Source organism: Maribacter algicola (assembly GCF_003933245.1).
In the GTDB taxonomy this organism is placed as follows: Bacteria; Bacteroidota; Bacteroidia; order Flavobacteriales; family Flavobacteriaceae; genus Maribacter; species Maribacter algicola.
The window spans coordinates 345,761-403,431 of record NZ_QUSX01000001.1; the positions used below are offsets into that span (position 1 = coordinate 345,761).

Annotated in this window: 51 protein-coding genes, 2 tRNA genes and 1 pseudogene (2 of these 54 running past the window's edge); 28 read left to right on the forward strand and 26 right to left on the reverse strand. The window is 41.6% G+C overall.

Going from position 1 to position 57,671, the window contains the following annotated elements:
* The 3 genes from DZC72_RS01505 to DZC72_RS01515 all read left to right on the forward strand — a co-directional run.
* On the forward strand, nucleotides 1–376 hold the final stretch of the coding sequence (locus tag DZC72_RS01505; RefSeq protein WP_125221147.1) for an alpha-2-macroglobulin family protein. Its footprint begins 5,690 nt before the window's first position; only the last 376 of its 6,066 coding nucleotides appear in the window; its start codon lies beyond the left edge, outside the window; it ends in the stop codon at nucleotides 374–376.
* A gap of 101 nt (nucleotides 377–477) precedes the next feature.
* A complete protein-coding gene (locus tag DZC72_RS17905; protein WP_125221148.1) occupies nucleotides 478–1,203 on the forward strand; it encodes a carboxypeptidase-like regulatory domain-containing protein in 726 nt (241 codons plus the stop codon).
* A gap of 5 nt (nucleotides 1,204–1,208) precedes the next feature.
* Nucleotides 1,209–2,219 carry a transglutaminase domain-containing protein gene (locus tag DZC72_RS01515; protein ID WP_165869246.1) on the forward strand — a complete coding sequence of 337 codons (1,011 nt, stop codon included), beginning with the start codon at nucleotides 1,209–1,211 and terminating at the stop codon, nucleotides 2,217–2,219.
* Here DZC72_RS01515 and DZC72_RS01520 read toward each other — a convergent pair.
* From DZC72_RS01520 to DZC72_RS01550, 7 genes are all read right to left on the reverse strand, one after another.
* Nucleotides 2,216–2,950, reverse strand: a complete 735-nt coding sequence (locus DZC72_RS01520; RefSeq protein WP_125221150.1) for a LytR/AlgR family response regulator transcription factor — start codon at nucleotides 2,948–2,950, stop codon at nucleotides 2,216–2,218. The genes DZC72_RS01515 and DZC72_RS01520 overlap by 4 nt on opposite strands.
* Nucleotides 2,947–4,017, reverse strand: a complete 1,071-nt coding sequence (locus DZC72_RS01525) for a sensor histidine kinase (protein WP_125221151.1) — start codon at nucleotides 4,015–4,017, stop codon at nucleotides 2,947–2,949. The genes DZC72_RS01520 and DZC72_RS01525 overlap by 4 nt, the downstream gene beginning before the upstream one ends.
* 163 nt (nucleotides 4,018–4,180) lie before the next feature.
* Nucleotides 4,181–4,381, reverse strand: coding sequence for a hypothetical protein (locus DZC72_RS01530; RefSeq protein ID WP_125221152.1), 201 nt, complete (start codon nucleotides 4,379–4,381; stop codon nucleotides 4,181–4,183).
* 243 nt (nucleotides 4,382–4,624) lie between these two features.
* Nucleotides 4,625–5,152 carry a DUF4136 domain-containing protein gene (locus DZC72_RS01535; RefSeq protein WP_125221153.1) on the reverse strand — a complete coding sequence of 176 codons (528 nt, stop codon included), beginning with the start codon at nucleotides 5,150–5,152 and terminating at the stop codon, nucleotides 4,625–4,627.
* Nucleotides 5,153–5,273: 121 nt separating this feature from the next.
* Entirely contained in the window at nucleotides 5,274–5,984 is a 711-nt protein-coding gene (locus DZC72_RS01540) for an ion transporter (RefSeq protein ID WP_125221154.1), read from the reverse strand.
* Between the two features lie 98 nt (nucleotides 5,985–6,082).
* Nucleotides 6,083–7,084: a GTPase ObgE gene (obgE, locus tag DZC72_RS01545; RefSeq protein WP_125221155.1), complete on the reverse strand. Its 1,002-nt coding sequence runs from the start codon at nucleotides 7,082–7,084 to the stop codon at nucleotides 6,083–6,085.
* Nucleotides 7,085–7,343: 259 nt separating this feature from the next.
* Nucleotides 7,344–8,450 carry an adenylate kinase gene (locus DZC72_RS01550; protein ID WP_125221156.1) on the reverse strand — a complete coding sequence of 369 codons (1,107 nt, stop codon included), beginning with the start codon at nucleotides 8,448–8,450 and terminating at the stop codon, nucleotides 7,344–7,346.
* Nucleotides 8,451–8,551: 101 nt separating this feature from the next.
* Here DZC72_RS01550 and DZC72_RS01555 point away from each other — a divergent pair, with 101 nt between their 5' ends.
* The 5 genes from DZC72_RS01555 to DZC72_RS01575 all read left to right on the forward strand — a co-directional run bounded on the left by DZC72_RS01555 (nucleotide 8,552) and on the right by DZC72_RS01575 (nucleotide 14,155).
* Nucleotides 8,552–9,706 carry a 5-(carboxyamino)imidazole ribonucleotide synthase gene (locus DZC72_RS01555; protein ID WP_125221157.1) on the forward strand — a complete coding sequence of 385 codons (1,155 nt, stop codon included), beginning with the start codon at nucleotides 8,552–8,554 and terminating at the stop codon, nucleotides 9,704–9,706.
* A 3-nt stretch (nucleotides 9,707–9,709) separates the two neighbouring features.
* Nucleotides 9,710–10,198 (forward strand): 5-(carboxyamino)imidazole ribonucleotide mutase, encoded by a 489-nt coding sequence (purE, locus tag DZC72_RS01560; protein ID WP_125221158.1) that lies wholly within the window; start codon nucleotides 9,710–9,712, stop codon nucleotides 10,196–10,198.
* Nucleotides 10,199–10,299: 101 nt separating this feature from the next.
* Nucleotides 10,300–12,321, forward strand: a complete 2,022-nt coding sequence (locus DZC72_RS01565) for a M3 family metallopeptidase (RefSeq protein ID WP_125221159.1) — start codon at nucleotides 10,300–10,302, stop codon at nucleotides 12,319–12,321.
* Nucleotides 12,322–12,338: 17 nt separating this feature from the next.
* Nucleotides 12,339–12,953 carry a TMEM175 family protein gene (locus tag DZC72_RS18085; RefSeq protein WP_125221160.1) on the forward strand — a complete coding sequence of 205 codons (615 nt, stop codon included), beginning with the start codon at nucleotides 12,339–12,341 and terminating at the stop codon, nucleotides 12,951–12,953.
* A 197-nt stretch (nucleotides 12,954–13,150) separates the two neighbouring features.
* Nucleotides 13,151–14,155, forward strand: coding sequence for a hypothetical protein (locus DZC72_RS01575; RefSeq protein WP_125221161.1), 1,005 nt, complete (start codon nucleotides 13,151–13,153; stop codon nucleotides 14,153–14,155).
* Between the two features lie 144 nt (nucleotides 14,156–14,299).
* Here DZC72_RS01575 and DZC72_RS01580 read toward each other — a convergent pair whose 3' ends face one another.
* The gene (locus DZC72_RS01580; protein WP_125221162.1) at nucleotides 14,300–14,662 is read right to left on the reverse strand and encodes a rhodanese-like domain-containing protein; all 363 of its coding nucleotides are present in this window, start codon (nucleotides 14,660–14,662) and stop codon (nucleotides 14,300–14,302) included.
* A gap of 170 nt (nucleotides 14,663–14,832) precedes the next feature.
* Here DZC72_RS01580 and DZC72_RS01585 point away from each other — a divergent pair, with 170 nt between their 5' ends.
* Both DZC72_RS01585 and DZC72_RS01590 read left to right on the forward strand, forming a co-directional pair.
* Entirely contained in the window at nucleotides 14,833–15,393 is a 561-nt protein-coding gene (locus DZC72_RS01585) for a sigma-70 family RNA polymerase sigma factor (protein WP_099546304.1), read from the forward strand.
* Entirely contained in the window at nucleotides 15,390–15,617 is a 228-nt protein-coding gene (locus tag DZC72_RS01590) for a hypothetical protein (protein ID WP_125221163.1), read from the forward strand. Before DZC72_RS01585 ends, DZC72_RS01590 begins: the two co-directional genes overlap by 4 nt.
* Here the strand turns inward: DZC72_RS01590 and DZC72_RS01595 are convergent.
* Complete coding sequence (locus DZC72_RS01595) at nucleotides 15,614–16,438, reverse strand: UbiA prenyltransferase family protein (RefSeq protein WP_125221164.1); 825 nt, start codon at nucleotides 16,436–16,438, stop codon at nucleotides 15,614–15,616. The genes DZC72_RS01590 and DZC72_RS01595 overlap by 4 nt on opposite strands.
* A gap of 126 nt (nucleotides 16,439–16,564) precedes the next feature.
* On the opposite strand from DZC72_RS01595, the gene gcvP reads away from it, so the two are divergent.
* From gcvP to DZC72_RS01615, 4 genes are all read left to right on the forward strand, one after another.
* Nucleotides 16,565–19,414: an aminomethyl-transferring glycine dehydrogenase gene (gene gcvP / locus DZC72_RS01600; RefSeq protein ID WP_125221165.1), complete on the forward strand. Its 2,850-nt coding sequence runs from the start codon at nucleotides 16,565–16,567 to the stop codon at nucleotides 19,412–19,414.
* Nucleotides 19,415–19,583: 169 nt separating this feature from the next.
* Nucleotides 19,584–20,639: a 3-oxoacyl-ACP synthase III family protein gene (locus tag DZC72_RS01605; protein WP_125221166.1), complete on the forward strand. Its 1,056-nt coding sequence runs from the start codon at nucleotides 19,584–19,586 to the stop codon at nucleotides 20,637–20,639.
* A 1-nt stretch (nucleotide 20,640) separates the two neighbouring features.
* Entirely contained in the window at nucleotides 20,641–21,171 is a 531-nt protein-coding gene (locus DZC72_RS01610; RefSeq protein WP_125221167.1) for a methyltransferase, read from the forward strand.
* A 9-nt stretch (nucleotides 21,172–21,180) separates the two neighbouring features.
* Complete coding sequence (locus tag DZC72_RS01615; protein ID WP_125221168.1) at nucleotides 21,181–22,035, forward strand: glycosyltransferase family 2 protein; 855 nt, start codon at nucleotides 21,181–21,183, stop codon at nucleotides 22,033–22,035.
* Between the two features lie 48 nt (nucleotides 22,036–22,083).
* Here the strand turns inward: DZC72_RS01615 and DZC72_RS01620 are convergent, their stop codons facing one another.
* The 7 genes from DZC72_RS01620 to DZC72_RS01650 all read right to left on the reverse strand — a co-directional run bounded on the left by DZC72_RS01620 (nucleotide 22,084) and on the right by DZC72_RS01650 (nucleotide 29,316).
* Complete coding sequence (locus tag DZC72_RS01620) at nucleotides 22,084–22,593, reverse strand: OmpH family outer membrane protein (protein ID WP_125221169.1); 510 nt, start codon at nucleotides 22,591–22,593, stop codon at nucleotides 22,084–22,086.
* A 49-nt stretch (nucleotides 22,594–22,642) separates the two neighbouring features.
* Nucleotides 22,643–23,494 (reverse strand): OmpH family outer membrane protein, encoded by an 852-nt coding sequence (locus DZC72_RS01625; RefSeq protein ID WP_125221170.1) that lies wholly within the window; start codon nucleotides 23,492–23,494, stop codon nucleotides 22,643–22,645.
* Between the two features lie 104 nt (nucleotides 23,495–23,598).
* Nucleotides 23,599–26,217: an outer membrane protein assembly factor BamA gene (gene bamA, locus DZC72_RS01630; RefSeq protein WP_125221171.1), complete on the reverse strand. Its 2,619-nt coding sequence runs from the start codon at nucleotides 26,215–26,217 to the stop codon at nucleotides 23,599–23,601.
* A 4-nt stretch (nucleotides 26,218–26,221) separates the two neighbouring features.
* Nucleotides 26,222–26,965 (reverse strand): isoprenyl transferase, encoded by a 744-nt coding sequence (locus tag DZC72_RS01635; RefSeq protein WP_125221172.1) that lies wholly within the window; start codon nucleotides 26,963–26,965, stop codon nucleotides 26,222–26,224.
* A gap of 6 nt (nucleotides 26,966–26,971) precedes the next feature.
* Nucleotides 26,972–27,661, reverse strand: coding sequence for a type IX secretion system protein PorG (porG, locus tag DZC72_RS01640; protein WP_125221173.1), 690 nt, complete (start codon nucleotides 27,659–27,661; stop codon nucleotides 26,972–26,974).
* A 112-nt stretch (nucleotides 27,662–27,773) separates the two neighbouring features.
* Complete coding sequence (locus tag DZC72_RS01645) at nucleotides 27,774–28,658, reverse strand: NAD kinase (RefSeq protein ID WP_125221174.1); 885 nt, start codon at nucleotides 28,656–28,658, stop codon at nucleotides 27,774–27,776.
* Between the two features lies 1 nt (nucleotide 28,659).
* Nucleotides 28,660–29,316 carry a CBS domain-containing protein gene (locus DZC72_RS01650; RefSeq protein ID WP_125221175.1) on the reverse strand — a complete coding sequence of 219 codons (657 nt, stop codon included), beginning with the start codon at nucleotides 29,314–29,316 and terminating at the stop codon, nucleotides 28,660–28,662.
* A 92-nt stretch (nucleotides 29,317–29,408) separates the two neighbouring features.
* Here DZC72_RS01650 and DZC72_RS01655 point away from each other — a divergent pair, with 92 nt between their 5' ends.
* From DZC72_RS01655 to clpX, 6 genes are all read left to right on the forward strand, one after another.
* Complete coding sequence (locus DZC72_RS01655) at nucleotides 29,409–30,122, forward strand: pyridoxine 5'-phosphate synthase (protein WP_125221176.1); 714 nt, start codon at nucleotides 29,409–29,411, stop codon at nucleotides 30,120–30,122.
* Complete coding sequence (locus DZC72_RS01660) at nucleotides 30,119–30,898, forward strand: alpha/beta fold hydrolase (protein WP_125221177.1); 780 nt, start codon at nucleotides 30,119–30,121, stop codon at nucleotides 30,896–30,898. The genes DZC72_RS01655 and DZC72_RS01660 overlap by 4 nt, the downstream gene beginning before the upstream one ends.
* Before the next feature lie 71 nt (nucleotides 30,899–30,969).
* Nucleotides 30,970–31,314 (forward strand): phage holin family protein, encoded by a 345-nt coding sequence (locus DZC72_RS01665; RefSeq protein ID WP_125221178.1) that lies wholly within the window; start codon nucleotides 30,970–30,972, stop codon nucleotides 31,312–31,314.
* A gap of 104 nt (nucleotides 31,315–31,418) precedes the next feature.
* Nucleotides 31,419–32,741: a trigger factor gene (gene tig / locus DZC72_RS01670; RefSeq protein WP_125221179.1), complete on the forward strand. Its 1,323-nt coding sequence runs from the start codon at nucleotides 31,419–31,421 to the stop codon at nucleotides 32,739–32,741.
* 88 nt (nucleotides 32,742–32,829) lie between these two features.
* A complete protein-coding gene (clpP, locus tag DZC72_RS01675) occupies nucleotides 32,830–33,510 on the forward strand; it encodes an ATP-dependent Clp endopeptidase proteolytic subunit ClpP (protein ID WP_125221180.1) in 681 nt (226 codons plus the stop codon).
* Between the two features lie 86 nt (nucleotides 33,511–33,596).
* Entirely contained in the window at nucleotides 33,597–34,832 is a 1,236-nt protein-coding gene (gene clpX, locus DZC72_RS01680) for an ATP-dependent Clp protease ATP-binding subunit ClpX (protein WP_125221181.1), read from the forward strand.
* Here the strand turns inward: clpX and DZC72_RS01685 are convergent.
* The gene (locus tag DZC72_RS01685; protein WP_125221182.1) at nucleotides 34,829–35,398 is read right to left on the reverse strand and encodes a hypothetical protein; all 570 of its coding nucleotides are present in this window, start codon (nucleotides 35,396–35,398) and stop codon (nucleotides 34,829–34,831) included. The two genes, clpX and DZC72_RS01685, sit on opposite strands and share 4 nt — an antisense overlap.
* A 141-nt stretch (nucleotides 35,399–35,539) precedes the next feature.
* Entirely contained in the window at nucleotides 35,540–37,096 is a 1,557-nt protein-coding gene (locus DZC72_RS01690) for a GH3 auxin-responsive promoter family protein (RefSeq protein WP_125221183.1), read from the reverse strand.
* 75 nt (nucleotides 37,097–37,171) lie between these two features.
* On the opposite strand from DZC72_RS01690, the gene DZC72_RS01695 reads away from it, so the two are divergent.
* Nucleotides 37,172–37,966 carry a DUF2797 domain-containing protein gene (locus tag DZC72_RS01695; protein ID WP_125221184.1) on the forward strand — a complete coding sequence of 265 codons (795 nt, stop codon included), beginning with the start codon at nucleotides 37,172–37,174 and terminating at the stop codon, nucleotides 37,964–37,966.
* Here the strand turns inward: DZC72_RS01695 and DZC72_RS01700 are convergent.
* From DZC72_RS01700 to sppA, 3 genes are all read right to left on the reverse strand, one after another.
* Nucleotides 37,959–40,688 carry an AsmA-like C-terminal region-containing protein gene (locus DZC72_RS01700; RefSeq protein WP_125221185.1) on the reverse strand — a complete coding sequence of 910 codons (2,730 nt, stop codon included), beginning with the start codon at nucleotides 40,686–40,688 and terminating at the stop codon, nucleotides 37,959–37,961. The two genes, DZC72_RS01695 and DZC72_RS01700, sit on opposite strands and share 8 nt — an antisense overlap.
* Before the next feature lie 115 nt (nucleotides 40,689–40,803).
* The gene (locus DZC72_RS01705; RefSeq protein WP_125221186.1) at nucleotides 40,804–41,514 is read right to left on the reverse strand and encodes a queuosine precursor transporter; all 711 of its coding nucleotides are present in this window, start codon (nucleotides 41,512–41,514) and stop codon (nucleotides 40,804–40,806) included.
* A 1-nt stretch (nucleotide 41,515) separates the two neighbouring features.
* Complete coding sequence (gene sppA, locus DZC72_RS01710) at nucleotides 41,516–43,276, reverse strand: signal peptide peptidase SppA (RefSeq protein WP_125221187.1); 1,761 nt, start codon at nucleotides 43,274–43,276, stop codon at nucleotides 41,516–41,518.
* A 71-nt stretch (nucleotides 43,277–43,347) separates the two neighbouring features.
* On the opposite strand from sppA, the gene folK reads away from it, so the two are divergent.
* Complete coding sequence (folK, locus tag DZC72_RS01715; RefSeq protein WP_125221188.1) at nucleotides 43,348–44,493, forward strand: 2-amino-4-hydroxy-6-hydroxymethyldihydropteridine diphosphokinase; 1,146 nt, start codon at nucleotides 43,348–43,350, stop codon at nucleotides 44,491–44,493.
* 111 nt (nucleotides 44,494–44,604) lie between these two features.
* Here the strand turns inward: folK and DZC72_RS01720 are convergent, their stop codons facing one another.
* Nucleotides 44,605–45,135 (reverse strand): RNA methyltransferase, encoded by a 531-nt coding sequence (locus tag DZC72_RS01720; protein WP_125221189.1) that lies wholly within the window; start codon nucleotides 45,133–45,135, stop codon nucleotides 44,605–44,607.
* A 121-nt stretch (nucleotides 45,136–45,256) separates the two neighbouring features.
* On the opposite strand from DZC72_RS01720, the gene mutS reads away from it, so the two are divergent.
* From mutS to DZC72_RS01740, 4 genes are all read left to right on the forward strand, one after another.
* Nucleotides 45,257–47,860 (forward strand): DNA mismatch repair protein MutS, encoded by a 2,604-nt coding sequence (gene mutS, locus DZC72_RS01725; protein WP_125222559.1) that lies wholly within the window; start codon nucleotides 45,257–45,259, stop codon nucleotides 47,858–47,860.
* 94 nt (nucleotides 47,861–47,954) lie between these two features.
* Nucleotides 47,955–48,027, forward strand: a tRNA-Gly gene (locus DZC72_RS01730).
* A 77-nt stretch (nucleotides 48,028–48,104) separates the two neighbouring features.
* Nucleotides 48,105–48,188 (forward strand) — tRNA-Leu (locus tag DZC72_RS01735).
* A gap of 384 nt (nucleotides 48,189–48,572) precedes the next feature.
* On the forward strand, nucleotides 48,573–49,082 hold the full coding sequence (locus DZC72_RS01740; RefSeq protein WP_125221190.1) for a PepSY domain-containing protein: 510 nt from the start codon (nucleotides 48,573–48,575) through the stop codon (nucleotides 49,080–49,082).
* A gap of 77 nt (nucleotides 49,083–49,159) precedes the next feature.
* On the opposite strand, the gene DZC72_RS01745 is transcribed toward DZC72_RS01740, so the two are convergent.
* From DZC72_RS01745 to DZC72_RS01760, 4 genes are read right to left on the reverse strand one after another with little or no spacing between them, the layout of a single operon-like run.
* Complete coding sequence (locus DZC72_RS01745; RefSeq protein ID WP_125221191.1) at nucleotides 49,160–51,454, reverse strand: glycoside hydrolase family 3 protein; 2,295 nt, start codon at nucleotides 51,452–51,454, stop codon at nucleotides 49,160–49,162.
* Nucleotides 51,455–51,467: 13 nt separating this feature from the next.
* Entirely contained in the window at nucleotides 51,468–53,081 is a 1,614-nt protein-coding gene (locus DZC72_RS01750; RefSeq protein ID WP_125221192.1) for a carboxylesterase/lipase family protein, read from the reverse strand.
* Nucleotides 53,082–53,097: 16 nt separating this feature from the next.
* Nucleotides 53,098–54,021, reverse strand: a complete 924-nt coding sequence (locus DZC72_RS01755; RefSeq protein WP_394340615.1) for a sugar phosphate isomerase/epimerase family protein — start codon at nucleotides 54,019–54,021, stop codon at nucleotides 53,098–53,100.
* A gap of 40 nt (nucleotides 54,022–54,061) precedes the next feature.
* Nucleotides 54,062–54,763: an NUDIX hydrolase gene (locus DZC72_RS01760; RefSeq protein ID WP_125221194.1), complete on the reverse strand. Its 702-nt coding sequence runs from the start codon at nucleotides 54,761–54,763 to the stop codon at nucleotides 54,062–54,064.
* 318 nt (nucleotides 54,764–55,081) lie between these two features.
* Between DZC72_RS01760 and DZC72_RS01765 the strand changes: the two are divergent.
* Nucleotides 55,082–56,171 (forward strand): annotated as a pseudogene (locus tag DZC72_RS01765) (alpha-hydroxy acid oxidase).
* 368 nt (nucleotides 56,172–56,539) lie between these two features.
* Nucleotides 56,540–57,671 carry the 5' portion of a carboxylesterase/lipase family protein gene (locus DZC72_RS01770; RefSeq protein ID WP_125221195.1) on the forward strand. It continues 500 nt past the right edge of the window, so the window shows 1,132 of its 1,632 coding nt (coding positions 1–1,132); its start codon is at nucleotides 56,540–56,542; its stop codon lies off the right edge, out of view.

Consider the following 57,671-nt stretch of genomic DNA (forward strand, 5'->3'; position numbering starts at 1 on the left):
CAATGGGGAACTCCTGTCCGAAATCAAGCAAGGCACACAACTGATCGTTGGAGATCTGGTACGGGTACGAATCGAACTGCAATCGGACCGGGATATGGAGTTTATCCACCTAAAGGATATGCGGGCCGCGGGTTTTGAGCCGGTAAATGTGCTATCCAGATACAAATGGCAGGACGGACTTGGGTATTACGAAAGCACCAAAGATGCCAGTACGAACTTTTTCTTTGACTTCATGCCCAAAGGTGTGTATGTTTTTGAATATGACCTTAGGGTCAACAATTCGGGGAATTTCAGTAATGGCATCACCACCATACAAAGCATGTACGCCCCAGAATTTACCAGTCATAGCGAAGGAATTCGGGTTATTGTAGAATGATTATGCTATTTCCCTCGATCAAAAGTAGGTTTGCCTAAAGGGTGGTTTTACATGTTTTGAAATGAATATAGTTTAGGGACAAACCTTTAAACGTATTTAACATGAAAAAGTCATTACAAATCTCTGTCAAGAATCCTTGTTCCGAAAATTTTGCTAATTTTAGAAGTACTGAACAAGGAGGTTTTTGCGACCAATGTCAAAAAGAAGTCATCGATTTTACAAGACTATCGGATTTGGAAGTCGTACAGCATTTTAAAAAGGACAATGGTAGCACCTGTGGCCGATTCAGGATCTCCCAACTCAAAATCTATGAATTTGAATCCGTTGGCATCATGAACATGAATATCTTCCCAAAAAGTTTTGGCATTGCCAGTTTTTCGCTTTTGGCGCTGTGCGCGACCGCTCCCGTACAATCCCAGGAAGTTGCCCAAGCCACTCCAAAAATGGAAATGGTAATTTCCCAAAGAGTAGGCAGCAACTCTCTTGTGGCTGAGAGTTATACCGTACGGGGAACCGTTTTGGACGAAACCGATTTACCCTTGCCGGGTGTTAATGTAATACTCAAAGGAACTTCCATAGGCACGACGACCGATTATGATGGAAAGTTTGAGTTTCCTCAAAAGTTGGAAATCAACGACGTTTTGGTCTTTAGCTATATTGGGTACGACACCAAAGAATATAAAGTTGCCGCAAGTCAAAACGATACCATCGATATTACCATCGTTTTCGATGCCACTGATATTGAGCTCATGGGCGATGTAGTAGTAGGTGACGCTTACAAATCCAAGAGAAACATTTTCCAAAAATTCATCGCACTCTTTAAATAATGCGATTGGCATTCCTATTCCTGTTTTTATCCTGTGCTATCGGTTTTGGACAGTTTGTCAATTTAAATGAATCCGACTTTTCCAAGGCCGATAGCATCGCTTTTTCATATAAAGGACATAGCCTGAAAAACCCGCCTTTATTGACCTATGAGCTAACCAAGGACCTAACCACGGATGTAGAAAAATTCAGGGCCATTTTCACATGGGTATGCACTAATATTGAGAACGATTACCAATCCTATCTGAAAACCCGGAAAAAAAGGAAGAAAATACAAAAGGACAGAGCCCGATTTTTAGCATGGAACGAAAGCTTTACCCCCAAAGTGTTTGAAAAATTGGTTGCCGAAAAAAGAACGGCCTGTACGGGATATGCCTACCTCATCAAGGAAATGGCAAACTTGGCCGGATTCCAAAGCGAAATCGTAAACGGATACGGCAGAACGCCCACCTTGCTTTTAGAGGAAAATGACCCGCCAAACCATTCCTGGAATACTGTAAAACTGGATGGAAAATGGTATCTGTGCGATGCCACATGGTCGGCGGGAAGGATTATGCTCGATGATTCCGGCCCAAGATTTGAACCGGATTATGATGATGTCTACTTCCTGCCAAATCCCGAATTATTCACAAAGAACCACTACCCTTTGGAATTGGAACTGTCGCTACTTGAAGAGTTACCATCCCTGACCGATTTCATAGTAGCACCCGTGATTTACAAAGAGGCTTTTAGATTTGGTATTGCACCAATCTTACCAGAAAAAATGCACTTGGAGGTTTTACGGGATGTAAACACTTCTTTTGAACTCAAAATACCTGAGGGTTTGGACGTAAAAAAATTTAGGCTTGCCCTGAATAAAGGCGGTAAGGATGTGGAAGTTCAGCCAAAAATAACCCTGCTGAAACCTGGGAAAATTCGAATGGAATATACCTTTAATAGGACCGGACTTTATGACGCCCATATTGTATTTGATGGTGACAAAATTGCTACGTATGTTGTGAAAGTCCGTAGGAATTAAAGACTCATTTTGTCCTTGAAAAGGTAGGATTGTCTTCTAGATACTTCAATTTCTTCGCCGTTGGCCATGGTCAATTTTAGTTTCCCATTAAACCAAGGTACCACATTGGCGATAAAATTTGTGTTGATAATCTGTTGCCGATTGGCCCTGAAAAAATACTTCTCCGGAAGCTTTTCCTCTACCTGGTTCAAAGATTTGTAGAGCATAGGTTTTTCATCTTGGAAAAAGACACGGGTATAATTCCCAACAATCTCAAAGTGGGAAATATCCCCCACCTTTATAAGCCAGCATTTTTCACCGTCCTTGATGAAAATTTGACTGTTACCCGTCAATCGTTCCGTGTTTTCCTTGGTAGTAGCTTCCCTATTTTTGCTGAGTTTTTCCTCCACCTTTTCCATGGCCTGCGCGAAACGTTTTTCATTGATGGGTTTTAGCAAATAGTCCAAAGCGTTGTACTCAAAGGATTTTATGGCATATTCATCAAAGGCGGTCGTGAAGATGGTAATTGGAACCTCATCTAACATCTCCAAAAGTTCAAAACCGTCTTTTTCGGGCATGTTGATATCCAAAAAAAGTAAATCAGGATTGTGCTCCTCAATAAGTGCAAAACCTTTATCCACATTTTCGGCCTCCCCTATGACTTCTATGTTTGGATAGCTTTTGATCAGTTCCTTCAACTCGTTTCTGGCAAGCCGCGAATCCTCTACGATGACTGCTTTAATTTGGCTCATGTTAGTGGGATATTTATGGTCGCTACAACTTCACCATTTATTTCCTCAATGGAGAAATTGGCTTGGTCTCCGTATAAAAGTCGTAACCTTTGTTTGATGTTCTTGAGCCCCAATTGCGTAGAATCTTCCGCAATTTGCAAGGTTCCTGTATTTAGGACCTTTATAATCAAATCCTGATTCTCAATGCCAGTAACGAGTTTTATGGTGCCACCCGCTTTGAGTTTGGATATACCATGCTTGGTGGCATTTTCGACCAACAACTGAATAATCATGGGCGGTATTTTAATTTCCAACGTTTCGCTTTGGACCTCTTTTAAAAATTGCAGTCTATCCTCAAATTGAATCTTGGATAGTGCTATATAGTTATCCACCATTTCCAACTCCTCTACAAGTTTGATCGAGTTGATATTGTTCTTGGTAAGGGAGTATCGAAGCATTTCTGAGAGCTTGGTCAACATATCCCTTGACTTCTCAACATCCTCCAACATTAACCCACGGATGTTATTCAGGCTATTGAACATAAAATGTGGATTAATCTGTCCTTTTAAAGTGTTCAGTTGGGCCTGTCTAAGGCTAGCATTTAGTTCGGCGCGTTCTACCCTATTTGCGTTGAGCTTTGCTGCTATCTTTACGGATAAATAAAAAATGGTCCAGCCAAAAATCGTAATAAAGGAATTGATCAACATCAATCCCAAACCAAATTCCTTGTACATTTCCGGTACCTTAACATCTTCTTCCCCACATTTACCCATATAGTAGCCTGTACCATATGAAAGTCCAAAATAAATAAGGGAAACCACGGAAATCCCAATTAGAATTTTTAGTATTTGACTGGTCTCAAATGCATCAAAATTGAGTATCCGCTTTAAATAAAATCGTAAAAGACTCGTGGAAAAGACGCCTATTAAAAAGGTGGACAAAAGACCGTATTTGAACAGGTTGGTGGCTTTGTACCCGTCAGCATCCGGTGTAAAGGCATAAGCGATAAATACCAGACCACCCCAGGAAAGGAGCTGGACCAACCAAAATGAAATTGCCCATCTATGTTTTTTTATAAAGGAAGCCATACGGGAATGTAAAGGTAATTATAGGGGGAACAAAAAAATAGTTTCAGCCAAATAGGCTGAAACTAAAATAAGATTTGAATTACCAATACCATAATAAATTTTACAATTGCAATCATGCTATTTGTTTTTGTGATTAATGGATTCGGTCGATAACACTCTTTTGCTACTTGATGATTTTCTTACTGGAGATTTCTTCTTTGTTTTCTTTGTGCAATAGAGAAACTCCAACTAGGATCAACCCGGCATACAGCGGAAAAAAGTAGTTCATTAAGTTTAAATCATTTAAAGCTCCTAAAAGGGATACCAATACGGTTAAGGTCCCTATGGCTAATACAGTTACTTTAGTTTTGTCGATTGTTTTCATGATGTTGTTTTTTAATTGTTAATACTACGATGTAAAACTATAGAGCCATCTCGAGAAAACTAAAAGGTTTATGACGAACGGTAGAAAGTCGTCACCGAACGGAAGTTTTTCCTAGATAAATTGTAATATATTGAAAATCAATTATTTAAAACCTATAAATTGAGGCTACCATTCCTCAAAAACCCTATATACTAGAGCTTGGCGAAGAAAAATAGGGTATTTAAAAAAGTCTTTTGGAAACTATTATTTTCTGGTTTTGGGCGGGTACTTTTCAAATATTTCAGCAACTAGTTCTTGCATTTTTTCTTCTTTTATGGTAGGTGGGGCACCCTCTTTATATGGCTGTGTACCGATCGCCTGCCAAACCAATACATCCTTTCTGGCATCGATGAAGTTAATTTCAATTTCCCGGGTAAGATTGGGACTCCCAACAGGAATCCCCACGGATACGCCACCACCGAGGCCCCCATTGCCACCACCAAGTCCAACGCCCATGGTGTTACCTGATTGGCTTTCAAAAATCAAGCTTTTTACATCTATTAGGAGGTCTGGTTCTTCAGAAAATTTTAAGCCCTTGGATTGGAGTGTTATATCCATGGCCCTAAAGAAGCGTTTCTCGTCTAGTTCAGGAATACCGGTCTGCATGTCCTCTAAATAATTATAGGTATTATAGGCGGAAAAATCCGATTCCCGCTCATAATCGTAGTTTACTTTTATGGTGCTGCACGATACAAAAAGTAGCATCAGCACTAGTATATATAAATATTTCATCCTGAATATTTTACTCGATAGTCGAGATTTAAATGCTCCAAAACTTACCTCTAATTCAAACTTTTTTTGCTTTGAATGCTTTGTGTGCTTGCTCCGAGGTTACCTTAAGATAGTAAAAAAATCAATCCTCCTCTTTCTTGTCCACACTTTTTGTAAGCGCAGAGGAAATAATCCCGGTTGGAATAGCCACGATACCTAAACCGATCATCAGAATAAAAAAAGTAAAAATCCTACCGCCTACCGTTATTGGGTACACATCCCCATAGCCAACCGTAGTAAGTGTTATGATAGCCCACCAAAGGCTATCAAAGACCGAAGAAAAATGCTCCGGCTGGGCTTTATTTTCAAAATAATAGATTCCCACCGCGGAAAAGTAGATCAAGATCAAAGTGACAAACAGAAATAGAAAAATTTCCTCCTTGGCCATTACAAGGGCCCTGGTGAAATGTTTTATGGCCCTATTATAGCGCATTAATTTTAACATTCTGAAAAGGCGAAGGAACCTCAAAGCCCTTAGAGACCTAAGGTCGACACCCAGGGCAAGGTAAAAAGGCAAAATCGCCAAGAAATCTATAATACCAAAAAAACTGAAAATAAACTTGGTTTTTTTATCGGCTACATAAATACGCAACAGATATTCCAAAGTGAAGACTATCACACAAACAATCTCGATGCCCCGCAGTAAACTCCTCGTTTTGGGTTCCAAATCAGGAACGGTCTCAAAGGAAAAGGAGACAATGGAAACAAAGATTAAAATCTGGATAAAATAAGCGAAAAACCGACTCTTAGGATTATCATTCAACTCAACAATATTTTTTAGATACCGTTTCATCTGTGAAAATTTATTGTTTATTAAAGGTCATATGTAATTCGCTGACAATTATTCTAGTAGAAATCAGCAAAAATTGGCCCATTTCATCAAAAAAGTTTTTAATCATTCAGCATTTGCCAAAGTTTGTCCTTTAGTTCCGTAATGCCAATTTGTGCTACGGATGATATAAACATGTAAGGGATTCCCTTAAAATCCACATCCAACTCCTTTTTCATTTCGTCCATCAATTCGGCATCCAACATGTCACATTTTGAAATGGCTATGAGTCGTTCCTTGTGCAACAATTCTGGATTATATCTTCTTAGTTCGTCCAATAAAATGGCATACTCCTGACTAATGTCCTTGCTATCGGCAGGAATCAAAAATAATAAGGTAGCATTTCGCTCAATATGGCGTAAGAAATAATGGCCAAGACCCTTTCCCTCCGCGGCTCCTTCTATGATACCCGGAATATCGGCCATGACGAAACTTTGAAAATCTCGGTATTCCACAATCCCCAAATTGGGTTTAAGCGTGGTGAACTCATAATCGGCGATTTTGGGCTTTGCCGAAGTTATCACGGAAAGTAAAGTAGACTTTCCAGCGTTTGGAAAACCTACTAGCCCCACATCTGCCAAAATCTTCAGTTCCAATAGAAAATATCCCTCTTGACCGGGAATACCGGGCTGGGCATATCTTGGCGTTTGGTTGGTGGATGTCTTGAAATGCCAGTTTCCGAGTCCGCCCATACCGCCTTCCAAGGCAATTTTCTCCTCGCCATGTTCCGTTATCTCGAACAGGACCTCATCGGTATCAGGGTCTTTTACAACGGTTCCTAGGGGTACGTCCAAATATACATCTGCACCATCTGCACCGGTACTTCTGTTTTTACTTCCATGCTCCCCATGACCGGCCTTAAAATGTTTTTTGAACTTGAAATTCACCAAGGTCCAAAGATTCTGGTTGCCCCTGATGATTACATGACCTCCACGTCCACCGTCCCCTCCATCTGGACCACCTTTGGCAACATATTTCTCGCGATGAAGGTGCATGGATCCCTTACCTCCGTTGCCTGATGCCAAGTGCACTTTTACATAGTCTACAAAATTACCTTCGGTCATCTTGAATGGATTAATTTAAATTGAGTACAAAGCTACACAATTAAGAAGGAAGGAAGGACAAAGGATTTTATGACAAGGGATCATAAAAATAAAACAGATATACCAAATAGCCTATTGCGATTAATATCATGGCAAGCATGGAACCGCAACCAATAAAAAAACAGCTCTTTAGCGCGTCTTTTGGTCTTATGACCTCCTCTGCCATTAGGTATCTATATTTATTCCCGATTTAATTACGAGAAATCTGAAAAAACGGTAGCTATAATGAATCAATGACCTTTGTCAAACGTTGGGTAATCTCATCGATGCTTCCAATTCCATTGACACTATGAAATTTATGTTGCTCCTCATAGTAATCCTTTAAAGGTGCCGTCTTTGAATTATATTCCTCAAACCTGTTCCTAATCTTGGATACATCCTGATCATCAGACCTACCGCTATTCTTCCCTCTTTCCAAAAGGCGCTCTATAAGGATATCATCGTTTGCTTCCAGCGCTATGGTGGCATCCACTTTCATATCCTTGGATTCCAAAAAATTGTCCAAGGCCTCTGCCTGGGCGGTCGTCCTAGGAAAACCGTCGAAAATAAATCCATCGGCATCCGGATTTTTATCCACTTCGTCCTCCAACATTTTTATTGTCACCTCATCAGGCACCAATTCGCCTTTATCAATATAGGATTTTGCCAAGGTTCCCAATTCCGTACCATTTTTAATATTATAACGGAACACATCTCCCGTAGAAATATGTTTTAAGTTATACTTCTCCTTTAAAAATTGGGCTTGTGTGCCCTTGCCCGCCCCTGGTTTTCCAAACAGTACAAGATTGATCATATATTTTTGGTTTAATTGGTAAACTTCCCTAAGATTCCTTCCTAATTCCTTGTAATCCAGCCCATACCCTACTATAAATTTATCCGGAATCTCAAGCCCTACATAATCGATGGCATATTCGCCATTATAGACTTCCGCTTTATAAAAAAGGCTCGCAATCTTAAATTCCTTCACCTTGGTATTGCTGAACAAGTGCACCAATTTCTGCAAGGTGCGTCCTGTATCGATGATATCCTCTAGAATGATGATACTTCGCCCTTCAATATTGTCCGGCACATCCAACAAGGTTTCCACGATACCCGTAGAGGTAAGCCCTTGGTAGGAGCTTAACTTAACGAACGAGACTTCGCATGAATAGGGGTATTCCTTTAGAAAATCAGATACAAACATAAAGGCCCCATTGAGAACCCCTACAAAAATGGGCGTATCATCCTTGTAGTCCACGGCAATTTCCTGTGCCATCCGCTGAATGGCCCCCAAGATTTGCTTTTCACTAAGAAAAGGTTTGAAATATTTGTCGTGTAACCGTATCAATTTTAAAAAATTAGTAAGGTTGGCAAATATAGGGTTTTGAGGTGTGTTTTTGAATATCGGGGAAACAGATTCTAAGATTTAAGCGTATTTTTGCGGTACGTATGAACTATTTTTCTTCTGATTTTAAATTAGGAATCCTTGGCGGGGGCCAACTGGGTAAAATGATGCTCTATGAGACCCGAAAGTGGGATGTCTGGACCAAGGTTTTGGATGCCTCACCAGAGGCTCCCTGTAAAATCTCATGTGACCAATTTGTCCAAGGCGAATTACTTGACTTTGAAACAGTCTATAATTTTGGCCAAGGCTTGGACGTCCTTACCATAGAAATCGAAAATGTAAACCTAGATGCTTTGGAGCGTTTGGAAAAGGAGGGTTTAAAAGTATTTCCACAGCCCAGAGCGTTACGTATAATTCAAAATAAGGCCAAACAGAAGCTTTTTTATGTGGACCATGATATCCCCACCGCAGAATTTCAACGTTTTGCCTATTTGAGCGAAATTGAGGACAGCATCAATAATGGCGGATTGAAACTGCCCTTTGTATGGAAAGTCGCTCAATTTGGCTATGATGGCCAGGGCGTAAAAGTGGTTAGGTCGCTTGCCGACCTGCAAGGCCTGCCCAAAGGAGAGTGTATCGCTGAAACGATGATTCCCTTCAAAAACGAACTGGCGGTCATTGTTGCTCGGAATTCAAAGGGTGAAACAAAGACCTACCCTGTCGTAGAAATGGAATTTCACCCCGAAGCCAACCAAGTGGAATACGTAATCTGCCCGGCAAGGATCGATGATAAAGTTGCGACAAAGGCACGGGAACTTGCATTACATGTTGCCGAAAAAATTGGTCTTACAGGTTTATTGGCCGTGGAGATGTTCCAGACCCAAGACGATCAAATACTAGTCAACGAGGTAGCCCCAAGACCCCACAATAGCGGACATTACAGTATTGAAGCAAGCTATACGAATCAGTTTGAACAACACATTCGCTGCATCCTGAACTTACCTTTGGGCGCTACCGAAAGTAAAGTTGCAGGAATTATGGTGAATCTGGTAGGTGCCGAAGGCCATACCGGCGATGTGGTGTATGAAAACATGGAAGAGATTTTAAAACTTGAGGGTGTTACGCCCCACATCTATGGAAAAAAACAAACGAGGCCTTTCCGAAAAATGGGCCATGTCACCATAGTGAACCCAGATATTGACCAAGCCAGAAAAACAGCGCAACAGGTAAAGGAAACAATTAAAGTAATCAGTAAATAAGTTATGAGTAAAGTAGCCGTAGTAATGGGAAGTACCAGCGACCTTCCGGTAATGCAGGACGCCATAGATATACTGAATGGTTTTGACATTGAAGTGGATGTGGATATCGTTTCCGCCCACAGAACTCCGGAAAAACTGTTCGACTTCAGTAAAAACGCCCACAAAAATGGTTACACAGTGATAATTGCGGGCGCAGGTGGCGCGGCGCACTTGCCGGGTATGGTCGCTTCCATGTCCCCTTTACCTGTCATAGGTGTGCCCGTAAAAAGCAGCAACTCAATAGATGGTTGGGATTCGATTTTATCAATTCTTCAAATGCCGGGTGGCGTGCCCGTTGCCACTGTAGCCCTGAATGGTGCCAAAAATGCCGGAATCCTCGCAGCCCAGATTATAGGTAGTTCAGATAAATGCGTTCTGGACAAAATCATCCTTTACAAAGAAGGCCTGAAACAAAAGGTAATCGAGGGAGCGAAATCTGTGAATAGTAAATAGTTGTTAGTTGTTAGTTGTTAGTTGTTAGTTGTTAGTTGTTAGTAAAAAACAAACTTTCTGTTAGTGAAATCCGGAAAACTGAAAAAATAGTAAAACGAGGAATGAATCCACTCTTAGAACCTTTTGACACCGCCCCTTTCTCCAAAATAAAAAACGAACATTTTAAACCGGCCTTTCTTCAAGCGATTGAGGATGCACGGGCCGAAATAGATGCTATTACCAATAATCCAGAGGAACCAACCTTTGAAAATACCATTGAGATCTTGGAATTTGCCGGCCAACAATTGGACAGGATTTCATGTACTTTTTTTAATCTAAATTCTGCCGAAACAAACGATACCATTCAGAAAATCGCACAAGAGGTATCGCCCTTAATGTCCGAGTTCGGTAACGACATCACCCTAAACGAAGCCTTGTTCAAAAGAATAAAGGATGTATATCAAAAAATGGATTCCTTGGACCTGGATGTGGAACAAAGGACCTTATTGGAAAAAAAATACAAGAATTTTAGTAGGAATGGCGCCAATCTACCAGAGGAAAAGAAAAAAAGACTACGGCAAATCGATGCCGAGCTTTCCAAGCTTACACTAAAATTTGGGGAAAATGTCCTTGCGGAAACCAACAAATATCAAAAGTACCTAACGGATGAAAAGGATTTGGACGGACTTCCCAAAGGCGAAAAGGAAGCCGCGGCCCAGTTAGCACTGACAAAAGGAAAAGAGGAAGGTTGGATGATTACCCTGGATTACCCAAGCTATATTCCTTTTATGAAATATGCGAAAAATAGGGAGTTGCGAAAAGAGCTTTCCATTGCCTTTGGCAGTAAGGCCTTTCATGATGATCCACTGGACAACAAGGAAAACGTATTAAAGATAGCATCCCTGCGATTTGAAAGGGCACAGTTGTTAGGTTATAAGACCCATGCCCATTTTGTACTCGAGGAACGAATGGCAGAAAGTCCTGAAAAAGTGCATGATTTTCTAAACGAAATTCTGGAAAAGGCTAAACCCGCCGCGGAAAGGGAGTTCAAGCAATTGGCAGATTTCGCCATGAATCTTGATGGTATAGCCGTTTTGGAAAAATGGGACGGCAGTTATTATTCCGAAAAACTGAAGCAAAAGTTGTTCGATTTGGACGACGAAAAGCTAAAGCCTTATTTCAAACTGGAGAATGTCATTGACGGTGTTTTCAAGGTCGCAGAAAAGTTGTTCGACCTAAATTTTGAAGAGGTATTCGATATCGATAAATACCATGACGATGTAAAAACGTATAACGTGTATGATGGGGACGGAAATTTCGTATCCCTTTTCTATGCCGATTTCCACCCGCGACCCGGTAAACGTGGTGGTGCCTGGATGACCTCCTTTAAATCGCAATGGAAAAGAAACGGTGAAAATGTCCGTCCACATATAAGTAATGTGTGCAACTTTACACCTTCCACCAAAAGCAAACCTTCCCTATTGACTTTCAATGAGGTGACGACCTTGTTCCATGAATTTGGCCATGGACTGCATGGGATGTTGGCAGATACTAAATATCCAAGCCTATCGGGCACTTCGGTCTATTGGGACTTTGTAGAGCTTCCAAGTCAGGTCATGGAAAATTGGTGCTACGAAAGAGAAGCCTTGGAGCTATTTGCAAAACATTACGAAACGGGGGAGGTAATTCCCATGGAACTGATTACCAAAATAAAGGAATCCGCAACATTTCAGGAGGGTATGCAGACCTTGAGACAACTAAGTTTCGGTATGTTGGATATGTCCTGGCATGGAGTAGACCCTAGCAATATCACCGATGTAAAAAAACACGAAGACGAGGCTTTTGAAGGCACAAAACTATATCCAGATACGCCTGAGACCTGCATGAGCACATCGTTCTCCCATATCTTTCAAGGCGGATATTCCTCCGGTTACTACAGTTACAAATGGGCCGAAGTCTTGGATGCCGATGCCTTTGCCTACTTTAAGGAACAAGGAATTTTCAATAAAGAAGTGGCCCATAAATTCAGGGAGCACGTTCTATCAAAAGGCGGAACGGAAAACCCGATGGTCCTGTATAAGCGTTTCCGGGGAGCGGAGCCCAAGGTAGAGGCCCTTCTGGAAAGGGCCGGCCTTTTGAATTAATTTATTAAAAGTAGGCAATGAAAAAATTTAGTTTTACTTATGATAAAAACCGGGTCACTTCCTTTTGTGATGCAGTTTTTTCAATTGCCATGACTTTACTTATATTGGAAATAGATGTACCAAATAGTGAGACACTTGCAGCAACAAATTTTTCGTCCATTCTTACCAATAGGATTCCCAGTTTTATTGGGTTTTTCGTCAGTTTTATGGTAATCGCGATTTACTGGATTTCCCATTTGAGGATTTTTAAATATGTAGGGGACGTAGACGAAAAACTAATATGGATCAATATTTTTTTGCTTCTTTTTGTGATTTTTTTGCCTTTTACCACGGCCATGTACGTAGGTGATTTTTATGGCACTGCTTCCTTTATTTTCTACTGTTTTAATTTAATATTACTTGGACTACTCAATTTTTTATTAATTCGCTATATCTCGCAAAAAGAACTCAACAAAAACGGGATGACGCGTACAATTGGTAATTGGTTAAAATTTAGATCTTTAAACGCCGTGATTATTTGGTCTTTAGCGGCGTTATTAGCATTATTTTTACCATGGATCTCCCGTATTATTTTCATCTTGATCTTCGTTTTTCAAGCCTTTGGCGACAAGTTTTACAAAAAACGCTTATAGACACGTTAATCATTATCGATTGCTTGTATATTCCTGCGGAAAGGTTGCAAGGAAATACATTTACAAAAGAAAATAAGATTGGACATATATGATATCAAAGTTTTTACAACAGCATATCCAACATTGACCACATATAATTTTATGAACGGGACGTTGGAGCTAATTTGTGGGCTTAAACCGCAAACCATTGGTCACAGATGAAAAAAATCAGCTTTGTTTTTTCCATTTTACTTTTAGCTTCCTGTAGTAAGGATTCCTCTACCACACCAGAAGAAAACGGCAACAGTTTGCCATCAATCACTTTAAAATCCTTTAGCGTTGATGAACATGCTCCTGCCGGAACTTCCATAGGGTCCGTATCTTCAACGGACGCGGATGGCGATACGCTAACCTTTACCATGGAATCCCTAAATGGCCTGGAAATTAACGAGGTAACCGGCGAAATTACTATTGGGGCCGGGATTGTTTTGGACTTTGAAGAAATTCAAAGCCTTCCGTTCACCGTATCGGTATTCGATGGAAAATCTATTGTTGAGCAGTCCTTTGATCTTACCATAAACAATATTGACGAATATACACTGCTTACCGCCGCAGAAAAGGAATTCATTGACTATTTTCAATATTTGACCCTTTGGAAGGCGCCTACCCATGGAGCACCTTTGGAATTTTCAAGTCGGTGGAACGAACCCATCAAACTCTATCTGGACGGAAATTTCAATAATGAATTTAAATCCAATGTGGAAGCGGCCTTAGAAGAATACAATGAAATATTCCAAAATAGTGATTTTAATGTATCCTTGGTGGAAACCTTGGAGGAGTCGAATGCACATCTGTTCTATGGACAAACCTCTGAGGTTGAGGCAGTTTGGCCTGATATGTTCGAGATCATCAATGGAGGAACCTATTCAGGGTATGCAATGACATCCAACAATGCATCGGTCCTTAGCAATGCCAGATTGTGGATATCCAACCCTGCAACGGTCCTTTTCAAGCATGAGTTAGGACACGTTCTCGGCTTTGGACATTCCGATAAATGTGTGGCTGAAAAAAGCTTTTTATGTTCCAGCATCGCCTTGGATAACGACTTTTTGGAGGATGAAAAAGTTATCATGGAATTTGTATACGACAATGAATTCCCTGCTGGGTTAGCTGCAGAAGATATCCAGCTCTATGTGGCCAATTTAATTTACCTGTCTAAATAGGAATGCATCTCATTTGGACATTAACAATCCTTTCGCCATAAGTCATTGGCCAGCCTTGGAAAATATGGGATAAATGGCTTTGAAGAGACGAAAATTTAATAATGCCAAGTATTGGAATTATAGCATCTCCCCTGCAAAGCCCCTTTATTTTTTTTGTTTGTAAGCATCATACCCACCTTCAAGGTTGACTACATTTTTATATCCCAAGGATTGTAATTTTTGTTGGGCCTTGGCACTCCTGCCACCAACCTTACAATACACATAAATGGTTTCGTCCTTGTCAATCCCCTCCACCTGTTGGGCAAAATCAGTATCGAACCAATTAATGTTCAAAGAGTTGTCTAGATGGCCTTCGGCATATTCCTCTGGAGTGCGTACATCCAACAAGACTACGTTATTTAACTCATCCGCAGACACACTGGTAATGGGCCTTGAGGTAGGTGTCTGTGTTTGGGCACAGGATATGTTCAAGAGTATGGAAAGGAGTAAAATCATTGGATACTTCATGACGTTTTATTTAATGAACTGGCAACAAACCCTAGAAATTACTTTTAAATACGGATTTGTCAGCTAAGATGCCTTGCGCCAAAAATACATTAATTTCCATTTTAAGTAAAATATATACTGGATATAAGCCGTAATGGAAAATTCTATTACTTTTACAACAACGATCAACAATGGCAGAAAATCAACTACATCCTAATTCCTGGGTAGACCAGTATGCCGATTACCTATTCAACTACGCCATAGGCAAGGTAAGTGATGTAGAAATCGCCAAAGACTTAGTTTCGGAGACCTTTTTGGCAGGTTTAAAATCGGCCAAGAACTACAAAGGCGAAGCAGCTGAACGTACCTGGTTGATAGCGATTCTCAAACGTAAGGTCATAGACTACTATCGAAAATCCAACTCCAAAAAGGGAAAGGCAGAAGTCCGCATGAATTTTAGCTACCATGATGAAAACGAAGGGGATTGGCTGGAAGAAAAAGTGGCGGACCCCAATGGCAATTTGGGAAGCGAAACCATAGAAAACGAAGAACTGGGCCTTGCCCTACAGCTGTGTATTGATAGGCTTCCCCAAAAACAATCACAGGTATTTACCATGAAGACCATTCAAGGCATTCCTACGGAAGAAATTTGTAATGAATTAGGAATAAACCCGTCTAACCTTTGGGTAATGATCCATAGAGCCAGAACGGCCTTAATGGAATGTTTAAATCAAAAATGGTTCAACGCATGATTTCTTGTGAAAAAGCGGCGGATATTTGTACAAAGGCTCAATACAATGAGGCTACCTTTGTGGAACGGCTTAAATTAAAATTCCATCTTATCTATTGTAAGGTATGCGCTGCTTACGCAAAGCAGAATACAAAACTCACCTCCCTTTGCAGCAAGGCAAATCTTCATTCCCTTTCCGAGACTGAAAAAGAAAAAATGAAGGAATATATAAGGAGGCAGGGCTAGAACCAAATAAGGCAAAGCACTAAAAGAAAGTACCACGCTATTGGAATTCCTTCCACCCAAAAAGAAGCAAAATATTTACGCTGATCTTTCCCAAACGAAAACATCAAAACAGCAAGTCCCAAGAAAAGTACCGTCTTTACGATGATTTCGACTTCTTGAACATCGTCCTTTAAGAAGGTCAACACGTAAAACAGCAGTACGAAAATCACACCGATTTTTTTTGTCCAAAGCACCCCAAATCGCTGTGGAAGAGTCCTGAGACCAGGATCATCATACGCGAGGTCCCTTATCTCAAAGGGAACCAACAAAGCCAGAACGAAAAAAAATCGTTGAATGGTTTCCACCCAAATATCCCAAGAAATGGATTTGAATGAACCCAATGCCGGAAGCACGACCGTTGCCCCGGCCCAGACCAAGGCTACCATAAAAATTTTTAGTCCTCCTAAATTCCGAAGGTTTCTAGCATTGGGCAATACGGGTAATGCATAGATTCCTGTTAAAAAAATCAGTATAAAGATTCCCAACCAAATATCACTAGTAAGAAAATAAGCATGGTAACAACCAATTAGGGCGGCTAAAAAGCTAACTATTTGAATGTTCTTTTGATAAGGGGACGCCACTATAATATATTTTTTGGCTTCCACCCCATATTTTATAAAATTGTAACAAGCAATAGTGCCAAAAAAAAGAAACCAGGCCAAATGTTCGTCCTTTTGAAAATCGAAAGTTTTGATGGTAACATGGGTCAATGCAAAGACACTCAACGAAACATGGATACTTGCATTGATATAGAAATCAAAAAGGCGTTGAAGTTTCCCCATAAAACAAATGTACCCAAACTGTTTATAACCCGGGTTTTCGGTTAAAAACTTTCCTAAGGAAGCCAGTACACACCTGTTTTTTGATATAATTAATCCCTAATTTTGCAAGACTAATTTTTTCAAATCATGAAGACTGACGTGTTTGCATCCCGCCATATTGGTATACGAGAAGAGGACCTTGACCATATGCTCAAAACTATTTCTGTAGATAGTTTGGATCAACTGATATTTGAAACCATTCCCGATGATATTCGGCTTAAAAATACATTGGATTTGGGTGCTCCGATGAGTGAGCATAAATTTTTGGCCCATTTGGAGGAACTTTCAAAAAAGAACAAGGTTTTTCGTTCCTATATAGGTTTGGGGTATCATGAGAGCCTAACACCTTCCGTTATTAAACGGAATATCCTTGAAAACCCTGGTTGGTATACCGCCTATACGCCCTATCAAGCGGAAATTGCCCAAGGCAGATTGGAAGCCCTTTTGAACTTTCAAACGGTTATTTCAGACCTAACTGGTATGGAACTCGCCAATGCGTCCCTTTTGGATGAAAGTACGGCAGCGGCAGAAGCCATGACAATGCTTTTTGAAGTTAGAACCAGGGATCAGAAAAAAAACGAGATCAAAAAGTTCTTTGTTTCAGAAGAGGTTTTGCCGCAAACAATGGCTTTATTGGAAACCCGGGCCAATCCTTTGGGCATAGAATTGGTAATTGGAAATCATGAGGAATTTACTTTTGACGATACATTTTATGGTGCATTGCTTCAATATCCGGGTAAATTCGGCCAGGTTCATGACTACAAGGACTTTGTGCTCAAGGCCAAGGAAAAGGATATTAAAATAGCGGTTGCCGCGGATATTTTAAGCTTGGTCCTTTTGACCCCTCCTGGTGAATTTGGGGCGGATGTGGTCGTTGGCACCACGCAAAGATTCGGTATCCCCCTAGGATATGGTGGACCCCATGCCGCGTTTTTCGCCACCCGCGAAGAATACAAACGAAATATTCCTGGAAGAATCATTGGGGTAACCAAGGATCGGGACAATAGACCTGCATTAAGGATGGCCCTACAAACTAGGGAGCAACATATAAAAAGGGACAAAGCGACCTCCAATATTTGCACGGCACAAGTACTATTGGCTGTTATGGCAGGAATGTACGCAGTTTATCATGGTCCAAAAGGTCTAAAATATATCGCACAAAAAATACATACCACTGCATGTACTTTGGCCGATTCCCTTGAAAATCTCGGGTATTATCAAAGCAATACTGCCTACTTCGATACCGTTCAAGTAAAGGCAAGCGCCAACATAATACGCCCTATTGCGGAACGCGAAGAGGTGAACTTTTTGTACCCTAGTTCTGATTCCGTTGTTATTGCAGTAAACGAGGCGACCTCCATAAAGGACCTGAACCAAATCATTGGTATCTTCTCAGAGGCCATGGATAAGGAAGCGATCGAAGTCACAAAACTTTTGGGCCATTCGTCCATTCCCCAAAATATCCAAAGAACGTCTTCCTATCTTGAAAACAAGGTGTTCAATAGCTATCATTCCGAAACGGAACTAATGCGATATATCAAGAAATTGGAACGCAAGGATCTGTCCCTTAACCATAGCATGATATCCTTGGGAAGTTGTACCATGAAATTGAACGCCGCCTCTGAAATGTTGCCCCTAAGCAATGGCAACTGGGGAAATATACATCCGTTTGTACCTGTGGAACAGGCGGAAGGCTACCAAATTGTATTGAGGGAATTGGCGAAGGATTTAACGACTATTACAGGCTTTGCGGGTACTTCCCTACAGCCGAATTCCGGCGCCCAGGGGGAATATGCAGGTTTAATGGTCATACGGGCCTATCACGAGGCCAATGGTGAAGGACATAGGGATATTTGCCTGATTCCTGCCTCCGCCCATGGAACCAACCCTGCCTCCGCCGTAATGGCGGGAATGAAGGTGGTTGTGACCAAAACGGATGATAAAGGTAATATTGACGTGGAGGACTTGGAAGAAAAGGTAAAAATGCATGCCGATAATCTTTCCGCCTTAATGGTAACATATCCTTCCACCCATGGGGTTTTCGAATCCTCCATAAGAAAAATAACGAAATTGATTCATGACCATGGCGGCCAAGTGTATATGGACGGGGCAAATATGAACGCGCAAGTGGGCTTGACAAATCCAGCTACTATAGGTGCGGATGTCTGTCATCTTAATCTACACAAGACCTTTGCAATTCCCCATGGAGGTGGAGGTCCAGGGGTTGGTCCTATATGCGTCGCACCTCAATTGGTGCCATTTTTACCCGGCAACCCCGTCATCAAAACAGGTGGTGTAAAAGCCATTTCGGCGATTTCGGCAGCTCCTTGGGGCAGTTCCTTGGCCTGTCTTATTTCCTACGGCTACATCAAAATGTTGGGACAAGAAGGATTGACGAATTCCACAAAAATTGCCATTCTCAATGCCAACTATATCAAACATCGGTTAAATGGAAAATATGATGTTCTTTATACGGGGGAAAAAGGAAGGGCCGCCCATGAGATGATTATCGATTGCAGACCCTTTAAACAGCATGGTATCGAAGTAACGGATATTGCAAAAAGGCTTATGGATTATGGTTTCCATGCGCCAACGGTTTCATTCCCGGTGGCAGGTACCTTAATGATAGAACCAACCGAAAGCGAAAGTTTGGAGGAATTAGATCGTTTTTGCGATGCCATGCTCTCCATTCGCAAGGAAATCGATGTTGCCCAGGAGGACAATCCTAACAACGTATTAAAAAATGCGCCACATACGCTGCAGATGGTCACAAGCGATACTTGGGATTTTCCGTATTCAAGACATCAGGCTGCATTTCCGTTGCCCTATGTTAGCGATAACAAATTCTGGCCTGCGGTTCGCAGGGTGGACGATGCTTATGGAGACCGTAATTTAATTTGCACGTGCGCTCCCATTGAAGCATATGTAGAAGCCTAAAAACGCTGCCCAGAACTAGCAAAACGGGACTGGTTTAGGTTTTAACAAAAATTAATACCCCCTCGAGATTTAAAGATTTTTGGGGTCTGAACATCGTAAAGCTTATTATGCGCGCATAATAAGCTTTACGTTTTAAAGTACCTTTTTGGAAATAAATCAAGTAAGGTATATGGGCGTTAATATCATAGGTACAGGGAGTTATATACCTGAAAACCAAGTAAAGAATACAGCATTCTCCAAAAAGAAATTTCTGAACAGTGACGGAAGTCCTTTCCAAGCTACCAATGAAGTCATTATAGAAAAATTTAGAGCCATTACCGGAATTAACGAAAGACGGTATGTTGATAAGGATTTGAATACCTCGGATATCGCGTTTTTCGCCGCTGAAAGTGCAATATTGGATGCAAACATAGATAGGGAGGATATTGATTATATAATTCTTGCCCATAATTTTGGTGATGTTTCCTGGGGCAGTTCTCAAGGCGACACATTACCTAGTCTTGCCTCACGTGTCAAAAACAGACTTAGGATAAAAAATCCAAAATGTGTGGCCTATGATATCCTATTTGGATGCCCCGGCTGGATAGAGGGTGTTATTCAGGGACATGCCTTTATAAAAAGTGGCATTGCAAAAAAATGCTTGGTCATAGGTGCGGAAACCTTGTCCAGAATAGTGGACCCGTATGATAGGGATTCCATGATATATGCCGATGGTGCAGGTGCTGTCATCATTGAGCTCACCAACGACAGTAACGGCATCCTTGCACATAATAGCGCGTCATATACCTATGAGGAGGCCTATTTCCTATTTTACGGAAAAAGCTACCATAAGACGCAAAAGGAAACCAGATACATTAAAATGCTTGGGAGAAAGATTTATGAATTTGCCGTAACCCATGTTCCCAAAGCAATGGCAGACTGTTTGGAGAAGAGCGGCATAGACATTACGGAGGTAAAAAAAGTCCTTATCCATCAAGCCAATGAAAAGATGGACGAGGCCATCATCTCAAGGTTTTATGCACTTTACCATATGGATGTTCCCAAACATTGCATGCCCATGACGATTGGAGAGTTTGGAAATAGCTCGGTTGCAACCATTCCAACATTATTGGATTGCCTGTTAAATGGAAAAATTGAGAATCATAACTTGACAAAAGGCGATGTTGTTATCTTTGCAAGTGTTGGTGCAGGAATGAACATCAACGCCATGGTATATAAACTTTGAAATGTACGAGAACACCTTTCCAAACAAACGTTTTAGATACACCCTAGAATTTTTAAAAAAGCATGTACCTACCAACGAATCCATTTTAGACCTTGGTGTGGAAAATCCCTTTTCCAAGATTATGACAAAGGAAGGCTATCAAGTAGAAAACACCAAGGGCGAAGATTTGGATTTGGATTTCTCCTCCATTCTAAACTCCAATGCAAAGGTAGCAACCGCCTTTGAAATTTTTGAACACCTTTTGGCCCCCTTGAACGCGCTTTCCAAAATAAAGGCCGATACCTTGGTTGCCAGTGTTCCACTCCGACTTTGGTTTTCCCCGGCATACAGAAGTAAGAACGACCCTTGGGACCGACATTATCACGAGTTTGAGGATTGGCAGTTCGATTGGCTTTTGGAGAAATCCGGTTGGGAAATTCAGGATTCAAAAAAATGGGCCCACCCCGTTAAAAAAATAGGTCTTAGGCCCATTTTAAGACTGTTCACACCGCGATACTACATAGTTTACGCCGTTCGAAAAAAAAGTTCTTAAAACCTACTCGTGGAATATTGTGTCATCATACCGGCCCATAACGAAGAAGCCTTTATTTCTTTGACCTTGGAGTCCATTATACTACAAACCCTTCTCCCCAAGAAAGTGGTTGTGGTAAATGATCATTCCAACGATAGGACCGAAGCTATTGTTGCAGAGTTCGTAACAACCGTACCCTATGTTGAACTTCTCAACACCAGATCCTCTGACAGTCATATGCCAGGCAGCAAGGTCATAAATGCCTTCAATAAGGGACTCAGGTCATTGGATAGCAATTTTGACTTTATTGTAAAGCTCGATGCCGATATTGTTTTGCCAAAAAACTATTTCCAATCCATAGCAACGATTTTTTCCCAATCGTCTGAAATTGGTATTGCCGGAGGATTTGCATACGAGCAGGACGAACAAGGAAACTGGCAATTGAACCACCCTATGGACAAAAAACATGTCAGGGGCGCATTTAAAACCTATTCAAAAAAATGCTTCGAAGCAATTGGCGGACTCAAAAACGCCATGGGATGGGACACAGTGGACGAATTATTGGCGCAATACCATGGATTCAAAATATATACGGATGAAAACCTACATGTAAAACATTTACGACCCACAGGAAAGGCTTATAACAAAAAAGCCAGGTCGCTGCAAGGCAAAGCCATGTATACCATGCGGTATGGCGTCTGGATTACACTAATCGCCTCCCTAAAAATGGCCCTCAAAACAAAAAGACCCAATGCTTTTTTTGAAAATTTAAGAGGATATCTACAAGCGAGCGCAAAAAGGGAATCCTTTTTAGTAACGGAGGAAGAAGGGAAATTCATTCGTCAGCTTCGATGGAAGCTTATTAAATCAAAATTGATTCCATAAAAAAAGCCATTCCAAGTGGAATGGCTTTTTAATCATTTTTGGAAAATCTTAGATTCCCAATTCCTTTTTGACGTCCGCCAATAGATCCTTTCCAGATGCAACGATCAATCCTCCTCCTGGTTGCGCATCGATGACATAGTCGATTCCTTGTGCAGCTGCAACCCTTTCAATGGCCGCCTTGGCCTTTTCAGAGATAGGAGCGAACAATTCAGCCTGCTTCTTCTGGATTTCCTGTTGTGCATTTTGTTGGAACTCACCTACCGTTTTCTCCATACCTTGAAGCTCTACAGCCCTTTTTTCATTCTCTTCCTTGGATTTGGATGCCGCTTCGTTTTGATATTGTGTATACTTGTTACGCAACTCTGTCATGGAAGCTTGGATATCGGCACCATAGGTTTCCTGAAGTTTTTTTAGCTCCGCCTCTGCAGCTTTCATTTCTGGCATGGCAGACAGCAACTGGGTGACATCTATATGAGCTACTTTACTTTGCGCATTTACAAAACTGGTCGCCGCCACGAACAACATTAAGGCAACCGCAATTTTCTTTACTTGTTTCATGAGTTAAAATTTAATTCTTATTTGAGTATTAATTAATGGTTTCTAATTTCTAGTTATTGTCGGAATCGTTTCCCGAATTATCGTTATTTCTCCCTGATTCATTCTCCTTTTTCTTGGCCTCCCGCTCTTCTAAAAGTTTTTTCCTTCTTTCCTCGTAGGCCTTCTTTCGCTCTTCACGCAATTTGAGCTGCTCCTCCCTTTTTTCAGCAGCCGTTTTCTCCCTGGCCGCTTGGGCCTCCTTGGCTCTGTCTATACGCTCCTGAAGCGCATCAGAAACAACTTCTTCCTCATCTTGGGCCTCTATATCATCGTCTCCTTCAAAAGCCTCCAACCTGCTTCTAGTGTCCGTTCCTTCCTTGGGCTTGCTTATCTTTCTGGTCCTGGCAATTCCTCTGAGAACCAAATCGCTAATATCGTGCCTTTTTTCTGAGTACAACATTACAACATCCGCAGATTTATCAAAAATAAAATCATATTTTTTATTCGCCCCCAATTTTTGCACTTCATTAAAGACTTGATCTTGTATTGGCTGTATCAACCTTCTCTTCTGCAACACTAAATCGCCTTGCGGACCAAATCTGTCCTGCTGGTATTCGATCATCTCCTTTTCCAAAATCTGGATTTCTTCTTCACGCTCCTCAATGAGTTCCGGAGTCAACAAGACCTTTTCGGCCATTAAATCCTTCTTCATCTGTTCCACCACACTTTGCTTTTGCTCAATTTCAACCTTCCATTTTTGGACCTTGGTATCAAGCTGTTCACTGGCATCCCTATATTCCTCCACATTTTCCAGAATATATTCCATGTCCACATAGGCGATTCGAACACCTCTTTGGGCCATGGAACCCAATCCCGTAAGAACGGACACAAAAAATAAAAGAACTTTTGTTTTTGACTTCATTATTGATATCGTTTAATCTAATAGAAAATATCGTGCCAAAATTACTAAAACTTTTAAAATGAAAGGTTTAGCATGATGACCGATTCTTGAATTCCAATTTAAATCTAGAACTGTTGACCAATAATGAAGTGCGTCTGCCATCCGCTTGGACCATTGCCTATGGACTGTGGCCTTAAGTCCTCGTCGAACCCATAGCCAAAATCAATCCCCAATAAACCAAACGCTGGCATAAAGATGCGAAGCCCCACACCGGCCGATCGTTTTAATTGAAACGGATTAAACTGCTGAAAATTGTTGAAGGAATTACCTGCTTCTAAAAAGGTAAGTCCGTAAATGGAGGCCGAAGGTTTTAAGGTAAGCGGATACCTTAGCTCCATGGAGAATTTATTGTATATCAATCCACCTTCTTGTTGCCTTGTAACTGGGTCGATTGGAGTCAGGGATTGATTTTCATACCCCCTCAACTGAACAATGTCCCTACCGTCCAAGGTAAAGTTGTTAAGACCGTCACCACCTACGAAAAAACGCTCAAAAGGAACATCTCCCGTATCGCTGTTGTAATTACCCAAGAAACCGAATTCCGCATTGGTCCGTAACACCAAGGATTTGTCCGCACTACCCAACAAGGTAGTATACCAATCTCCCTTGAACTTGACCTTATAATATTCCAATAACCTGAAGCGCTCCTGATCAATTTGTTCCAATTCGGTGGTTTCAGCCGCTGTAAGTCCTTCTTGAGTGGTAAATCTTTTCTCCGTAAGTTCTGTACTTCTTTGTTTTAATGCACCAAAATCCTTATTGCTGAAAAGCGAATAGGGCGGTGTGAATTTGGCGGTAATTTCAAAATTGGATCCACCCCTTGGAAATATGCGCCCACCCTCCATGGCATTTCTATTAATCCCTAAGGTATAGGCAATGGAATTGGCTTTCCCGTTCCCAAAATTGAACAATCCAATATTGTAGTTTCTAAAATCGTACAACTGGTATCCCAAAGAATGCGAAATGGTAAAGAAATCATCTGGCCATTGTACCCTTTTGGCCAATCCAAGACTTACACCTGTAATCGAAAATTGCTGATCCTTGTTTACGTCTATTCCCCTGTTCGTAAAAGATGCAGCAAATTGTTGCGTTCTTGAAACGTTCAAGTTAAATCTCACCGGTTTTTTTCCACCCATCCAGGGTTCAGAAAAGTTTAAGCTGTACACCCTAAAGGTCCGGCTGGCCTGCAATCGCAGGGCAAAGGTTTGCCCGTCGCCCATTGGCACCGGTTTATATGCCTCTCCTTTGAACAGGTTTTGAATGGAGAAATTGTTAAAGGAAAGACCCAAAGTTCCAATAAAGCCACCGCCACCGTAACCACCTTGCAATTCAATTTGACTGGAACCGGATTCGACCAGACTCCAGGCCAGATCCACGGTCCCCTCATTTGGATTGGCATTCAACACATCTGGTTTTATCTGTTCGGCATCAAAAAATCCAAGTTGTCCCAATTCCCTTATACTTCGAATGATATCCGACTTGTTGTATTTTTGTCCGGGCCGTGTGCGCAGTTCCCTGAAAATTACATGGTCATTGGTCCTATCATTACCAGATACGGTTACATGGTCCAAAAAGGTCTCCTTACCTTCGATTATACGAATTTCAAAATTTATAGTATCGTTTGCTGCCGAAACCTCCACCGGATTTATCGTGGAAAACAAGTACCCATTATTTTGATACAGACTGGTAACGTCATAAGGTTCTGGTTTGCTATTGTCCGCAATACGTTCACGTAACAACACCCCGTTATAGGTTTCACCCTTTTTGATGCCAAGAACCTGTTGCAGTTGACGATCTGTATAAACGGTATTTCCCACAAAATCAATATCGCCAAAATAATATTTGTTACCTTCCTCAACCTTTATTTTTAGAAGTATGTTATTCTCGTCCACTTTTTCCAAGGTATCGGAAATTACCCTGGCATCCCGGTATCCATTTTCGGCATATTTATCCACCAATAAGTCCAAATCCTCCTCATAATCGTCCTTGATATATTTGGATTTCTTCCAAAAACGACCCAATCGCTTTCTTTTCGTACTTTTTAAGGCCTTTCTCAATTTTTTATCCGAAAGCTCTTCGTTTCCTTCAAAAATGATGTCCTTGATTTTTACCTTATCGCCTTTATTGACGTTCACCACCATTTTTCTGGCATTGGTCTCAGATGTATCCACGGCGGTAATGATATTTACTTTGGTGTTTAAATACCCTTGTTTTTTATATTTATTTGTGAGATAATTTTTGGTGTTGGATATTAAACTCTCCGTAATCTTCTTACCCTTTTTGAGATCCGTATCGGTCCTGAGTTCGTCTACCTTTCTTGGTTTTACACCGTTAAAAGTAACATCTGTCAATGTAGGTCGCTCAATGATATTCAGTTCAAGAAATATGTTGTTATCCTCAATGTTGGTAATATAGAAGTCTATGGAAGTAAAAAGCTCAAGTCCCCACAGTTTATTGATGACCTCGCTGATCTCTTCACCAGGAACCGTGATTGGCTGACCCACTCGAAGCCCTGTATAGGTTTTAACGGTCTGTTCATTGTAACTTTCCAATCCAGTAACCTCCAATCCACCAAGGATATAGGTTTGACCATTTTCATAGGACAAGTCTTGTGAAAAGGCATTTGTGAGGGTAAAAAGGAGTAGGATGGTCAGTAAGTGGTTCATGGATATGAACCTTGTCATATCCCTAGATGAGTTGTTCGCTAGTTTTTCCAAATCTTCGTTCTCTGTTCTGGTAATTTTTTATGGCCTCTACCAAATGATGCTCATTAAAATCGGGCCAAAATACATCAATAAAATATAATTCGGCATATGCGATCTGCCATAATAAAAAATTGCTGATCCGATGTTCTCCACTCGTTCGGATTAGCAAGTCTACGTCTGGCAAATTTCGCGTGTAAAGATGGTCATTAATAATGGTATCGTCAATATTTTCTGGCGAAATTATATTATTTTTAACTTTGAATGCTATTGATTTTATGGCGGATTGTAGCTCTTCCCTTGAGCCATAACTCAAGGCCAGGGTAAGTGTCATTCCCGTATGTTCCTCGGTCTTTTTCATCACCTCCAAAAGTTCGCCACGGGCTTTATCTGGCAATGCAGAAATGTTACCAATGGTATTCAATCGAATGTTATTCTCTGCAAATGTTGCCAACTCCCTTCGTAAGGAGGACACCAATAATCGCATGAGCGTATCCACCTCTATTTTGGGCCTGTTCCAATTTTCGGTAGAAAAGGTATACAAGGTAAGAAACTCAATGCCCAGCTTAACACAGTTTTCCACAGTGGACCTTACCGTCTTAACGCCGTTTTCATGACCAAACACCCTTAATTTTCCACGCTCCTTGGCCCATCTTCCATTTCCATCCATAATAATGGCCATGTGACGTGGTAGATTCTGTGCATCAATATCCTCTATTTTACTTTCCATCGTTTTTTATTGAAAGCAATCTTGGCAAGGCTTTCTTCCAAAGGTATACGTTAAGGTTACCCCTGAGAATACGTACCAATCATCGCTTAGAATATTTCCAAATTTGAAATCCTCAAAATTAGAACCTTTTGGATTACTGGCATCTAGATTATCCGTAAAAGTGTATCTAGCACCAATTTCCGCCCCAAAAATAAGAAACTGGTTGATACGATACTTAAAACCTACCGTCATAGGTATCGCAAAGGAACCATCGGATTGTGATATATCTTGAAGAACCCCGCCATTAAAATAACCGTAATCGTACCTAAAATAGGTAACTCCCGTATATAGGTACGGTGTAAATGCAGGACCTAATTTATGCAAATTATAATCTACAAAATTAAATTCAAGTCCCACGGAGCCCTCCAATACCGCATTATCCACCACATATCCCCTTTGTTGTCTGGAGGTGTCACTGGATTTATTATCGTCTGCGGTAAACTTTCCGTAGGTAAGACTTCCGCGCCAGGCATATCGCTTGCTAACGTTCCATTTGAACACACCCCCAAAGGCTAGATTGGAAGGCAAAATATAATTGGTTCTCCCTACATCACCTATCATATTGGCACCGCCCGCAAAAACCCCTACCTCATACATCTGCGCGCTAAGGCCAAAGGAAATACAAAAAAATGCAAGTAAGAATACGTTACGTATCATATATAAAATCGTTTACAGCCTTGTTGAGTTCATTTCATTGGAGTACAAGCCCAAGGGGGGCTTTCTCACAAGGTAAACAGTTTTTAGAGGTAAATATTGTTTAAGGGAAAGTTCAATTTCTTCTGTCCTCGCCCCATAATAATTTATTCCTAAGAGTCTTTAGGAAACTTTCTGATGTGTACTCTATCATCTTTATGGTAAAGGGAGCTTTGGTGATGGTAATTTCATGTCCATTTTCCAGGGAAGCGATCCTGGAATCCAAGGAAACCAGATGGTTTTCCTCCCTTCCCGAAACCCGCAGCCTTATTTCCGTATCATCAGAAATTACCAAGGGCCTCGCATTTAGATTATGGGGCGCTATTGGGGTCAAGACCAAGGACTTTGCGGTGGGCACAATCACCGGACCTCCGCAGCTCAAGGAGTAACCCGTAGAACCCGTGGGGGTTGAAATGATTAGTCCGTCTGCCCAATAGGAGGTAAGGAATTCATTGTTTAGATAGGTTTCCACAGTAATCATGGAGGTGGTATCCTTTCTACTTACGGTTATCTCGTTCAAGGCAAAATTCAGGTCACCGAATGCTGACTCCAGGGCATTTGCATGGATTTGCACAAGGCTCCTTTCCACAATCGTGTAGTCCCCCTTTAAAAATTCCTGTACCACTTTCCGTACATCTTCCTTTTTAAACGTGGACAAAAACCCCAACCGACCTGTATTGACGCCTACAATTGGAATCCCAAGGTCCTTAACAAATGTAGTGGCCCGCAAGATGGTTCCATCTCCTCCAAAACTAACGAACATATCAAAGGATGCGTCCAACCCATGCGAAGAGGTGAAGGTCTGAAAGGTAGCGGCACCATTTTTCAATTTATAAAGCTGATAAAAATCTTCCTCAATGCACACTTCAGAAGAACTGTCCTTCGCCAGTTCGTCCAACAGCTCCTCTAAGTATTCAATGGCACTGTCCTGATATGTTTGACCGTAAACAGCGACCTTCATACTAGACGTTTAGGTACCTATCCAAATAGTCCGACCTATTTTTTAAATCTTCTAAAAATTGATCGTCACTATTCCCGAAGATTATTTGGTAGTTGTAACGCCTAAAGGTCTGCAAGACCTTGTCAAAGTTCGCCGTACTGATCTTAATGGTGACCTGCACCACATCATTTTGCATATCGGTAATAAAACCTCCAATAAGTCGGGCATTGTTACTTTCTACTATTTGTGATATTTCACTAAAGGAATAATCCTTTATTCCCGTGGCAACTACCAATATATTGCCAGGATCCGTAAAAAATGGAGTTTCTATAAATTCCGAAACGACATCGGTCAAATCATAATAACCGACCACCCTTTCCACTTCATCCAAAATGGGGACGAGATTCGCCTCGTTTCGGGCAAAAACTTCCAGAACGTCCAACCAACTGGTTTCCTTCCTTACAAAAAAGGCTTGCAGGTCATAACGATGTTCCTCGATTGTGGATTCGGCAGAAACCACATCCATGTCATTTTCTGAAAAAACCCCTAGAAACCTATCCTTTTCAATAATCGCTATATGCGAAAATGTGTTTTCCTTAAAAAACCCCATAAGTTCACCACAAGTAGTTTGAACATCAAATGCGGGAATATTGGAAATAATATATTGTTGAATATTCATAGCCTAATTTATAACGCAAAATAACAATTAATAATATCAAAAGGCGTGCCTTATTCGTATTTTTGGGCTCCTTTTAATATATTATGGAGAATATGACGAAACTAAGTGTCAACGTAAATAAAATTGCCACCCTACGCAACGCCAGGGGCGGTAATGTACCTAACTTATTACGAGTAGCTGCAGATATAGAAATATTTGGAGCACAAGGAATTACCATCCACCCCAGACCGGATGAACGTCATATCCGCTATCAGGATGCGAGGGACCTGAAAAAAATCGTTACGACAGAATTGAATATTGAAGGGAACCCAAATCCAAAGTTTGTCGATCTTGTTCTAGAGGTGAAACCTGACCAGGTGACCCTAGTACCAGATGCCGAAGACGCAATAACCTCAAATGCCGGCTGGGATACCCTAAAACATCGGGTATTTTTAAAAGAAGTGATTGCCAAGTTCAAAGATGCCGGAATCCGTACTTCCATTTTTGTGGACGCGGACCCCAATATGGTAGCAGGTGCCAAAGAAACAGGAACGGATCGGATTGAACTTTATACCGAAAGTTACGCGACAGGCTATTCCCTTAATAAAGAAAAAGCGATACTACCATTTATAGAAGCCGCAAAAAAGGCAAACGAGCTAGACCTTGGCATAAATGCGGGCCATGACCTTAGCTTGGACAACATTCAATATTTTGCACAGAACATTCCTGACCTATTGGAAGTTTCCATTGGCCATGCCTTGATTTGCGAATCCATTTATTTGGGATTGGAAAACGTGGTGAACATGTACTTAAACAAGTTGAAATGAATCCAATTTTATATTCCAACATTATAGGAAAAGGTAAACCCCTCTGCATATTGCATGGTTTTTTGGGCATGTCCGATAATTGGAAAACACTTGGAAACCAATATGCCAACAATGGTTTTGAGGTACACCTCATCGACCAAAGAAACCATGGCCGTAGTTTTTGGTCGGAGGAATTCAACTATGACCTCTTGGCCGAAGATCTGTTGCTCTACCTAAACGAAAAGAACATAGAAAGGACCGCTTTGATAGGACATTCCATGGGCGGGAAAACGGTCATGCAATTCGCCTGCAGTTATCCACAGAAAACTGAAAAGTTGCTGGTAGCGGATATTGCGCCAAGATTCTATCCGCCCCATCACCAAGATATCATAAACGCCCTTACCCAATTGGATTTTGACTTAATAAATACAAGAGGGGACGCGGACGAACAGCTTGAAAAACACCTTAAGAATTTTGGGGTGCGTCAATTTTTACTCAAAAATCTATACAGAACCAAGAACGGCACCTTTGGGTTCCGGATGAACCTGGGTGTGCTTAGCAAAAAGATGGAAGAGATAGGAGAAAATATTTCCAGTTCCGAGAGCTACAATGGCCCCACCCTTTTCCTGAAGGGAAGCAAATCCGAATACGTAACCGATGCCGATACGGCTCAAATTAAAAGTCACTTTCCCAAGGCCCAAATTGAGGTAATCGACGATGCAGGACATTGGCTGCATGCGGAAAACCCAGATCAATTTTTCGAAAAATCATTCCGTTTTTTAAAACAGATGGAATAATTCCCAGCTAGGAGGAACTCCATCCTATCGCATTATTTTTTATCTTTAAAAGAACCTAAACCAAAAATATTATGAAACTTATAATACGTATTTTGTTGAGTGCCCTGGCCGTCATTCTTTTGGCCAATTTACTACCTCATGTAACTGTAGACTCCTATGTTACAGCAATTATTGTGGCCATCGTCCTAAGTCTATTAAACTTTTTGGTAAAACCGATTTTAGTCATACTCACCCTACCCGTTACTATTGTTACATTTGGACTGTTCTTATTAATTATAAATGCCCTCCTGATTCTTTTGGCCGATAATTTAATCGAAGGTTTTAATGTTGACGGACTTTGGTGGGCACTACTATTCAGTCTATTACTCTCGTTTTTGCAGTCCATTTTGTTTTCCTTGCTCAAAGAAGACAAATAGCAGTTATTATTTGAGATTCAGCTCTTTAAAAACTTGGTGGACAGAAGAAAATAGCCTAATTTTGCCTCCCGTTTTATTTAAGTAATTAAGAAGATACTGAAGGAATGAACATTACAAAAGAACAGATAGACGACTTAAACGCTGTCGTTAAGGTAGCTATCACCAAGGAAGACTATCAAGATAAGGTAGACACCATCCTAAAAAATTACAAGAAGCAGGCCAATATACCCGGTTTTAGAAAGGGTCAGGTACCTATGGGGCTTATCAAAAAACAATACGGAAAGGCCGTATTGGTAGATGAAGTGAACAAATTGCTACAGGACAATTTGAACAAATACCTTACGGAGGAAAAACTGGATGTACTTGGAAATCCCTTGCCTAAACAAAAAGATGATTTTGATTGGGACCAGGAAGAACTGGATTTTGAATTTGAACTGGGCCTGGCACCGGAATTTGAAGTTCCCTTAAAAACCAAAAAGGCCATTACCCATTACAAAATTGTTGCCGATAAAAAAATGATTTCCGAACAGGTGGAACGCATCCAGAAACAATACGGAAAACTTGTAAGCAAGGAAGAGGTTGGGAAAAAGGACGAGGTAGCCGGAAAGTTTGAGAATGAAGCCGAAGGAATCGACAATCAGGCACTTTTGGAAATGGACAGACTCAAAAGTAAAAAAGCCATTGAAGGTTTGGTTGGAAAAAAAGTTGGGGATACGGTCACTTTAAAGACCAAAGGACTTTTTACGGAGGATTATTTTCTTTCAAGTGTTTTAGGTATCAGCAAAGATAAGGCGGACAGTCTGGATACGGAGGTTTCCTTCACTATAACGGAAATCAATGAAAGGCAACCCGCCGAATTGAATCAGGAACTCTTCGATAAACTTTTTGGAAAGGATTCGGTTAAATCTGAAAAGGAACTTCGTGAGCGTATCGCCGAGGATTCCGAAAAGCAATTTGAGCAACAATCAGACCAAAAGTTATTGAACGATGTAACGGAGTACTACATAGAGAATACCAAATTTGAACTTCCAACAGGATTTTTGACCAAATGGATTCAAATGACCGGTGATAAGGAACTGACCCCGGAAGAAGCGAATGAAGAATATGAAAAGTCGGAAAAAGGGCTGCGATACCAATTGATAGAAGGAAAAATAATCAAGGACAACAACCTCCAAGTCCAATTTGAGGAGTTGAAGGAATTTGCAAAAGGTTTTATCAAGTCCCAAATGGCACAATTTGGCCAATTGAATCCAATGGAAGAGGAGTTGGACAATATTGCCACTAGGGTTTTGTCAAATCAGGATGAAGTTAGGCGCTTGTCAGAACAGCTAATGAGCCAAAAACTGTTGAACCTTTACAAGGAAAAAGGAAACCTTAAGACCAAGGAGGTTACTTATGAAAACTTTGTCAAGGAAGTTTACGGATAAATCCAAACAATAAATTAAGTATCTTTACGGTGCCGGAAAATTATTTTTCGGCACCTTTTTTTACTACTAAAAAATTGATTAAAAATTTATGGATTACGGAAAAGAGTTTAAAAAATACGCCATAAAGGACCAGGGTATAAGCAGCATGTATTACGATAAGATAATGAGCAGCATGTATCCTGTCGATATGACCCCAAATATAATCGAGGAAAGACAGCTAAACGCCATTGCCATGGATGTTTTCTCTCGATTGATGATGGACAGGATCATCTTTTTGGGAACTGGAATCAATGACCAGGTGGCCAATATAGTACAGGCACAATTATTGTTTCTGGAAAGTGCAGATGCCTCAAAGGACATACAGATTTATATTAATTCACCAGGAGGTAGTGTCTATGCCGGTCTTGGCATTTATGACACCATGCAATTCATAAAACCGGACGTTGCAACCATCTGTACGGGGATGGCAGCCTCTATGGGAGCCGTATTGCTATGTGCCGGCCAGAAGGGCAAACGCAGTGGACTTTCCCATTCTAGGGTCATGATCCACCAACCCATGGGCGGAGCCCAAGGACAGGCGAGCGATATTGAGATTACCGCACGTGAAATCCTTAAATTGAAAGATGAACTTTACCAAATCATAGCAAAACACTCCGGACAACCCTTAGAAAAAATACAAGAGGACAGTGATCGGGATTACTGGATGAAAGCCGATGTTGCCCTTCAATATGGTATGATCGACGAGATTTTAGTAAGGGACAAAGAATAATTTCGTCCAATTAGCTATTATTTTATTTTTTTAGCGCACCAAGGACCGATACTAATCGTTATGTTGTTGGTCAGATAAACTTTAATATGGCAAAGGAAAATTTAGAATGCTCGTTTTGCGGAAGGAAAAAGCCAGAGACCAATTTATTGATCGCCGGTTTGGACGCCCATATTTGTGATAGATGTATCGAGCAGGCCCATGGTATTGTTGCAGAAGAGACAAGACAGACCAAAACCAATGATCTTTCGACTGAGCTCACATTAAAAAAGCCCCAGGAAATAAAGGATTTTTTGGACACATTTATTATTGGCCAGGAACGTACAAAAAAAGTAATGTCCGTAGCGGTATACAACCACTACAAACGACTGCTACAGCCTTCGTCCAAAGAAGATGATATAGAGATACAGAAGAGCAATATAATCATGGTGGGGCAAACAGGAACAGGAAAAACCTTAATGGCAAAAACCATTGCGAAAATGCTAAATGTGCCCTTGGCCATCGTGGATGCCACCGTTCTAACGGAAGCAGGTTACGTTGGTGAGGATGTGGAGAGTATATTGACGAGGTTATTACAGGCGGCTGATTATAATTTGGAAAAGGCGGAACGTGGTATCGTTTTTATTGATGAAATTGACAAAATTGCCCGCAAAAGTGACAACCCATCCATTACTAGGGACGTTTCCGGGGAAGGAGTTCAACAGGGACTTTTGAAATTGTTGGAAGGAACCACGGTCAATGTGCCTCCCAAGGGCGGTAGAAAACACCCCGACCAAAAATTCATCGAAGTCAACACGGAAAATATTTTATTCATTGCCGGAGGAGCCTTTGATGGTATTGAAAGAGCAATAACCAAGCGACTCAATTTACAGGCAGTGGGTTATAGTGCTTCCAAAGCAGAGGAGAATCTCGATGAAACCAATATTCTGCAATATATAATCCCTAAAGATTTAAAGGAATTTGGATTGATTCCGGAAATTATTGGAAGACTTCCGGTTCTCACCCATATGAATCCCTTAGATAAAAAAACACTCAGGGCAATCTTGACGGAACCCAAAAATGCCATTATAAAGCAGTATGAGAAACTGTTCGCCATGGACAACATTTCATTTACAATAACGGAACAGGCTCTTGATTACATTGTGGAGAAAGCCATTGAATATAAACTTGGGGCAAGGGGACTCAGATCTCTATGTGAGGCGATCTTTACGGATGCCATGTTCGAAATGCCAAGTACCGAGGAAACAGAATTCAAGGTAACCAAACCGTACGCAGAACAAAAGCTGTCCTACGAAACAGTTAAAAAATTAAAGGCGGTTTCTTAAACCGCCTTTTTCTTTTCTATTTTTTCGGGAATATTTATCGAAGTGACTTCATTCAACAAGGAAAGACAGACTTTCCGTATTATTTTTTCATCGGTATATAAGGTGTGCCCATAATTTGGAACGACATCCATGTCCACATCCAACTTATTGGCCCAAATATCGTCGGGTCTATTGGCATCCATTTCCCCATAAATAAGATTTAAGGGAACCAAGGGTTTTTCATCCTGTAGTCTAATTCTTGTCGCTGAAATGGAATAGAGCGATTTTACTGGCAATCCGCTTTTTGCGGCATTCCAGACAATGGTACCGCCCGTGCTAAATGCTAAATAGTAGCAAGGTGCATTTTCCTTTTTCAAAAGATGGGCTACCGCGGTATCGATACCTCCATTTACAAAAGCATCATGAATGTTTTGTTCGGTCTGTACTGGCAAATCAATGTTTGCGAGTTGTTGGCTATCATAAAAAGTGATATCAAAATATTGCTGAAGATATCCTAAATATGAAGTAATCCAAAGGCCATTTTTGGTGCCCCACATATCCGAGACAATAACAAGTTTTTCAGCCATAATTTTAGTTTAGTAAATTTATAATTTGGGAACTAGACCCTTAAATTGATTATTTAACGGCCTATTCTATAATTTATTTGGTAATTCGTCCCAAATCCTCGATGTAAGACCATTCCTATACAAGAAACCGTCCTAAATATCCTAACTTTCTTTGGTAAGTTCTTCTCGCACCGAATGGTCAGAAGAGGAATTCATACACAATAATTTTTCAAGGTAATCCCTTCTATTGGAAAGTCTTGGGATTTTGTGCTGTCCTCCCAATTTATCGTTGATTTTTAACCAATCGTAAAAAAGGTTTTCGCGGGCTACATGCACCTTGGGCATTTCTAAGGTAATATTATTGTAGCGTTTGGCCTCATAGTCGGAGTTCAGGGCTTTCAAGGCATTGTCAAGTAATTCCGTAAAGTAGTTGAGATCTTTTGGTGACTTCCTAAACTCGATGATCCACTCATGGGATCCCTTCTTTTTTCCATGCATGAAAATGGGCCCTGCAGTATAATCCTTGATTTCCGTTTTTGTTTTTAGACAAACCATTTTCAGTGCTTCTTCGGCATTTTCAATGATCAGTTCCTCCCCAAAAACGTTTATATGGTGTTTGGTCCTCCCGGTAATACGTATCCTATATGGATTTTTCGAGGTAAAACGAACGGTATCCCCAATCTTGTAGCGCCAAAGGCCAGAGTTGGTAGTAATCACTATGGCATAGTTCTTTCCTGTTTCAACATCCCACAATGGAATACACGCTTGCTCATCCGTACCGTATACATCCATGGGAATGAACTCATAGAAAATACCGTAATCCAGCATCAACAAGAGATCTTCTGCATTGTTACGGTCCTGAATGGCAAAAAATCCTTCTGATGCATTGTAAATCTCATAATACCTGAAATTCTTCCTGGGCAAAAGACTCTTATACTGCTCCCTATAAGGACTAAAACTTACCCCTCCGTGAAAATACACCTCCAGATTTTCCCAAACCTCAAAAAGGTGTTCCTTTCCCGTTTCCTGTAATACATTGTTCAATAAAACCAACATCCAAGAGGGTACCCCTGCCAAGCTAGTCACGTTTTCCTTTACACTCTCCCTTATAATGGCTCCAAGCTTGGTTTCCCATTCGCTCATCAAGGAAACTTTGTTGCTAGGCGTACTGCTAAATTCTGCCCAAAGAGGCATGTTATCAATAAGGATGGCGGAGAGGTCGCCAAAAAAGGAACCATTGTCCTCGTAAAGTTCCTTACTACCTCCAAGGCGTAAACTCTTCCCCGTAAACAATTGCGAGTTTTCATTGTTGTTCAGGTAAAGACAGAGCAAATCCTTTCCTGACTTGTAATGACAATCCTCCAAGGCCTCGGAACTAACAGGTATGAACTTGCTTTTAGCATTTGTGGTTCCACTGCTCTTTGCGAAAAGCTTCACCGTTGTGGGCCAAAACAAGTTCTGCTCCCCTTTACGCGTCCTTTCTATGATGGGCTCCACCTCTTCATAGGAAACCACTGGAAGTCGTTCCTTATAGGTCCCATAGTTGTTTATGGTTTCAAAATCGTAATGCCGTCCAATTTCCGTGTCCTCAGCAAATTCCAACAGGTTCAATAGTACCTCTTCCTGTACTTCCTCTGGATATTTTAAAAAAAGTTCTATCTGATGATAGCGCTTTTTCAACAACCAAGAGGCAATGGAATTAAAAAGTGGAATGGACATTTTTAGGTATCTTTAACGCCTAAAAATAGCGTATATCCCTATCATTTTCAAATTGAAGTTTTAATCGAGATAATAATGCAGTACGAAGGCGTTCTAAAAAAAATGCAGACGGAAATGGCAAGCCCCATTCAATATTATTTGGTTTTTGAATCCGACTTTCTGAATATGAACCAGGTACTGGACTGCCAATTACATATTGAGCTTATAAAACATCAATGTTTGAACTGCGGTAATGACCGACCCATTTACCGCCAAGGCTTTTGCAGGTCCTGTTTTTTTGATATTCCAGCCGCTGGTGATTGGATTATGCGCCCTGAGTTAAGTACCGCTCATTTAGATCAAGAAGACCGGGATTTGGAGTACGAGAAAAAAGTACAACTACAACCCCATATAGTTTATTTAGCAAATTCAAGCAATATCAAGGTAGGCGTTACGAGAAAGACGCAGATTCCCACACGATGGATCGATCAAGGGGCGCACGAGGCCATTGAAATCGTAGAAGTGCCCAACAGGTATTTGGCCGGTATTACGGAGGTTGCCCTAAAGGACCATGTATCGGACAAGACCAATTGGCGTAAGATGCTGACCAATGATATCGAAGATCAGGATTTAGTAGCGTGGCGCAACAAGCTTAGGTCCTATATTCCACAAGAGGCCCTGCCCTATTTCATTGAAAGCAATACGGAAACCAATTTGGAATTCCCTGTATTACAATTTCCGGAGAAGGTCAAGAGCCTAAGCCTGGACAAAACCCCAACATATCAAGGAATCCTAAAAGGAATTAAAGGTCAGTATCTCATTTTTGAAGACAATACCGTTTTCAATATTCGAGGAAGTGAAGGCTATTATGTAGGGCTAACCATCAATTAACGGAATCTTTCTTGGTTTCCGTTTCTGTCTTTTTCTTCCCAAAAAGACCTTTTAACACATCCTTGGCGGCCTCCTTGACGGCTTCCTCCTTTTTAGGTGGTGTAGAGGGTGTATCCGTTTTTATTTTTGTGGAATCCGCTTTATTGGAACCACCCAAAATACCGCTCAATACTTCCTTGGCACCTGTTTTGGTATCCTGACCGGTGGTGTCCTTTTTGGTTGAGCCGGATAAGATATCCCCTATCAAATCCTTGGCCTTATCCTTTCCTTTATTGACCAATTTTTGCTTTTCTATCTCGATTAATTGGTTGGTCAATGTTTTTATGCCCGATGTCAAGTCGGTTGTAATTTCCGGGCTATTGTAAACCCCACCGATATTGGCCGTAACGGGAATGGTTAGGCTATCAAGAGAACGATCATCTATCCTCGCAATCAAGTTATTTATATCCTTGCCCAAATATTTGGATGGAACCTGTAAAGTGGCCTTGTAATTCATTTTTTGGTCAAAAGTGTGGTTTCCGTCCACGTTGATTTCTATATCCTGATATCGAATACTGAAGGGCTTTACCGCGACCAATCCATTTTCAAAGGATAGTTTTGTCTTTAACTCCTTCAAGCTCAGTTTTTCCAAATCGATGAAATCCAACTTAGTATCCAACGCTGATAGCACCGGCGCTTTATCAGTACTGATTTCCCTTGTGATTACATCGGCGAGGATATTACCGGTCAACGAAAGTAGGTCTGGGGTAAAATCATCGGTCAAATTACCTGAAAGGGAAATATCAGAACTGAATTTCCCTTTGAGAATTCTTGCCACTGGTGCCAAGGCCTGAAACAATTCCAATGCCTGAAAGCTTTCTTGCAATTCCAATTGGTCCAAAGCCAGCTGCATGGCAAAAGTGGGGGTTTCCTGTTTTGTGGAAACCTCTCCGTTAAAGGCGACCTTACCATCGAACAAAGAGGATGTCATATTGCTCAAGGTCGCTTTTTCGTCCTTTATACTCAGGTTTCCGGAAACGTCCCGGAGTGTAATATTATCATAGATAACGGTATTGGCCCTTGCATTAAAGTTGGCATCCAAAAAGGAAGGTATTTTGATTCTTTCTTCCGATGCCGTATTCTGGGAGGAAGTATTTCCCGAAGCCTCCCCTGATTCCTCCACCATAAAATCGTTCAACGCAAAAGTGTTGGAAACCAAATCAAAGGTGCCCTCCACGTTTTCATTATTGAACAAATACCCCAGAAAATTGTTTATGGTACCTGTAATTCGGAAATCTGTTTGTCCCGTGGAGCCCTTCAATTCGCGCAAGGTAACCGATTTAGGATTAAATGAAACCGATGTAGAGTTAAGCACAACCGGATTGGGAATTTCCTCGGATTTATATTCAAAATCGGTAAGGGTCATTTGCCCTTCCGTCTTTGTATTCTCGTACTGTTTCCTTTCAATGGTTGCCATATCAAAAGCCGTGGAAATATCGGCATTCAACAGCCCCTTTAAACTAAGTCCCGCCGGTACGGGGTATGCCTTTTCAAGATTGGCCAAGTTCATTTTTCCGTCCAAATGGGCATCGACTTTGGTATTGCCCATCAATTCGGAAATTTTTGAGGTCATATTGAACCGATCCTCATCGATCATGAAGGATGCACGATTGATATCCACGTACGTATCTTCGGCCAAACCACTATTATTGTTTATCGCTACATCAATGAATATATTTTTTACCGTTTTGGGCAGATCCGGGTATTTGAACGAAGCATTGTTCGAATTTATCTTGATATTGAACTTTGGAATATGTTCTTCGTCTACGATTCCATTAAAGCGGCCTTCTACAACGAAATCCCCCGTTGTTGTAACGTTTTCAATATTTTTGGAATACGTTTCAGGAATGACCGCCAAGAAATTTTTAAAATCGGACGAGGGAGTCTTAAAACTGATATCCACTTCCTGATTGTCGTCGTTCAATTTTACGAAGCCTTCAAAAACCAACGGAAGTTGATTGACCAGCGCCTCGTTCCTTAAAAAGGAATATTTGTTTTCGTTCAAATCGATTCCGATCAGCGCATCCAATTGCACCTTGTTCTTGTTTAAATAATTGGTGCTGTCCATTTCAAAGGAAACAAGGGCATCCGTGTGGGTATCCAGTTCCGAGGTTGCTAAGGAAAGGTCTCCGGTTCCCTTATGGTTCATTTCATCGATTTCCAAATGAATGCCGGTGGAAAAATCATCGTACAAAATCCTCGAATTGTTTATTTCGTAGGATTCCATGTTGAAGGCAAAACCTTCGGTATCCGATGAAGTTTCCGCACCCGTTGTTTCGGACTCCAAGGCAATATCGTAATTGGCATTTTCGGCCTCGTCCAACTTTATATGTAACAGCGCATCGCTCACCTGTAATTTTGAAATGGAAATAGGTTCGCCGCTTGATTTCAACAACTGCATGACCCCCATGGACAATGAGACTTCCTTGGAGGCAAACAAAGTGTCGCCCTCAAAAGGGGCCTTGTTCACCAAGCTTACGTCCTTTAAGCTAACCTCGGCATTGGGAAAACTACGGATGAGACTCAATTTGGCATCGGTAAAGTCCAAAGTGGCGTTAACGGAACTATTTACATTGTTCCTAATGATGTCCCCAATTTTGGCTTCCAGAAAAAAGGGGATGGAAACCAATAGGCCCATTATCAGCAAAAGGATTATGCCTACTATCTTTAATATCTTCTTCATATGTTAATTTAAAAAGCAATTTCTTCTAACAATCTATTGAAAATCCATTGGAATCATTGATGCTTTTCTACCAATTGTTGATGCTACCGATAGAACTCAAAAACCAACACGATTATTATGCATCAAGGTCGATTTCCTCACCTATGGCAAGGTTAAATCGTTTCCGCATCATATATACGAAGAAATACAGGAAAGGGGTGTCAATCAATGCTATAAAAATCTTAAAAAGGAAGCCGCTTATCACAAGGCCGAAAAACAGGTCCCATGGCAAGACCTTAAAGAGGCAGAGCAGTCCTACGACGGTGAACGTATCCACAAATTGTGACAGAAAAGTGGAAAAGTTGTTCCGAAGCCACAAGTATTTCCCCTTGGTCACTCTCTTCCAGAAATGGTAAATGGCAATGTCAATGTACTGGGCCGCCAAATAAGCAAGCATAGAAGCCAATACCGCTATGGGCGAGAGCGCGAATACCCTACTGAAGATTTCATCATTCAATGGGGACGATTCAATGGCAGGGGCCACATTGGCCAATAACACGATACCCAAAGAGAAAAAAGAAGCAAAAATGCCCGCTGTAACGATTTGGTTGGCCTTTTTTCGCCCAAAAATCTCGGAAATAAGGTCGGTAATCAAAAAAGTAATCGGATATGGTAGAATTCCCACGGAAATCTCGAACAACGAAACCCCAAAAACGGTAACATCACCAAAGGGCTTCCAATAAAAAAACTTCTGGAAAATAAGGTTGGACACCACCAAAGAGGTGATGAACAGTGCCCCAAGATATAAATAGATGCTTCTGGCCAGCAATTTATCCTTTTGTAACATTTTAATCGATGTTCAGGATAAAGGGCATTCTGGCCTGAATACCTTTTTGGTTCATATAGGATTTTATATCCTTTAAAATGTGGTACGTCTCCTCCCCTATTTCCTCTTTGATTATATTTTCCTTCATTTTGGCTCCGGCACCGGAAATATCTTCGATAAAACGCTCAAAGCCAGATTTGTATTTGGGGTACTTGCGTATGCCATAACTTTCGATTTCGGCCATCCTGGCGGCCTCGGCAATGGCATCTTCCAAAGTTCCTAGTTCATCCACAAGACCCAATCGCTTGGCGTCCACTCCGCTCCAAACCCTGCCCTGGGCAATGCTATCGGCCTGGGCCATGGAAATGTTCCTACCATTGGACACTCGTGTCAGGAAGGTTTCATAGGTATCCTCGATACTCTCCTGCACCTGGTTCCTAAAGGCCTCTCCCATGGGTTCAAATAGGGAATACTCGACCGAGTTCTTATTGGTACCCACTTGCTCCGCATTGATGCCGATGTCCTTGGCCAGGCCTTCGATATTGGGAATCGTTCCAAAAACCCCGATCGATCCCGTAATGGTAGTTGGTTCGGCAAAAATTTTATCGGCCCCGGCCGCAATATAATAACCGCCGGAGGCGGCCACATTGCCCATGGACACCACTACGGGCTTTACTTCTTTGGCCAGTTCCACTTCCCGCCATATGATATCAGAAGTAAGGGCACTACCCCCGGGTGAATTTACCCGTAGCACTATGGCCTTTACCTTTTCATCCTCACGGGCCTTGATCAAGGCTTCGTTTATAATGCCTTGACCGATTACATCCGGTCCGCCCTCACCATAAAATATTTCCCCTTGGGCAAAAATGACCGCAATTTTATCGTTCCCTACTTTTAATTCCTTTTTGGTAGAGAACCGAGTATAATCATCCAATGAAATGTAATTGATATCCTCTTTTTCTTCTTCTGAAAGAGCACGGGCGATTACACTCTCGTATTCATCATAGAAGAGAACCTCGTCGATCAAACGGTTCTGCTTGGCATATTTGGGCATCCTTCCACCTAGAGTATCTGCAATGATATTTAAGTCGTGAGGGCTTATATCCCTGGCCATGGAAATGTCATCGATCATTGAATTCCAAAGCGACTGCAGCAATTCTCCAATTTGTTTCCTGTTTGCCTCGCTCATCTCATTTTCCAGAAAAGGCTCCACAGCACTTTTATACTTCCCGTGACGGATGACCTCCATTTTCACACCTGTTTTTTCCTGTAGGTCCTTAAAGTACAGCACTTCTGAAGAAAGACCCCTAAAGTCCATTACCCCTACTGGATTCAAGAAAACCGAATCCGCCACACTGGCCAAATAATAATCCTTCTGGGAATAGAAATCGCCGTAGGCGTATATGAACTTCCCGGATTCCTTGAAGTCGTCCAAGGCCTTTCGCAGGGTCTGTGTCTGGGCCAATCCGGCCAACAAAAAATTGTTGTTGATACTAATACCCTTTATTCTCTCATCACCTTTTGCAACGGTTATCGCTTGAAGAATATCGTCCAATCCTTGGGATTCCTCGAACAAACCGGAGAACGGATTCATTTCACTGCTACCGGTATAATCTGCTATAGGCCTTTGTAGCTGAATTTCCAAAACAGAGTTGCTCTTAACACTTACGGTATCCTCACCGCTTCCCAAAAGCGCAATGAATACAAAGAACATCACAAAGATGATTCCCAAGGCAATTAAGGTGCCCAGAATGGCCGCTAAAAGGTTTCCCAAAAACTTCATTAAAACGCAATTTTTATTAGCTTCCAAAGATAACCAATGTGAATTTGTTTTAGTTAATTTGCCTTCATATTATGTTAGAATCGAACACCGTTTATTTTTCCATTGGCAGTAATCTGGGCCAAAAGCGCAACAACCTACAAAAAGCAATCTTTCTCATTGGGGAACGTATTGGCGAGGTCACCGCTATTTCCCATGTTTACAACACCCCTGCCCTAGGATTTGATTCGGATGATTTTTTCAACGCCTGTCTCGAAGTAAAGACCGACTCGCCTCCTGAGGATGTTTTGGAGCATCTATTGGCCATTGAAAAACACTTAGGCAGGGAAAGAACCTCGGAATCAGGATACCAAAGCCGGGTTATTGATCTGGACATCATTTATTTTGATACGCACGTGGTGCATACGGAAAAGTTGACCGTACCCCATTCCAGAATGACGGAACGCAGGTTTGTTTTAAAGCCCTTGGCCGATATCGCCCCACAATTTTATCACCCCATCGTCAATAAGGACACTCGTAATCTATTACAGGAAACCAAGGACAAGAGCGAAATAACGAAACTGCCGATAAAACTCTTTAAAAATAGAATGGAATTGTTTTCCGATGTACAGTTTCTTGCCATCGAAGGAAATATTGGCGCCGGAAAAACCAGTTTGGCCGCCAAAATATCGGAGAATTTTAATGCCAAATTGATTTTGGAACGTTTTGCGGAAAACCCCTTCCTACCAAATTTTTATAAAGATAAAGCGCGGTATGCCTTTCCCTTAGAAATGTCCTTTTTAGCCGATAGGTATCAGCAATATATGGACGATACCAATCAATTCGATCTTTTTACAAATTTTATGGTCAGTGACTACGACATATTCAAGTCGCTGATATTTGCCAAGGTAACACTACAAAAAGATGAATTTGAACTGTACAGGAAGATTTTCAATTTTATGTACAAGGAGGTCAAAAAACCTAAAATCTACGTCTATCTGTATCAGACCACGGAGCGACTTTTGGAGCAGATCAAAATGCGAGGCAGGGACTACGAAAAGGGCATAGATGCCAACTATCTTGAGAAGATAAATCGCGGTTACCTTGATTTTTTAAGGACGTATCCCCAACAAAACCAGTTGATTATAGATGTTTCCGAGCTTGACTTTGTAAATAAAGAACCTGATTACAAAACCCTCTTAGAAAGTATTTCCAGCTTTGCCCTTCAACAGCGGGATTAACACAATTTTGGCAAATTTCTTGCACAATAGAAATGAATTTACTTTCTTGGCATCCTCTTTCGAGAAACTAACTAACTCAAACTATACGTAAAGCCCGGTTATGCCGGGCTTTTATTTTTGTAGTTTACTCCAGAAATCCCAAACCACCACCCCCACACTAACAGAAATATTCAAGGAGTGTTTGGTCCCAAATTGGGGTATTTCCAACACGGAATCGCACCCATCCACTACTTTTTGCTGCACCCCTTTTACTTCGTTTCCAAAAATCAGCGCGTACTTTCCAGATGTATTTGGCAAAAAAGTATGGAGCATCTGAGCCCCCACGGCCTGCTCTATAGCCAAATTCATATACCCACTGGATTTAAGCTTTGGCAACAAGTCCATAATATCTTCCACATACTCCCATTCCACACTTTCCGTGGCACCAAGGGCGGTCTTATGGATATCCTTATGTGGTGGTTTTGCCGTAATTCCGCAGAGGTATATTTTCTCCACCAAAAACGCATCGGAGGTTCTAAAAACAGATCCAATATTATTCAGACTACGTATGTTGTCCAATATGATACTTACGGGAATTTTTTCACTTTTCTTAAACTGGTCTACGTCCAATCGGTCCAGCTCCTCGTTCTTTAGTTTTCTCATAGGGATACTTTTCAACTATCATGGGTAAATATCAACAAAAATTCCAATCGCCTTGGGAATGCCATATATTCGTGTTGAATGGACAAAAATAGGTAGAGAACAAGTGGCAACGAAAGGAAATATGAAAAAGGTGACCCCATTGATGAAACAATACAATACCATCAAGACCAAATATCCTGATGCCCTGTTGTTGTTTCGTGTGGGCGACTTTTACGAGACTTTTGGGGAAGATGCCGTCAAGGCCTCCAAAATTCTGGGCATTATCCTTACACATCGAAACAATGGCGGTGACCGAACGGAACTGGCCGGTTTTCCCCACCATTCCTTGAATACCTATCTGCCCAAATTGGTAAAGGCCGGGCAACGAGTGGCCATTTGTGACCAGTTGGAGGACCCCAAACAGACCAAGACCATCGTAAAACGCGGGGTCACTGAATTGGTGACTCCGGGCGTAGCATTAAATGATGATATCCTAAATGCAAAGAGCAATAATTTTCTTTGTGCCGTCCATTTTGGGAGAAAGAAGATCGGGGTTGCCTTTGCGGATATCTCAACAGGGGAATTCTTGACTTCTGAAGGAAGCGAAGAGCAGGTGGACAAGCTTTTACAAAATTTCTCGCCCAATGAAATCCTCATCTCCAAATCGCACCGCAAGGAATTCGCCGACATTTTTGGAAATCAGTTCCACACCTTTTTTGTGGAGGATTGGGTTTACCAAGAGGACTATGCCCTGGAGAACCTCACCAACCATTTTAAGACCAAATCCTTAAAGGGATTTGGGGTGGACCATTTAGGACATGGGATTATCGCATCCGGCGTAATCCTGCACTATCTATCAGAAACCCAGCACAGGCAGCTGCAACACATCAACACCCTTCAGCGCGTTGCCGAGGACGAATATATTTGGATGGACCGTTTCACCATTAAAAACCTGGAACTGTACCACTCCAATAACGAAAATGCCGTAACCTTATTGGACGTTATTGACAAAACCATATCCCCAATGGGAGGACGGATGATCAAACGCTGGTTGGCCCTACCGCTTAAAAACGTCCAAAAAATTAGGAGTCGGCATGAGGTTGTAAAACACTTGTACGAAAACGAGGAAATACTTCACAAATTACAGGCGAACATCAAACATATTGGGGATTTGGAACGGCTGATTTCCAAGATTTCCACAGGGAAAGTAAACCCAAAGGAGGTTGTTCTGCTAAAGAATTCCCTGCAGGCCATCATACCTATCAAACAAATTACCTGCAACTCCCAGAACGAGGCTTTGGCCCTCATTGGGGACAAATTACATTCTTGTGACCTGTTGCGAAACAAAATCAAGGAAATGCTCAATGAGGAGGCTCCCGTAAATATCCTAAAGGGCAATGTTATTGCCGATGGATTTTCCGATGAATTGGATGAATTACGTGGACTGGCAACCCGTGGGAAGGATTATTTGGACCAAATGCTGGAACGCGAAACGCAGGCGACCGGTATATCCTCACTTAAAATTGCTTCCAACAACGTTTTTGGCTATTATATAGAAGTTCGAAACACCCACAAAAACAAGGTTCCGGAAACTTGGATCCGTAAACAGACCTTGGTCAACGCAGAGCGCTATATTACAGAAGAGCTAAAAGAATACGAATCTAAAATCTTGGGAGCGGAGGAACGTATCACTTCTTTAGAACAGCAGTTGTTCTCGCAGCTAATCGTGTGGATGCAGGAATATATCCAACCGGTACAGCAAAATGCCCATCTAATAGCTCAACTCGACTGTCTCTGCGGATTTACCCAATTGGCGAAGGAAAACCAGTACGTTGCACCAGAACTCAATGGTTCCACGGATATTATTATTAAAAACGGACGCCATCCGGTCATAGAAAAACAATTGCCATTGGGCGAGGCCTACATTGCCAATGACGTATCCTTGGATCGAAGCGGCCAACAAATTATCATGATTACGGGACCCAATATGAGTGGTAAATCGGCTATTTTACGACAAACGGCGCTCATTGTACTCTTGGCCCAAATGGGAAGTTTTGTTCCCGCTGAAGCTGCGCAAATTGGCTATGTGGATAAAATTTTTACCCGTGTAGGCGCCAGTGACAATATCTCGATGGGAGAATCGACCTTTATGGTTGAAATGAACGAGACCGCCTCTATCCTCAACAATCTTTCAGAACGAAGTTTGGTGCTTTTGGATGAAATTGGCCGGGGAACCAGTACCTACGATGGTATTTCCATCGCCTGGGCCATTTCGGAGTATCTTCACGAACATCCTGCAAGGGCCAAAACCTTGTTTGCCACACACTACCATGAATTGAACGAGATGGCGGCTACCTTTGACCGCATTAAAAACTACAATGTTTCCGTAAAAGAACTCAAGGATAACGTATTGTTCCTTAGAAAATTAACACCTGGTGGCAGCGAGCATAGTTTTGGCATCCATGTGGCCAAAATGGCGGGTATGCCACAACAGGTCATATCTAGGGCCAATAAGATTTTAAAGAAATTGGAGAAATCCCACTCCAACGAAGAACTAACAGAAAAGCTCTCGTCTTCAAGGGAAGAAATGCAGCTAAGCTTCTTTAATTTGGACGATCCCCTCTTGGAAGAGATTAAGGAAGAAATCCTACATTTGGACATTGATACACTTACCCCAGTGGAGGCCTTGATGAAACTCAACGAGATAAAACGCTTGTTGTCAAAAAAGAAGAAAGCTACCTCTTAATAAAAGTCATTCTTTTGCTTTTTTTACTTTGACATTTATAGAATTGTATTAAATTTGCATCCGCATCTTTAGAGATGTACGTTCTTTTTAATTTGCGAAAATAGCTCAGTTGGTAGAGCGCCACCTTGCCAAGGTGGAGGTCGCGGGTTCGAATCCCGTTTTTCGCTCAATTTTTACTCCGCACGGCTACGGCTACGCATAGCCCCGAAAGCGGAGTTTTTTATTTAAAATAACAATAAGTCCTGCTCGAGTGGTGGAATTGGTAGACACGCCGGACTTAAAATCCTGTGGGCATTTGCCCGTGCGGGTTCAAGTCCCGCCTCGAGTACTTATAATTGGAAAAGTCGTGAATTATCACGACTTTTTTGTTTTGAAAGATTGAGCAAATCAAATTTGTGAAAAGCTTGAAAAACAAGAAAGCAATCATAAAATGATTGACTTTTATAATTTCAACAAGTTTGAAGGGGACTCGCCTAAGGAAATTCCCACCTCGAGTACTAAAAAACCCTCTCAATCATTTGATTTTGAGGGTTTTTTAATTGTGAAATTTTTAAACAGGAATGAGCTATTTATAAAAATCTATTCTCTACGTTGAGAGGTTCACCTTTTTTTACTAAACCATTCATATTGCATTAAAAAATAAGCCTTCACCATTAAACCTTTTGCTATTTTAGGCCTCTAAAATTGAATAGACTAAATAACCGATAGTAATATGAGCAGAAAATCAGAGAACACTTTTAGGGAATTTCACCGCTACCTAGGCTTTTTCCTAGCTGGTATTATGGCTGTTTATGCCATTAGTGGAATTGTTTTAACCTTTAGAAACACAGACTTCCTAAAAAGTGAGGTTACCATCACAAAAACAATCCCTAAAGGGTTGAATGAGGAAAAATTGGGTCAAGAACTTCGTATGCGCTTCTTCAAAGTGGATAAGACGGAGGGAGACATGGTTTATTTTGGCAATGGCACTTATAATAAGGTTACAGGCGATGTATCTTACACAGAAAAGCGTCAACCTATCGTCATCGAAAAAATGAACAAACTGCATAAGATGCACCAGGGGAATCCCTTGTTTTGGCTCGCTATACTATTTGGTATAGGTTTACTGTTCTTTTCTGTATCCGCTTTTTTTATGATCAACCCAAAGGCACCCATTTACAAAAAGGGCATCTATTTTGCCGTTGCTGGTTTTTTATTGACGGTGGTCCTTTTAATGGTTTGATACATTATTTGCCTTACAAAAAAAGAACCCGGACGATTGTCGGGGTTCTTTTATAAATCAATGGGTTATTTGAATTTTTATTTATAATTCTTAACACGCTCGTCGGTAATAATCCCGCTCCAATTCAGCCCAAAGGCGAAATCATATACATTTCCATCTGCATCGGTATGAGGCACCATATCCCTTGGCACATCTTCAAATTGTGCTTCCACGGTAAGCATATCCGCGGGCATCTGAAATGGAAGCAATGCCGATGGTTCCACCTTACCGGAAATTATGTCCATCAACGCCTGGTCCTGTACACCCATGTGGATCAAAATACTCGAAGCACTGGGTTCAATTTCTGAAAACACCATAGGCTTTGAAACCTTTACCGATACAATTACTGGTTTATCTCCCATTTTTGCCTTGGTATCGTTCACTAATTGCATATCTGTTGCATTAATGGTGGTTACCGATTTTCCTTTATAACTTCTATTGGTAAAATCCTCTAAAGGACTACCGCCGGCCAAACTAACTTCACGGGCTGTATTGGCCGTGTACGGACCATATTGTAAGTTGATCGGAATGTATCCATTGCCTCCTTTTTCCAAATCTGCATCGTTATAACCTACACCACCATCGGGACTTTGTATCCCCACCAATGCAAAATCTGCCTCTTCTGGAGTTTCCACAACATCAAAGTATTTCGCTACGACTTCCATATTGAAAGCATCTACCGTTTTAGGCTCGGTAGTCACGCCCCACCAATTCGTAGTAGGTGCTATATAGCGCTGTGGTACGTAAACCTTTTGCTTTGTCTCAATTGGAAGTGCCTTGTTACTGTTTTTTAACATTATAATGGAGCGTAGCTGCGCATCGAAACCAGCTTTCATGTACTCACTATTTCCCACAATTTCCTTGGTTTCTTCCACATCCAAATATGGATTTTCAAAAAGGCCAGTTCTAAATATATTGGTCAACAAACGTACCGCCGATTCCTCAAATCGCGCTCGCATGGCCTCTTCACCTTTCTCGGCAACACCCAATTTATAAGCCTCTAAAACAGGCCCCATATCATTGTTGCCACCAAATTGGTCCATTCCAGCCTCTATTGCCTTGTAATGACGTTCCGCAACTGAAAGCCCTTCTACACCAAAAGGTTTTCCTTCAAATTTAGATACGGAAGTTATATCCCTCGTGATACCCCAATCCGTACACAATACGCCATCGTAACCATACGTTCCCCGAAGCACATCCGTAATTAAATACTTATTATAGCCGTTCGCGACTTTCTCGCCCTCCCCTGTGGAAATAGTATAGTACGGCATCACAGCCGCAGCCATTTTTGTGGGACCTTCAAGTTTAAAGGCACCTTCCGTAAAGGGCTGCATATGATCTTTAATATTTTTACCAGGATAGACCGCATAGGCACCATAACCAAAATGTCCGTCACGACCACCTTCCTCCGGTCCACCGCCAGGCCAATGTTTTACCATGGCATTCACGCTTTCCATGCCCCAATCGCCTCCATTGGTTGATTGAAATCCGTCAACATAAGCTCTTGCCAAATCCGTTGCCAAATCAGGATCTTCACCCATTGTACCATCAAAACGGCTCCAACGAGGTTCTGTCGCTAAATCTATTTGTGGAGAAAGAGCCGTGGCGATTCCCAATGCCCTATATTCCTTGGAAGCAATTTCACCAAATTGTTTCATGAGGGCGGGATCAAAAGAGGCTGCTATGCCCAAAGTACCCGGCCACATTGAAATATCCCCACCGGCACCAGCATTGAATTCCGCATAGGAATCACTGCCATGACGAGGATCGGAACTTGTATTGACCGGAATACCCAAATATAAACCTTCTGCAAAAGCCTGAACATTATTGTTCCACTGCGCTGCGACTGCGGGACTCTCCACAGAGGTAATCAACACATGGCGTAAATGGTCATCACTCAAAAATTTCTTTTGCTCATCGGACAAATCACTTGCAAGAGCACCGCTTTCTGAAAAGGTTTTGCCATTGTAGGTGGATGACCCAAAACCACGGCTTCTTCCAGGGAGGGATTGATGCGAGCTGTATAGCATAAGACCTGCGATATCTTCTAAACTCATTTTTTTCGCCAAATCCTTTGCACGTTCTTTGACTGGCAAGCGCCAATCTTCATAAGCATCCAGTTCGCCGTTTTTATTGAGGTCTTTGAAGGCATATCTATCCACGGTAAGGAGTTGTACCCCAGATTCAGGATGATACCCCAAGGTGCTTCCTTCCAAGTTTTTTACCTCTATGTAATCCTCATTCTGTTGGGTAGTGAACTTATCACCACAACTAACCAGTAAAATTGCACATAGGGCAATTATAAAAAAAGTATTCTGTTTATTATGTTTCATTATTTCAATTTTTTTAGTTTCCACTCGTTATTTCAAATAATTCTTTATCCCATTGAGGTTTTACCTCACAGGTTACATCAAAATGCATGGTTGCCGTATTCTCTTCCGAGTAAGCAGGCCATTCCGGTAAACTATCCGTATTTGGATTTCCGGTCGTGGCGAAATTGATCCACGCCTGGCTCATCTTATCGGCCAAGGTATGTGCCTCCGCACCACCACCTGTCATATGGTTTGCTTTGTCCACCGTATTAAAAACAAAGGGTAGTTCCATACAGTGGAGCGATTTGTATTTGCCGTCAAAAACCGGAGACTGCCATGTGAACAAATACATATATACGGGGGCTCCTCCTTCTAAGCTCGATTTTCTATTCGCCTGAGCAACTGCCCCCGGACGGAACATCGTATCCACGTCCAATAGATCCTTAGGGTCCTTGTCATTTGGATAGGCCTTTTTAACCGCAGCGATATAATCATCGGCCTTATCCTTGTAAGTATCCTTGATATGTTTCATGATTTCGGCTTCGGAAGCGTTCAAAAATCGCATGTTGGCAAATGGTGCAAATTCATTTTTTACGGTCCCAATCAACAAAGGAATGTTCCTGGACATTTCAAAAGCTTCGTTTGAATTAACTTGAAAAGGAAGGTCCTCTCCATCCCTGCTGGGCCCCCAGTTCAGTCCAAAACCTATGACCGGCTTACCGGCATCCTTCATTTTTTGGGCGACATTTTGTAAGGCCTTGGCACTGGCATCTGCCAATACTTCGAACGGTATCTTTTGAATGCTATCGATGTTGGAGGCATCCAATCCCAAAATAGAAATGGTTTCCGCCGCTATGGCCTGCGTATCCTCCTTCTCCAATATACCGCTCCTCATGGCCCCACTCTGGTTGATGGCCTTATGAAAAAGTCCTTTTGCCTTGGGCATGGCCATCAAGGTATTCACCTTGGCCCCTCCCCCAGACTGACCGAATACGGTTACATTGTTAGGGTCGCCACCGAAATTCTCAATGTTCGCCTTTACCCATTCCAAGGCCATGACCATATCCAAAATACTGTTGTTGGCGGAGTGCTTGTACTTTTCACCATAGGCCGATAAATCCAAAAAGCCCAATACGTTTAATCTATGATTGATTGAAACCACGACCACATCCCCTTTTTTACTTAGGTTCTCCCCGTCATAGGAAGGAAGCTCATGACTCGATCCGGCCGTAAAACCCCCGCCATGAATCCAAAACATAACGGGTCTTTTTTTGTTGTCCGAAATACTTGGCGTCCAAACATTCAAACTCAGGCAATCTTCGTTGGTATAGCCCCAATCATGATCGAACACGAACTCAGATTCGTCCTGAACCGAGGTGGTGGAAGTCATGAGAGGCGCCACAGGACCATACATGGTGGAACTGCGAACGCCTTCCCAGGCATCGGGCTTTACAGATGCCTCAAAACGTTCCGCCTTGGCATAGGGAATTCCCTTATACGTGAAAATTCCATTTTGGATATATCCGCGTACCTTGCCGCTTTCCGTATTTGTAACGGCTACATCCTTTCCCGTAGTCACTTCTTGGCCCAGCACAGCCAGTGACCCCATAAAGAGCATTACAAAAAAATTAAGTGTTCCTTTTTTCATTTTGTTAATTGTAAGATTATTCAAAACCGAACTTTTTCAAACCCTCATGGCTGATTTTAATAGCTTCCAAAGGTTTAAGACCATCAAAGGTCATATCCTGCTCTACCATATAATACTCCATACCGGAGAGATCTTTTTTGGCTAAAATCCTACCGAAATCAATGGTTCCCTCGCCTACGGGCGCAAATCTGCCCTGATCGTCCATATCCTTTACGTGCCATAGTTTGAATCGGCCCGGATATTTCTCAAAATACGCTACAGGGTCGGCACCCGCTTTGGTCACCCAATACAGGTCCATTTGGAAGTTTACAAATTCCGGGTTACAGTTTTCCAATAAATAGTCAATTACTACAGTATCGTCATCGCCCTTTTTGAACTCAAAGTCATGGTTATGATACAACAGTTTAAGACCGGCCGCATTCGCCTTTTCCCCAAGGGTGTCCAAAATATCGGCCAATTCCCGAGCGGTACCTTTCATACCCATGGTCCTATCTTCCATATTGAACGTAAACATACCCATTGGTGGAACAGGAACTACAAAATACTCGAACCCCGCAGCCTTAACATCGGCCATCATCTGATCCGCATTCTCCAAGGTTACGGAGCCTTGATGTGTACTTAAAGGGGTCAATCCTACTTCGCCTAGATATGTCTTGAAATCTGCAGGGGACATATCGTAAAATTTCCCATCGGCATAGCTAGCTGCCTCGATATTTTTATAGCCTGCATCGGCCACGGACTTGAGGGTCGTTTTGGCATTTGTCCCCATATCTTCCCGAACGGTATAAAGGGCCAATCCACCAAAATCAGTTTCTTCCTCGACCATTGTCTCTGGAGTTTCGGTTGTTTCGTTTACCTTATCGGCCTTGCCCTTACAGGAAAAGACCAAACCGGCCGCAACCAGTACGAATACATTTAAGATTAATTTTCTCATGTTCATGTTGTTTATAATTATAGGTTTACGTTTAAAATTTAAAATCCTATTTGAAACTGTATAGGTAAGGTGCCTTATGGGCTTTTCCTTGAAACAGTTTTTCATGCCTTACCAATAGTTCCAAGGAAAGCATTTTTCTTTGAAAGGTAGTACGACGTAATTTTTCTCCTAAAATAGCCTCGTATACCTGCTGCAGTTGTTTCATAGTAAACTTATGAGGCAAAAGATTCATCCCCACAATTTTTCTATCCAAATTGTTCCGGAGGACTATAAGTGCCTTTTCCACCATTTCCCGATGGTCCATAATTAAATCGGGTAATTCGTCAATGGAATACCAGTTGATACTATCTGAAAGTTCGTCAGGTTTTAAACTTACCTCTTCATAATTAATAAGAGCATAATATCCAATGGATATGAACCTTCCCAACATCCAACCATATTCCACCATATCAAGATTATTCTCGATAAGAATTCTTTCCATGATTTGTGGATTAGACCTTTCCAAACTTCCAAAGGTGCTGAACTGCTCCAGGTAAATATCCCTTAACCCTGTACGTTGGCTAACGCCAATCTTGACTGCATCGTCCAGACTTTCGTCCATTTTGACGAATCCTCCCGGAAGTGCAAAATATCCAGTATTATGGTACTCCAAAACCAATATCTTAAGCTGGCTACCATTAAACCCAAATATGACGGAATCATAGGATACATTCTGAATATAATCCCGATTTTCTTTTGAACTATTCAAATTCAGTACATTAAAAATCCTAAAGTATCAAATAACGAACAATACAAACAGAAAACAAAGCTTTATTGTAACAAAATGAGACAATAGTTGGTAATAATTACTTTTAGTAATTAAGTAGTTTCAACAAAGTAGCCTCTAATAATTATTTAATAGTGATCCACTTAGTTGCCATAACGAATTCAACCCAAGAAGCATATCCCGTGTAAATTTGATCTTGCATAACGCGAACCGTAAATTGCAGGACCAAGTTTTTTGGAACTCCAATTAATTTCAACTACTTTGAAAAATCATGTACCTTTTCTCTCCAAATAAAGCAATATGTCCAAAAATTTTGATTCGAATTATCCATCTGTAGCCGATTTAAGTAACAAGGCAAAGTCCAGGATTCCAAGGTTTGCTTTTGAATATATGGATGGAGGCTGTAACGAGGACGTAAGTTTGGCCAGAAATACTAGTTAAATCAGGGAAGTTCAGTTAGAACCCAGATATTTACAAAATTATGGTACCAGCTCCACCAAGACCAAGGTGTTGGGCATGGAGTTCAATGCTCCTTTCGGGATTGCCCCAGTGGGATTGCAAGGCCTTATGTGGCCCAACGCACCGGCCATTTTGGCAAAAGCGGCCTTCAAACATAACATTCCGTTCATACTTATTACGGTGACCACCATGGACATTGAAAAAACCAGTGAACTTACTGAAGGAAATGCCTGCTTTCAACTGTACGATCCTGTAGATGATGCCATTAGGGACGATATCATCGATAGGGCGCAAGCAGCAGGTTGCCCAGTTTTGGTATTACTATGTGATGTTCCCACCTTTGGGTTCAGGCCCCGTGATTTTAAGAACGGCCTGGCACTACCCCCAAAAATGTCCGTGGCCAACATCCTTGAAATTTTAGGAAAGCCTTCTTAGGCATTAAATACCTTGAAGAATGGGCAACCCACCTTCTAAAAACTTGAAGCCCTATACCCCTGAAGGGCTGAATTTGAAACAGTTGGGGGCCTTTATGGACAAGACCTTTTCCGGCAAGCTCAATGCCGAAAAAATTAAACCGATTCGGGATAAATGGAAAGGTAAACTGGTATTGAAGGGAGTAGCATCCGAGCGAGATACCCAAGATGCCATTAAAATGGGATTCGATGGAATCATCCTCTCCAATCACGGTGGCAGGAAATTGGATGCCGCACAATCGACCATAGGCAACCTGCAGGACGTTGCTGATACATATGGCGACCAAATCGAAATCATGCTCGATAGCGGTTTACGTTCAGGACCGGACATTGCAAGGGTCATGGCCAGTGGCGCAAAATTTACCTTTATGGGCCGTTCCATTATGTACGGGGTAGGTGCACTGGGTCCAAAAGGGGGAGACCATACCATAGGCATGCTGAAGACCCAATTTCAGTAGGTAATGGACCAATTGTTCTGTGAAAAGGTCGAGGCCCTGCCGAATCACTTGATTACACGCTAATCTTTGGCATGTATAATCAGTTTATTCAACATATTTCTCTCCTTTGTAACCTTGCCCGCTTGGATTTAATGTGGTATTTCATTTTTAGTTCTAAGTAGAAGAACACAAAAAATATCTTTATAAATTAAGAAAAGAATTGAGCAATTAAAAGGAAAGAATTGGTCTTTCTTTCCTTTTTATAATTTTAAACACAAATACCCTAGCACAATGATACCTTTAGCCATTATTTTTTACGAATCCCGCAGTATTCTCAAATAAACAATGTATTATTGTATCACACTGAGACAATAGAAAAAAATCCAACCATGCAAAAAAATATCTTGTCACTCCTAGTAGTGTTCGCATCAATGAATTTGATTATGGCCCAAGAAACAAACTCATTTCCCGTACAAGCAAGGATAGAAAACGGAATCATTGAGGGGAATTACAACACCCATTCTGGAATACAAAAGTATTTTGGAATACCCTTTGCCAAACCTCCGGTGGGGGAATTGCGCTGGCAGGCTCCGCAACCCCTTGATAATTGGGACGGTATCAAAGAAACAAAGGCCTTTGGCCCTCGACCCATGCAAACGATGGTCTTTGGAGACATGAAGTCAAGATCAAATGGCGTTAGCGAGGATTGTCTCTATCTAAATGTATGGACACCGGCCAAAAAAGACACCAAAAACCTTCCCGTTCTGGTCTATTTTTTTGGAGGGGGCAATGTAGCCGGGGATGCATCGGAACCAAGATATGACGGAGAGAGCATGGCTAAAAAAGGGATTGTTGTAGTCACCACAAATTACCGCTTGAATGTCTTTGGATTCCTGGCCCATCCGGAACTTAGTGCAGAAGCCGATTACAATGCCTCTGGCAACTACGGCCTTTTGGATCAACATGCCGCCCTCAAATGGGTGCAGAAAAACATTGCGGCTTTTGGAGGAGATCCCAATCAGGTAACGATTGCCGGGGAATCTGCAGGGTCCATAGGCGTTAGCCATCAAATGGCATCACCACTTTCAAAAGATTTGATTCATGGGGCGATTGGTGAAAGCGGGGCAGGGATACATCCCACCATGGCACCCGTTTCCTTAGAAGAGGCGGAAAAAATCGGTTCCGAATTTGCCCAAAAAATTGGTTATCCTACCCTAGCGGAATTAAGAAATTTGAGTACCCGAGAGGTATACGAGTTATACAATGAGAGCCAAAGATTTGGTTTTCCAGCGGTACTTGACGGGTATTTTCTCCCTAAAACATTGCCTGAAATATTCGAAAACAGAGAACAAGCCATGGTTCCCCTACTATTGGGATGGAACTCCGCGGAGATTCCAGGAATGGCATTTACACAAGGGCCGTACACCTCGGAAAACTATGCGAGCAAGGTAAAAGAGGCTTATCCGAAGGAATACAAAAAGGTAATGGAACTTTATCCTGGCGGTTCGGAGAAAGAAATCG

What these genes read in the sequence shown, in the direction of transcription:
- DZC72_RS01620 (WP_125221169.1), bottom strand. Translation starts at nt 22,593, where the DNA reads ATGAAACAAGTAAAGAAAATTGCGGTTGCCTTAATGTTGTTCGTGGCG.
- DZC72_RS17905 (WP_125221148.1), top strand. Translation starts at nt 478, where the DNA reads ATGAAAAAGTCATTACAAATCTCTGTCAAGAATCCTTGTTCCGAAAAT.
- folK (WP_125221188.1), top strand. Translation starts at nt 43,348, where the DNA reads ATGTTAGAATCGAACACCGTTTATTTTTCCATTGGCAGTAATCTGGGC.
- tig (WP_125221179.1), top strand. Translation starts at nt 31,419, where the DNA reads ATGAACATTACAAAAGAACAGATAGACGACTTAAACGCTGTCGTTAAG.
- DZC72_RS18085 (WP_125221160.1), top strand. Translation starts at nt 12,339, where the DNA reads ATGAAAAAATTTAGTTTTACTTATGATAAAAACCGGGTCACTTCCTTT.
- DZC72_RS01610 (WP_125221167.1), top strand. Translation starts at nt 20,641, where the DNA reads ATGTACGAGAACACCTTTCCAAACAAACGTTTTAGATACACCCTAGAA.
- DZC72_RS01700 (WP_125221185.1), bottom strand. Translation starts at nt 40,688, where the DNA reads ATGAAGAAGATATTAAAGATAGTAGGCATAATCCTTTTGCTGATAATG.
- DZC72_RS01535 (WP_125221153.1), bottom strand. Translation starts at nt 5,152, where the DNA reads ATGAAATATTTATATATACTAGTGCTGATGCTACTTTTTGTATCGTGC.
- clpP (WP_125221180.1), top strand. Translation starts at nt 32,830, where the DNA reads ATGGATTACGGAAAAGAGTTTAAAAAATACGCCATAAAGGACCAGGGT.
- DZC72_RS01745 (WP_125221191.1), bottom strand. Translation starts at nt 51,454, where the DNA reads ATGAAACATAATAAACAGAATACTTTTTTTATAATTGCCCTATGTGCA.
- DZC72_RS01685 (WP_125221182.1), bottom strand. Translation starts at nt 35,398, where the DNA reads ATGGCTGAAAAACTTGTTATTGTCTCGGATATGTGGGGCACCAAAAAT.
- DZC72_RS01540 (WP_125221154.1), bottom strand. Translation starts at nt 5,984, where the DNA reads ATGAAACGGTATCTAAAAAATATTGTTGAGTTGAATGATAATCCTAAG.
- gcvP (WP_125221165.1), top strand. Translation starts at nt 16,565, where the DNA reads ATGAAGACTGACGTGTTTGCATCCCGCCATATTGGTATACGAGAAGAG.
- DZC72_RS01655 (WP_125221176.1), top strand. Translation starts at nt 29,409, where the DNA reads ATGACGAAACTAAGTGTCAACGTAAATAAAATTGCCACCCTACGCAAC.
- DZC72_RS01750 (WP_125221192.1), bottom strand. Translation starts at nt 53,081, where the DNA reads ATGAAAAAAGGAACACTTAATTTTTTTGTAATGCTCTTTATGGGGTCA.
- DZC72_RS01555 (WP_125221157.1), top strand. Translation starts at nt 8,552, where the DNA reads ATGAACTATTTTTCTTCTGATTTTAAATTAGGAATCCTTGGCGGGGGC.
- DZC72_RS01575 (WP_125221161.1), top strand. Translation starts at nt 13,151, where the DNA reads ATGAAAAAAATCAGCTTTGTTTTTTCCATTTTACTTTTAGCTTCCTGT.
- DZC72_RS01720 (WP_125221189.1), bottom strand. Translation starts at nt 45,135, where the DNA reads ATGAGAAAACTAAAGAACGAGGAGCTGGACCGATTGGACGTAGACCAG.
- DZC72_RS01520 (WP_125221150.1), bottom strand. Translation starts at nt 2,950, where the DNA reads ATGAGCCAAATTAAAGCAGTCATCGTAGAGGATTCGCGGCTTGCCAGA.
- DZC72_RS01645 (WP_125221174.1), bottom strand. Translation starts at nt 28,658, where the DNA reads ATGAAGGTCGCTGTTTACGGTCAAACATATCAGGACAGTGCCATTGAA.
- clpX (WP_125221181.1), top strand. Translation starts at nt 33,597, where the DNA reads ATGGCAAAGGAAAATTTAGAATGCTCGTTTTGCGGAAGGAAAAAGCCA.
- DZC72_RS01625 (WP_125221170.1), bottom strand. Translation starts at nt 23,494, where the DNA reads ATGAAGTCAAAAACAAAAGTTCTTTTATTTTTTGTGTCCGTTCTTACG.
- DZC72_RS01695 (WP_125221184.1), top strand. Translation starts at nt 37,172, where the DNA reads ATGCAGTACGAAGGCGTTCTAAAAAAAATGCAGACGGAAATGGCAAGC.
- DZC72_RS01660 (WP_125221177.1), top strand. Translation starts at nt 30,119, where the DNA reads ATGAATCCAATTTTATATTCCAACATTATAGGAAAAGGTAAACCCCTC.
- DZC72_RS01580 (WP_125221162.1), bottom strand. Translation starts at nt 14,662, where the DNA reads ATGAAGTATCCAATGATTTTACTCCTTTCCATACTCTTGAACATATCC.
- porG (WP_125221173.1), bottom strand. Translation starts at nt 27,661, where the DNA reads ATGATACGTAACGTATTCTTACTTGCATTTTTTTGTATTTCCTTTGGC.
- bamA (WP_125221171.1), bottom strand. Translation starts at nt 26,217, where the DNA reads ATGACAAGGTTCATATCCATGAACCACTTACTGACCATCCTACTCCTT.
- DZC72_RS01740 (WP_125221190.1), top strand. Translation starts at nt 48,573, where the DNA reads ATGAGCAGAAAATCAGAGAACACTTTTAGGGAATTTCACCGCTACCTA.
- DZC72_RS01755 (WP_394340615.1), bottom strand. Translation starts at nt 54,021, where the DNA reads ATGAACATGAGAAAATTAATCTTAAATGTATTCGTACTGGTTGCGGCC.
- DZC72_RS01595 (WP_125221164.1), bottom strand. Translation starts at nt 16,438, where the DNA reads ATGGGGAAACTTCAACGCCTTTTTGATTTCTATATCAATGCAAGTATC.
- DZC72_RS01530 (WP_125221152.1), bottom strand. Translation starts at nt 4,381, where the DNA reads ATGAAAACAATCGACAAAACTAAAGTAACTGTATTAGCCATAGGGACC.
- DZC72_RS01635 (WP_125221172.1), bottom strand. Translation starts at nt 26,965, where the DNA reads ATGGAAAGTAAAATAGAGGATATTGATGCACAGAATCTACCACGTCAC.
- obgE (WP_125221155.1), bottom strand. Translation starts at nt 7,084, where the DNA reads ATGACCGAAGGTAATTTTGTAGACTATGTAAAAGTGCACTTGGCATCA.
- DZC72_RS01650 (WP_125221175.1), bottom strand. Translation starts at nt 29,316, where the DNA reads ATGAATATTCAACAATATATTATTTCCAATATTCCCGCATTTGATGTT.
- DZC72_RS01590 (WP_125221163.1), top strand. Translation starts at nt 15,390, where the DNA reads ATGATTTCTTGTGAAAAAGCGGCGGATATTTGTACAAAGGCTCAATAC.
- mutS (WP_125222559.1), top strand. Translation starts at nt 45,257, where the DNA reads ATGAAAAAGGTGACCCCATTGATGAAACAATACAATACCATCAAGACC.
- purE (WP_125221158.1), top strand. Translation starts at nt 9,710, where the DNA reads ATGAGTAAAGTAGCCGTAGTAATGGGAAGTACCAGCGACCTTCCGGTA.
- DZC72_RS01525 (WP_125221151.1), bottom strand. Translation starts at nt 4,017, where the DNA reads ATGGCTTCCTTTATAAAAAAACATAGATGGGCAATTTCATTTTGGTTG.
- DZC72_RS01565 (WP_125221159.1), top strand. Translation starts at nt 10,300, where the DNA reads ATGAATCCACTCTTAGAACCTTTTGACACCGCCCCTTTCTCCAAAATA.
- DZC72_RS01705 (WP_125221186.1), bottom strand. Translation starts at nt 41,514, where the DNA reads ATGTTACAAAAGGATAAATTGCTGGCCAGAAGCATCTATTTATATCTT.
- DZC72_RS01605 (WP_125221166.1), top strand. Translation starts at nt 19,584, where the DNA reads ATGGGCGTTAATATCATAGGTACAGGGAGTTATATACCTGAAAACCAA.
- DZC72_RS01665 (WP_125221178.1), top strand. Translation starts at nt 30,970, where the DNA reads ATGAAACTTATAATACGTATTTTGTTGAGTGCCCTGGCCGTCATTCTT.
- DZC72_RS01690 (WP_125221183.1), bottom strand. Translation starts at nt 37,096, where the DNA reads ATGTCCATTCCACTTTTTAATTCCATTGCCTCTTGGTTGTTGAAAAAG.
- sppA (WP_125221187.1), bottom strand. Translation starts at nt 43,276, where the DNA reads ATGAAGTTTTTGGGAAACCTTTTAGCGGCCATTCTGGGCACCTTAATT.
- DZC72_RS01585 (WP_099546304.1), top strand. Translation starts at nt 14,833, where the DNA reads ATGGCAGAAAATCAACTACATCCTAATTCCTGGGTAGACCAGTATGCC.